The sequence below is a fragment of the Alteromonas sp. I10 genome, from assembly GCF_003201515.1.
In the GTDB taxonomy this organism is placed as follows: domain Bacteria; phylum Pseudomonadota; class Gammaproteobacteria; order Enterobacterales; family Alteromonadaceae; genus Alteromonas; species Alteromonas macleodii.
Window position 1 is genome coordinate 1 of sequence record NZ_QJJN01000012.1, and the last position, 57,671, is coordinate 57,671.

Below are 57,671 nucleotides of genomic sequence, written 5' to 3' on the forward strand. Positions count from 1 at the left end.
GCGAATAAGCCGAGCGCTTACTCTGTACTTTCTACCTAAAGCTTCAGAATTTTTCTCTTCGACTAGCTGAGCGAGCTTTATTTTAAACGCTCTATCGTGTTTTGACATAAAAAGACCCCCAATAATTGGAATGTCCAACTAATGGGGGTCACTTCACACATGTGCGGTTTTTTTGTTTTGATATCTACTGTGAGTCTATTATGCGCTGTTAGGAAGCCTGTGACGCATAGGCAAAGGCTTTTGACTTAGTACTTGCTCTGGCATGCTCTGCCACACGTTATCAGGAAGCGCAGGTACTTCTGCCTTGTGCTGTGATATAGCGAAATACCCCATTGCAACGCGTAAACGCTTAAGTGCTTTACACTCATTCACTTCCTGGTCAATGACAAACACGCCCCACTTACGCATGGCTATGCCCAGCTTATCGCTGCTTGTTAAGCGGATAACCGGCGCCGCTAACACCATGCCTACTAATACGGGTAACAACCACATAAATAGCGACGGGGTGAAGTAGAAGGTAGTTACGCCCCACGCTACCGCTAAACAGCTCATAATTTGCGTGTGTTTAATTGCAACTTTCCATGGCACTTTGCGCCCTTCACGCTCTTGCGCTTCCCATTTAACAGAGTGGCCAACAAAAACGCTAATTACAAAATAACTGTGATAGAACATCATTAGCGGCGCAATAAGCACGGCCATAGTTAATTCAATTGCTGCCCCTTTAAGCAAAGACCACGCGCCACCAAATTCGCCACGACGTTTTATTAAAGCTAAAGTAATACCGAGAAGTTTAGGCAAGAATAATAAGGCCGCCGTACCCCACATGGTTACCATCATCATGTCTTGGCGCGCTACCTGCCAACTAGGGAACAGCTGGTATTCAGACACGAAGAACTCCGGCACCGATGTGGCGCGAATTAACGCATCTGCTGTGCCTAGCGCCAACATGCAAAATAGTATGAGTGAAGAGATGTACGCAAACGCACCAAATAAGAAGTGCAGGCGGTTTGCCATTTTAAGACCTTTAACGTTCAATAACCCTAAATGCTGTATGTTGCCCTGCACCCAACGACGGTCGCGAATCGCGTAGTCAACAATGTTACTTGGCACTTCTTCATAGCTGCCCGTGGTGTCGGTAAGCAAGTAGGCCTGCCAGCCAGCACGGCGCAGTAGCGCAGCCTCAACAAAGTCATGACTTAAAATTTCACCACCAAAAGGCGCGCGTCCTTCGAGGGTAGGTAGCCCGCAATGCTGCATAAATGGTGCAATACGAATAATGGCATTGTGCCCCCAATAGTTTGCACTGTCTGTTTGCCAAAACGATAGACCTGTCGCCAACATTGGGCTGTAAAGGTGAGCAGCAAACTGCACAAAACGACCAAAGAAGGTGTTTTGACGTACCGGCATTGGAATGGTCTGCACTAACGCCGTATCAGGGTTTTGCTCAATACGACTCGCCAAGTCTTGCATGCGCTCACCGCTCATCACGCTATCAGCATCTAACACAATCATCGACTCGTAGTTTGCACCCCAGCGTTCACAAAACTCTTTGAGGTTGCCCACTTTTCTGTGCAGATTCTGTTCGCGACGACGGTAAAACACTTGGCTAGAGAAGGCACCTAAACGTTTCTTCAGTCGGGAAAAGGCACGTAGCTCTGCATCCGCTTTTTCCATATCGCGGGTGTCGCTGAGCATGAAAAAGTCGAATTTAGAACTGTTGTCACTTTCCATTAATTCGCGAATACAAGCTTCAAACCCCACCATAATACGGCGGGTATCTTCGTTATAAACCGGCATGACGACAGCGTGCTTTTGCGTTAATGACACAGAAGTATCAGGAGGCGTTTGATTTCTGCGCAAGCTCAACGGGTCGATGTTAAAAAGCTGCAGAAAGAAACCGATAATGCCTGTCCAAAACGCCATACACAACCATGCGAACAGGGTTAGCCCCAACCCCAACTGTGCAATCTCTAAGTTGGTAAGGCCGTTAGGTAAAAAGATCTCGTACAAACTCCAACCGGCCAGTGCCGTGCTTGGAATAACTAGCATTGCCATGATAAACAAACGCATATGCTCTCCTTTTAAGATGAAGTGTGAAGCACGTGCAGTGCCATCACTTTTAACCTGAGGCACGGCTTTAGCCTCGTCCGATACCGCTATGCAAGCGCGATTATTTTGGTTGGTAGACATAATTCCAAACCTCACTCACACGTTTACCGTCTTTCTCTATGTAAGCGCGCATATCTACCGTCTGCTTTTCTTTCGGCTTAACAAAGAAGGTGGCCCGCCACTCTTGTCCATCAGCAACGGGGTAAAGTCGCTGCTGAGAAATCGTGCCATTAGTACCCTGTACCACCAACTTCATCGACTCGTTATCAAAAGTAATGGCAGAAGGCGCGCTGAAGTCCACGCTGAACTGTCGTGTCGTATTTAGACTGTCGTTTTTAAACTCGTCACCCGGCAACACAGCCTTGCCTTGGCGGGTACGTACTACTGAGGCCAGTTCACTGACAAACGGATTTTGTTCTACGGTTTTAAGCTCGTAAGCGAAATACAGTGATTCGCCCGAATTGAATGGCTTTTCAGGCGTCCAAAATGCCACGATATTGTCGTGAATTTCGGATTTAGTCGGAATTTCGACGACTTCTAATCGGCCTTTCTCAAAACCAGCTTCTGGCGTCACCCATAGCCCTGGGCGTATATGGTAATTGGCCTCTGCGTCGAGGTAATTATCCCATTCGCCGTCGCGTTGAAGCATGCCGAATCCTTTAGGGTTTGCGTCGCTAAGTGACGTGACTTGAAGGCGTGCAGGGTTAGTCAGCGGGCGCCAAATTTCTTCACCAGCGTGAGTTACCATGAGTACACCGTCACTATCATGCACCTCTGGACGATAGTCGTCATGACGCTTTTCTGTGTTCTCGCCATACAAGAACATACTGGTAAATGGTGCAATGCCTAGCTTGCTCACGTCATCTCTGGCAAATAACCAACTCTCTACCTTAACGCTGGTATCAATATCAGGCTGTATAACAAATTTGTACGCGCCCGCTACAGAAGGGCTTTCAAGACGCGCATAAACAGTAATAGGCTTACCCTCACTCGGTTCTATGACCCAGAACTCAGTGAAGTGGGGGAACTCTTCGCCTTTGGCTAGCGCCGTATCAATCGCAAGACCTCGTGCAGAGATACCGTACACTTGATTTTTACCTACAAGACGGAAGTACGATGCCCCCAAAAATACAGCAAATTCGTCTTTGTACTCTTCGTTCTTGATAGGGTAGTGAACGCGAAATCCAGCAAAGCCTGACTTTTCGTCCGTTAGCCCAGCTAACCCCGACGCAGACCCGTCGTAGTTGAACATGTCACTGTTGAACGCTAGGCGTTCAGGCTTATTGTTTTCACCAATAGTGTGGATAGTGACAGGGTATTCATATAAAAAACCCGGGTGAAAAAACTGCAGTTCGTAGTCATTCTCGCCATGCCAAAGACTCTGCTCGGGCTTGAAGCGAATTGAACGATACGTGGTGTAGTCAATTTCTTTAAGCTTGCTGTTTAACCCGTGATCGTCCTGCTCGTAGCTCTCTGTCGCTGACTGGCGTGCAGCATCAATAATTGACTGAAGAACCGGCGATGCTTTTTGAGGCTGATTGTCGTTGTTAACCTCAACTGCACCGGCTTGATGAAACGCAAATAATGCGATGACACTGCTCATCGCTAAAAGAAGGTGTGACAGCTTATTGCGCTGACGCACATTCGTTTGTAAACCTTTACCGAAAATTGAAACTGGCTTAGCCATTTGTCCTCTCCTTATGAAAACAATGGTTATCCAGATGACCATCAATAACTCGTAACACGCCTTACTTACTGAAAAGCGTCTTTTACAAAAACGGTATTGATTGAAGCCACGCGAGAAAGGCGCTCTCTTCCTTTCTTTATCCACTAATATCGTGAAAAACCGAATTCCTTGCCGAAGGGCTAAAGTGAATGTTGGATAACACACAGAGACTTGAGCAAAAGCTGTTCCAACACGAAATAGTCGCCGTTATTTTTTATATTTTTCATAATTTACAATGCTTTACAAACACACACATTGTGGATTATTGGAGAACACTGGCTTGTAAAAATGTCCGATGAGTTAGACAAAAGGATAACTGTTGTTTTTTAGAGACAGTTTTGTGTGCCAACGTTTTACTAGGAATACATCAAACTTTGATTTTGAACATTTCAAATGTGTAGCCTCTAAAAAGCCAGACGTATTTTATCTATAAATATTAGCGACATAGATAAATTAAGATATATCAAAATAGTGATTTAGTACGAAGTTGGCAAACGCTTTGCTATTCATCATGTTGATAAATAAATCGGACACTATTTCTTAACGGAAATAATAAAGATGGCATGAAGGCAAGTACGGCTTTGTGGTCATCAACCAAGTAGCCTTTTGCAGTGTGTCGTAAAGCACTGACTTGCAACACGTTTTGCAAACTGTCTAGAGCCATTGTGTAAAGACTAGAACCATTATGAAAAGGTTAGAGCTTTATAGAGTACCTAGAACGTGTTTAAACAACGAAAACGTTTGCGGTGAACAAGGTGGGTTACTGAACATACTAAGGAGTTATCACATGCGTAAATCATTCACACTTATTGCAGCAGCACTAACTGCGGCAACACTTCCTCTTACAGCTATGGCCGACAAGCCTGACTGGCGTTACGTAGAAGGTGGTTACACCAAAATGGACTTTGACGACAATGAGTCTTTTGAACCAGACGGTTTAACCGTTAACGGTAAATACCTATTGAACAGCAACTGGTACCTGAACGGCGAGTATAGCTTCTTTGAAGAGGGCAACTTTGACTTTGATATGCTGACACTAGGTGCGGGTTACCGTTTACCTGTTAACGCGACAACAGACGCGTATTTTGGTGCCAACTTAGAGCGTATTGACGGTGACGTAAACGACGAAACAGGTTACAGCATTAATGCTGGCCTTCGCTCGATGATCACAGAGCAGGTAGAGCTGGCGGGTGAAGTTGGCTACTACGATGTAGACGATGGTGAAGCGACATTTAGAGTAGGCGCTAACTATTACATCACGCCACAATGGGCTGTGGGTGCAAACTACAGAATCATTGATGATTTAGACATTATGCAGGTAACTGCACGTTACGCGTTTTAAGCCTTCCTCTCCTCAGGTAGGTAGCCGGGTTGCTCGACCCGGCTTTTTTGTGTCTATTGTTCTTCAGCTTCGCTTGGCTCAATATCTTCTTTTCTTTTGATATCTACACTTTCATGAAGCTCTGAATAGACCAGCACCGCCTCACCCGATTTGAGTCTGTTTAACACTTGCTGCACTTTCACATCTAGCGCAACTTCTTCAGCGCCGTAGTCCGTGCCCTCTCGCAGAACAAAAGACTCAGCCAAGCTATAAAGCGTATCGGCTTCTAGCGCGTCAATGGGGATTATCATTCACACTCCTGATAAAAAGCGTTTGGGTAAATTATTAGGACATCAACATTAGCGGCTGACATAACGACACGTAGTATTTACAGGTAAGGCTTCACTTACAAAACGTTTCACCCGTTCGTGCAGCCATACTTTAGGATTTAATATAGAACCTTGCATGAACCCAACGTGACCGCCTCGTTCACTTAGCTCCACGGTAACGTTGCGCGCAAGCTCTTCTTCCTTAGGCACAATTAAGTGATTCATAAAGGGGTCATCAATGCTATGCAATACCAGTGTAGGACAGTGGATCGCGCTTAAAAAGTGATACGCACTACACTTTTCATAGTAGTCTTGAGCGTCTGCAAAGCCGTGAAGCGGCGCTGTGATCTTCTCGTCGAATTGGGTAAAGCTGGTGATCTCTTCCACATCAGTTTTTGTTAGCTGTATAAGCTTGCGATAATCGATGTACTCCATCTTCTTACGCAGCGTATCCTTCATGCTAGTAAGTAAATACTTTTGATATACGCGAGAAAAACCCTGGTTAATTGATTTAGCGCATTCAGAAAGTTTAAGGGGCGAAGAAATGGCAATCGCTGCCTTAAGCCACTTTTGCGCAGGGTTTTCGCCCAACAGTTTCAATAGCATGTTGCCGCCAAGGGAAAAGCCGATGGCCACTTTAGGAATTCGTGGAAATTTATCGTGAAGCCACTCTAAGAAAAAGCTGGGGTCTTCTGTTTCTCCACTGTGATACGCCCGCGCTTTTAAATTTGGCACGCCACTACAGCCGCGATAGTGCATCATCACCACCTGCCAACCATTCACTGACAATTGAGCCATCATATCGTTCGCGTAATGCGACTTAATGCTGCCTTCTAAACCGTGAAACATCACCACGATACCCGATGTTTCCTGCGGTTTTGGCCCCCACGCCACATCGACGAAGTCGTCATCGGGTAATGTGAGACGCTCCATGTCGTAAGACAAAGGCAACCGCTTTTGAATAAAACGCGGCCATATGGTTTGCACATGACGGTTCTTCGCCCACCCTGGCACCTTAAAGCTGCTTTTTATTATCTTTCCATGCGATAGCGCTGATTTACTCATTTTATTTTCTTATTGTGTTTTTACGATAGTTGGTTAACCACTAGGCTCACTAGTTGGCGCGCCTCGTTGTTGTCTCGCAGTCCGTATACATTTATAAACGCTGCGATAGACGCGTTAAATACGTTAGACGATACAGATTGCCCCTGACCCAGATGCGTGACTGGCTGCTCGTTGAACGACGCAACAATATCGTGCTGCTGCTGTCTTTCAAGCTCTAGCTCTTGTGCTTTGAGTGCGTCATATTCTGCTTGGTCTCCGCCTTTTTCGGGGCTCGCAGCCTTTCGCCTTGCACGGTGATACTGTAACTTTTCTTCGGTCGCACTGGATGCCGCAATCACTGCCTTAAGCTGTGGCAAATTAATGATGACATTATTCTCTAAACACCAGCAAATCAGCAAGAGAACGTTTACATTAACCTTGTGGTTGTCTTGCAGTAAAAGCGCAAGGGGAGCCATATCACCTTTGGTATAGCGAGAAACGCTATACTCCCAAAACGCGCGGTTTTCGATATTAGGCGTTGGCATTGTCATACTCTTCTCGTTTTAGCTCAATTTGCTCTTGGGCATCTAGCCATGCCATCTCTTCTTCTTCAAGCTGTTGCTTAAGCTGAGTTTGCTTGTCGAGTAGGCCCATAAGCTGCGCCTTTTTGTCTTCGCTGTAAAGCGAAGTATCGGCAAGTGACGCTTCCACCTCAGCCAAAGCAGCACCACATTTTTCCATGGCTTTTTCGTGTTTTTCAATGGCTTTTTTAAGTGGCGCAACCCTTTGCCTAAACTCGGCTTCACGGCGTTTTTCTTCTTTACGATCTAATTTGCGTTCCGGCTTACTCTGCGCGCCAGTCTCTTGTTGCTCTTCGTTTTTGGCGTCGCTGTTGGCCTTAGCTTTTTCCGCTGCCTGCTGTTTTAAAATCCAGTCGCGATAGTCGTCCAAGTCGCCTTTAAATGGTTCAACTTCGCCACTGTCTACCAAATAGAAATCCTCACATACAGAGGAGAGTAAGAAGCGGTCGTGCGAGACCAGTACCATGGCGCCTTCAAAGCCTTGAAGCGCGATATTTAGCGCATGGCGCATTTCCAAATCTAAGTGGTTGGTAGGCTCATCCAGCAGCAATAAGTTAGGCTTCTGATAAACAATTAACGCCAATACTAAGCGCGCCTTTTCACCGCCCGACATAGGTGCCACGGGCGCTAACGCTTCATCGCCATTAAATCCAAATCCGCCCAGATAGTCGCGAAGTTGCTGCTCGGTGGCTTTTTCGTCAATGCGCTGCAAATGAAGAAGCGGAGTAGCGTTAGCATCTAATGTTTCTAACTGATGCTGAGCAAAGTAACCAATCTTAAGGCCTTTAGCCGTATTAAATATACCTTGCTTTGGCGCATGCACACCCGCCAATAGTTTGATTAGCGTAGACTTACCCTGTCCGTTTCTACCTAGAAGACCTATTCTGCTGCCAGGTACTAAATTGAGTTTCACCTGTTGCAGCACAATATGGTCGTCGTAACCCAGCTGTATCTTTTCCATTTGCACAAGCGGGTTTGGCAGTGCCGACGGCGGCGCAAAAGAAAAGCTAAATGGGCTGGCCATATGGGCTGGCAACAAGGTTTCCATTTTCTCCAACTGCTTAATACGACTTTGCGCTTGCTTAGCTTTACTCGCTTTAGCTTTAAACCGGGTAATAAACGAATTGAGGTGCGCTACTTTTTGCTGCTGCTTTTCATATTCAATGTTTTGCAAGCGAATACGTTCAGCGCGCTGGGTTTCGTAAGACGAGTAGTTACCGGTGTAGGTGATAAGCTTCTGTTGTTCAACACTGATAATTTGCGCAACCGTGTTGTCGATAAAAGCTTTATCGTGAGAAATCAGCAATAGCGTTCCCGCATAGCGTTGAAGCCATTTCTCTAGCCAAATAACGGCGTCTAAGTCTAAGTGGTTAGTAGGTTCATCAAGCAGCAGTAAGTCTGAAGGGCAAAGCAGCGCTTGAGCTAGGTTTAGGCGCATACGCCAGCCACCTGAAAAATCGCTAACTGGTGCGCTTAACTGCACATTGGTAAACCCAAGACCCGACAGAATGGTCGCTGCGCGAGCTTCCACGTCGTATGCTCCCGCTTGCTCGAGCTGCCCGTGAATTTGGCCAATCTTTACACCGTCGCCGCTTTTTTCAGCGGCTTCTAATTGCGCCTGTAGATTACGTAAATGTTTGTCACCGTCCACCACATAGTCTATCGCGGTCCGGTCAGTTGCTGGCGTTTCCTGTGCCACGCTTACAATTCGCCAGTCATTCGGTACGCTGCAGTCGCCAGCGTCGACACTTAACTCACTTCTCAGCAGTGCAAAAAGCGTGGACTTTCCGCAGCCGTTGCTGCCAATCAGCGCTACTTTGTGGCCTGGAAAAACCTGCGCCGACGCCTCTTCTAGCAACATTTTGCGACCGCGAAGTAGCGATACATTTGAAAGCTTTATCATGAGTAACCTGTGATGGAACAAACTAGGGCGCGTATAATATCAAAAACTTAAGGTAAAAGCTGATCAACACTTACCATTTCAAGGTATAATAATCGCGAAATTCTCCAAAGGTGTATGTATGTCAAAACGTGTAAAACGCCGCTTTGTTGCAGGGGCTACGTGCCCAAAATGCCAAGAGCTAGATACGATTTCGTTATATTTTGAAAATAACGTAGAAAAGTTGGAGTGCGTTGCGTGTGGATATAATGAAGCGCAAACTAATGAAAAGGTGAGTGCCGCCACACGCTCAAACGAAAATGTGATTGGCATCTTTAAACCGCACTAACATTCCTACCCACGTCTCAGTAAATCTTACCGTTAAGCCTGTGTAACACCTTACAACGCTGTGCTCAGGCTTTTTGCAAACGTCTCTTCATGCCACGCCAACGCTGGGTATCCTCGTTACCTAACGAAAGAGGTTGCTCAGGCATAATTTTTGTATTTCCTTCGCAAAGGAGTGAAATATGAAACATGCTAAAAAACGTGCCTGCTATGTCCTTATAGCCTTGTTGCTTACGCTTATTGCCATAAGACTTTACTTGCCTTACGCCGCAGCGTCATACATCAACACGACGCTGAGTCAGTCAAAAGAGTATAACGGCCGCGTGGGCGATGTAGATTTAATGCTATGGCGCGGCGCATACAGTTTAGAACATGTTTTGCTTTATAAGGCGAACGGGCAAGTAGATAGGCCGCTATTTAAAGCTGACTATGTGGAGTTTACGCTTTCATGGTCACAGCTTTTCAAAGGTGCAGCGGTGGGAAAAGTCATTGTTAATTCCCCCGAGATTAATTTTGTAGACGGCAACACGGAGGAGAGAAGCCAGTCTGGTAAGGATGAAAACTGGTTATCTATCGCCGACCAACTCTTCCCGTTACGCATCGATAAGCTAACTATTAACCAAGGAAAAGTCGCTTTCCACAACCCCGATACTTCTCCGGCTATCGACATTGCGCTTCATGATATTCAGCTTGAAGTGAATAACTTGGTGAATAGCGATAACTTGTCAGACTCACGTGTAGCAACGGCCAAAGCGCAAGGACAAACGGCACAGCAGGGCACGATATCCTTAAACGCTAAACTCAACCCCGCAACAACAGCCCCCACATTTGACGTTGATATTCAAGCTGACAACGTTGGGCTAGTGAACTTTAAGAACCTACTTGATACCTACGCACCGTTTGATCTGGAAGCCGGCACCCTCACGCTTGCGGCCGAAGTGGCGTCTAATGAAGGGAAAGTAAAAGGCTATATCAAACCCATATTGCATAATGTGGAGGTATTTTCTTGGAAGGGTGACATTGAACGTGACGGCGATGGTTTTATTGAAGGCAGTATCGAAGCCATTTCCGCGTTTGTCACCGAACTGTTTGAAAACCAAAGCGAAGACCAAATTGCCACACGCATTCCTGTTGAAGGCGATTTATCAAGCCCTGACACCCAAACATGGGAGGCATTTACCGCGATTTTAAAAAATGCATTTATCGAAGCTTTTAACGGCGATGTGGAGAAAAGTATAGAGTTGGATAGACTCGAGCTGGATAAGTTGGAAGCGCCGGAAGGCTCTGAAAATTAAGAGCCCTCGCCGCTGAGCGCGCTTAAATAGTACAGCTATCGCCACAGTCGTTGGCGCCGTCGCGCATACCTTCAATCTCTTGACTCTCTTGCTTGTCTTTTTCAGCCTGTTTCTCTGCTACTGACTGCTCAACAGAGTCAAAATCGATGCTATCAAACGCATCCATATCAAAATCGCTCATAACTCACTCTCTTAAATAGTAAAAAAGGCTTCTTTTTGCTGAAGCCTTTGTATCGGGGCGCAAGTGTAATTCAAATGTATATCCTGGCTAAATGAAGACTTCGCCTAACTCATAACAAGATGAACTAGCGTGATGTTTTTTCAACACTACTGCACATCAACGAAGCGCCTTTGATGTCTTCACAGGCCTCTTCCCACGATGAGCGCCCCGCAATAAGTGTCATCGCCAATGGACGTGATCCAAATGAATACCGCGCTGCAATTATTAGTGCGCTTCAATTATTCTAGTAATGCGGAGGCGGGGTTTCTTCTGACTGCTTAGCAATATTAGACGGCTCGATAGACTTAACGCGGTCAACGACATGGCGTACTTTAAAGGCTAAATCGTCAAGCTGCTTTTGTTGCGAAGACAGCGCTTCATTAAGTGCCTCGATAGTGTGTTCTTGAAAGGCTACCTTCATCTGTAACTCTTCAATATAGCTATTGGCGCTATCTATTTGCTGTTGTAGATGCTCAGCGCTTTTCTCTGTCATGTAAATTCTCTATCTCTCTCGTTGCCATTCTTCGGCAAGGCCACTACTGCTTATGGACAATATATTATCATTGGGGAGGAAGGCGACGCCATACACAACTGCGGTTGGTGGTGAAACTGACTCTCGTGATGCAACCTGTATGGACTGCACTTGCTCGCCAGTTTTCAAATCCCACAGGTATACTTTTCTGGCGGGAGAGCCTGTTAGTAAAAACTGACCATCTTTGGAAAACTCAACGTCTGTGAAGATTTTCTGACGCGCTGCATATTTGAGGGATGCCACAGGCTGCCCGGTTTGCACATTCCACACTTGCGACTTGCTCTGGCTGTCCGCAGTAAAAGCAAAGCGACCTTCATCATCAAGCGCTACTTTTGTTACTCGCGTGGGGTGGGTGAATGTATGAATTATTTGCCCAGTGTCAGTGCTCCATAAATACGCTATGTAATCGTTGCCCCCCGTCAATGCGAACTTACCGTTAGGGGAAATATCAATGGAGTTAACCTTTTCTTGATGCCCTAAAAACTCTAGTCGACGCGAAGTACGAGGTTCAAAGTACATAACTTTGCCATTTGAGCGCGCCACCAATATACCGTTACCATTATTGGTAACCACCACATCTCTAATTGATGACTCGTCAATGCGCCAAAAACCTTCAGGCTCGCCGGTCTCCAGACTCCATAAGGCAAACGCCTCTCGGTCAGCGGTCACAACATAGCTTTTGTCGGCGCTAATGTGCACTGACATGACCAGGTTGTCACCTTCACCTTGGTGGCTCCAGTGATAAAGGGGATCACTTTGTCCAATTCGCCATACGTTTACCCCATTATTCACGCCAGAAACCACCGCTAACGTGCCGTCGGTAGAAATATCTGCGGCATAGGCGCCTTCTTCTACATGACGCCACTGCTGTATTGGCGTAGTATCAGGGACAGAGCATCCCATGGAATTACCTATAAGTACGATGAGTAACGCTATTCTATGGAACATTTGAGGCCTAAACATAATCAAATGGGTTTCGCTTTGTAAACGCTAGGTTTAACATAGCATGGATCACGCATCTTTAACTATCGTGCACACTGCCTTGGATGCAGCAGTATAGACATAGACGCATGATGATAAAAATTTATGGAGACGTTTTTATGCAGAAGTCGCTCGTTGCCTTATCTACTATCGCTGCGCTAGGCCTTTTCGCTTGCCAGCCAAATACATCTGATGAGGCCGCTTCTACAAGCGCTGATAGTGCAAAAACAACTTCTGTTTCAGCAGAAGAAATGACAGATACGCAAAAGCAAGCTTACGCCATGGGCGCAAGCATGGGTTTGTTCGTTAGCAACCGTGCCGAACAACAAGAGCAACTGGGTTTAACATTAGACCAAGATGCGCTACAACAAGGCTTTAAAGACGGTCTAAACGACACCCTTAAGTTTACGCCAGAGCAGATTCAGCAAATCGCTCAACAAGGCGAAGAAGTACTTCGCGCTAAGCAGCAAGAAATGGCGGAACAAGCCGCTGAAAAAAATATTGAAGCTGGCCTAGCTTACCTAGAAGAAAACGGTAAGAAAGAAGGTGTGGTAACTACCGAGTCTGGTCTTCAGTACGAAGTACTTGAAGAAGGCGAGGGTGCAAGCCCAGAAGCGACAGACATGGTTAAAGTTCACTACCGTGGCACCTTGCTAGATGGCACAGAGTTCGACTCATCTTACAAGCGTGGCGAGCCAGCAGAATTTCCACTTAATCGCGTTATTTCTGGTTGGACTGAAGGCGTTCAATTGATGAAAGAAGGCGCAAAGTATCGCTTCCATATCCCATCTGAACTTGCTTATGGTGCGCGTTCTACTGGCGCAATCACGCCAAACTCGACGCTTATCTTTGACGTTGAGTTGCTAGAAGTGGTCAAGCCTGAAGCAGAAGCGCCAACGGAATAAGTTAGTGCTTTAAGAAAAAGAGAAAGCCGACGCATAGCGTCGGCTTTTTTGTTTTAGTGAGTCAGCGTGATCCTTGCTTACCTTTTCCCTACGAGCCAGTGGGTTTTCACCACGCGCGTACCCAAATAGTAAAGTGGGTTATTCAATATGCTTGGTGCCTCGAATTACACTAATAAGCTTAGTCTAAATCGACCAAATTTCACGGTCTATTCCAAGCCTTTTTGGAACAATTTCGCCTTAAAACTTGGTGCTTAAAACAAAAGGTTTTAACGCTGAGGGGCGCGCCGTCTTTCTGTGTGTACCTTAAACGTAGCAAAATGATTTAACAGAGACTGACCCACCTTATACATAGCACAACCTAAAATAAGATATATCACGGTTTGCATACTATTTAAGCGAACAACGATATCAAGCAAGGCATACAACAATAACAGCGCGCCACTTAAAAACAGCATAAAACCGATGATAGTACCGCTGGTTTGGAACGGATCGTTCCCCGACCTTCGACGGTTCAACATTGGTATCCTGTTACGCATTCATTTCCCCTAATGGTTTGACTATTATTTATACTACGACACTAAACGAAAGGTTTATGTTCAATAATTATTCAATCTGTCTCTTTTGTCACTTTTTGACGTACAGAAAGATTGCGTTTTGCCTTATTACCCACATAAAGTAGGGGTAATTAGCTGGATTATTTATAGGACATTGTGAAAACACCGCTTATCACTCGAAAGGGCTACTTAAAGCTTAAACAAGAACTGGATTTCTTGTGGCGTGAAGAACGACCTGAAATTACTCGCAAGGTAACCTGGGCAGCGAGCCTTGGTGACAGAAGCGAGAATGCCGACTACCAGTACAATAAGAAGAAGTTACGGGAAATTGATCGCCGCGTACGCTACCTTCGCAAGTGCTTGGAAAACCTAAAGGTTGTGGACTACGATTCACAGCAAGAGGGTAAGGTCTTCTTTGGTGCCTGGGTTGAAATTGAAAACGAAGCGGGCAAGGTGATGGAACTTAGGCTCGTGGGCTACGACGAAATTTTCGGCCGCAAGGATTACATTTCTATCGACTCTCCGATGGCGCGAGCACTGCTTGGCAAAGAAGAAGACGATGAGTTTGTTGTAAAAACCGAAACGGGCACGAAAGAGTGGTGGATAAACCGTATTTGGTACGACGCAACAGACAAACTGTGAGCACTAATATGCCCTATTTAATCACCCATTTGTAACACAATGATCAGACGACTTCCCCTACACCGCGGTGATATACTCACCGCTCCTGTTTTCACTACCGACGCTGTGTATATAAGCCTTTCACACACCGTTTATTCGCCATTGCCTGACGCGAATTTTTAGTATCTTAGAGCGACTTATGATTATCAATAAAATTGCAGATGAACTTAGCGTTCAACCTTCGCAAGTAACTGCCGCTGTAAAACTTCTTGATGAAGGGTCAACCGTACCTTTTATCGCGCGCTACCGAAAAGAAGTGACACAAGGCCTTGATGACACACAGCTGCGTACCTTAGAGCAGCGCTTGACCTACCTGCGAGAGCTTGAAGAACGCCGCGATGTTATTCTCAAATCTATCGAAGAACAGGGCAAACTAACCGACGAGCTTAAAAGCAGTATTACCAGTGCCGACAGTAAAACGACCTTAGAAGATTTGTACTTACCGTATAAGCCTCGCCGACGCACTAAAGGCCAAATTGCTATTGAAGCCGGCCTTGAACCTTTAGCTGATACCTTATTCTCTGACCCTGATACCGACGTTGAAAGTGCAGCAAGCGAATACGTAAACGCAGACAGTGGCGTTGCTGATACGAAAGCAGCGTTAGAAGGTGCCCGTTATATCTTGATGGAGCGCTTCGCTGAAGACGCCTCACTTTTGGCAAAAGTGCGAAAGTATCTAACTGAAAATGCCCATGTAAAAAGCACCGTTGTATCAGGCAAAGAGCAAGAAGCCGCCAAATACAAAGACTATTTCGAACACAGTGAAAAGTACAAGAACGTACCATCTCACCGCGCGTTGGCGATGTTTAGAGGCCGCAACGAAGGCATGCTACACATTCAGTTAGATGCCGACCCGCAGTCAGAAGACAACGGCCCGTCGCATTGCGAACATATTATTGCCAGCCATTACGATATTATGCACCGCGGCCGTGGTGCAGATGACTTCTTAGCTCAAGTTGTACAGTGGACGTGGAAAATCAAAATTGGTTTACACATGGAAACTGAGCTATTCAGCGCCCTTCGAGAACGCGCTGAAGAGGAAGCCATTGAGGTATTTGCTAAAAACTTAAACGACCTGTTGATGGCCGCGCCTGCAGGTGCAAAAACCACTATGGGCCTAGATCCTGGTTTGAGAACTGGCGTTAAGGTAGCGGTCGTAGACAGCACAGGAAAAGTGGTCGCAACCAACACCATTTTCCCGCATGCACCACAAAACCAGTGGGATAAATCTATTCGCACGCTCACCACGTTGTGCAAGCAATACAAAGTAGATTTAATCAGCATTGGCAACGGTACTGGCTCGCGCGAGACAGACAAACTCGTTGGCGAAATGCTCAAGAACAACAGCGAGCTTACTGCACAAAAAATTATGGTCAGTGAAGCGGGTGCATCGGTGTATTCAGCCTCTGAGCTTGCTTCAAAAGAATTGCCTGACCTTGACGTGTCAATCCGCGGCGCAGTGTCTATCGCTCGACGCTTGCAAGACCCGCTGGCAGAGCTAGTTAAAATTGAACCTAAAGCTATTGGTGTAGGCCAATATCAGCATGACGTAAGCCAAAGCCAGTTAGGCAAATCGCTAGACCGTGTTATTGAAGACTGTGTAAACGCCGTTGGCGTTGACTTAAACACTGCATCGCCCGCGCTGTTGAGCTACGTATCGGGCTTAAATAAGACCCTGGCGCACAACATTGTGAATTTCAGAGACACCAACGGCGCTTTCCCAGACCGTAAAGCGCTTTTGAAAGTAGAACGTTTAGGACCTAAAGCCTTTGAGCAAGCGGCAGGCTTCCTTCGCATTGTAAACGGCACCAACCCACTTGATGCCTCTGCGGTTCACCCTGAAGCATACCCAGTGGTAGATAAGATTGTTGATACTACCGCTGTTGCTGTTAATGACATCATCGGCAATACCGAGCTGCTAAAAAGCCTGTCGCCAGACACCTTTACCAGCGACGCATTCGGTTTACCAACGGTTAAAGACATTCTAAAAGAGCTGGATAAACCTGGCCGCGATCCTCGTCCAGAGTTTAAAACTGCCGCGTTTAAAGAAGGCGTTGAAACCATCAACGATCTTAAACCAGGCATGATTTTAGAGGGTGTGGTTAGCAACGTGGCCAACTTTGGCGCGTTCGTTGATGTAGGCGTACATCAGGATGGACTGGTGCATATTTCAGCACTGACTAACAAGTTTATCTCAGACCCACGCGAGGTAGTTAAAGCAGGCGATATCGTCAAAGTAAAAGTGCTTGAAGTAGACGTACCGCGCAAGCGTATTTCCTTCACCATGCGCTTAGACGATACTCCGAGTCAAAGCAATAATGCAGGCGGTAAACCAGCAGCAGGAAAACCACAAAGTAAAGGGGCTGGGCGTGCTAACGCAAAAGCAAACCCTCGTTCAAATCAGGGTGGCGGCAATCGCAACAGCCAGCCTCAAAACAGCGCCATGGGCAACGCCTTTGCTGATGCATTTGCTAAAGCAAAAAAGTAAACAGTAGCGATTCAACATAATTTACTGTTGCTTATAGAGGGCCTGTCACTGACAGGCCCTTTTTCTATCACGCTTCCATTTAGCCTGCCGTTTTTGCTACATTAGATTGTGGTACATTAGTTCGGGCGCATGGAAATTTTATGTGCCCAAAAACTCTTTAGCCAAAAGCACCAAAATAGAGAATACCGAAATAATGAAGAGGTGTGGGTCACACCGAAACCGAAGTTCGTATATTGGTAGCGTTTAGCAAGGCCGTTGACATGCTTTTAGAGCCTTAACGTTTAACGAAGGTGATGTTGCTCATTTGACCACAGCCTTTTTCTAGGCAGCACTTTCGGACAACCATAATGAGCTAAGGGCCCTAACCTTTGGTGTACGAGCATAATCATCCAACTGTACAGCAAAGATTATCTGCCCTCATCAAAGGATGATTTTATGAACTCGCCTGTCTCAAAAAACATGCTGAATGTCAGCGCCGATTACCCCGACCTTCGGGATCGTTATTACCAGCCAAATCTTACTCCACTTAAGCCTTTTATCGACCCGCCAGGCAATTTGGTTATTTTAGACCAAGGTAAAGATGGAGCGTGCACCGGCTTTGCATTGGCCGCTACCATTAATTTCATTTACCGTCAGCAAGGCCGAAAACATACTGTTAGCCCGTGGATGCTTTATGCCATGGCCAAACGTCATGATGAGTGGTTAGGTGAAGCGTATGAAGGCTCAAGCTGCCGCGGTGCCATTAAAGGTTGGTATAATAGCGGTGTGTGTAACTACTCACTAACTGAAGACATAAAGCATAGCAACGAGTTTGAAATGTCCCTTGCCATTGCTAACAACGCAAGTAATCACAGGTTAGGTGCGTATTACCGTATTGAACGAGAAATTAGCGATTTTCACGCCGCGCTTAATGAAGTGGGCGTTATTTTTGTGTCTGCAAGAATTCACGAAGGCTGGAAAGATAGCGAAGGTGATGTAATAAGCCTAAGGCCTGAACCCATGGGTGGCCACGCGTTTGCCATTGTAGGCTACAACGATGAAGGGTTCTGGATCCAAAACTCCTGGGGGACGGATTGGAAGAAGTCAGGGCTGGCACTTTGGCGTTACGATGACTGGGCGTTAAACGTTATGGATGCGTGGGTTGTTCAACTCGCACTTCCTATCTCTGGCACAGGAACTTACCATCAGGCTACGCGCTCTATTGCACAGGGTTTGTTTTCTCGCTCCACACCACGGGTGAGCATTCAAGATCACTTCGTTCATTTCGACGACGGGCACTTTGATACCAGAAGTAAATATTGGAGCAATAAAAACCACGTCGATGCCATTATTGAAAAACTTTCTGACAGTAACCATCGCCATGTAATGCTATATGCACACGGCGGCTTAAATAGCATAAAAGCTTCGGCTAAACGCATTGCTGCCATGAAAGACACCTTTCTTAAAAACGATATTTACCCCATTCACTTCATGTACGACACGGGTATGCTAGAAGAACTTAAGGATATTCTGGGCTTTAAGAATAAAGAGATTAGCAACAAAGTTGGAGCCTTCACTGACTACACTGACCGCATACTAGAATGGGCAACACGTAAAGTAGGCAGCGCACTGTGGCGAGAAATGAAATCAGACGCTTGCACGCCCTTTACCCGTACCACATCAGATGGTACGTATTTCCTAACGCAATTGGCCGCCTACTTGAAAGACAATTCAGATATTAAGCTGCATGTCGTCGGTCATTCGGCAGGCTCTATTTTTCATGCACACAGCCTATCTAGGCTGTGTAAAGTTGATGAAAACATAACGATTAAGAGTCTGCATTTACTGGCTCCAGCCATTAGCTACCCCTTGTTCAACGAAAAGCTCTCTGCGCTTATAGAAGGTAAACACATTGAATCGACCACGGTTTACAACTTATCTGAAGCGTTGGAAAAAGATGACCACGTGGCGCGCATTTACCAGAAGTCGTTGCTCTATTTAGTATCAAATGCGTTTGAATCCAAACCAGAGATGCCCTTGTTAGGTATGGCTGTGTTTAATCAGCCGCTGCCTAACGTGACGTTTAAGTACAGTGAAGGGAAAGAAGGTGATGCCACCGCCGCCACGTCCCACGGCGGCTTCGATAGCGACGTAGATACCATGAACTCGGTGCTTTCAGACATCACTGGCGGCTCACCTAAATATCCGTTTACAGAGGCAATACTGGATTATTAAGTCCTGCTGGTTTGAAAGCAATGCAAGGGAAGTGAAAGTGCTTTTTTCGCGATTTAGCCCTTAGCTATGACGGGCTAAATCGTTCGTGCAATATTAAGCAGCTAGCGTTAATCGCACGTTATCATGCTTGAAGCGATAAACCTTCTCTAGAGGGGGTGTAAGCTTGCAAATAAGCATTTTGAATTCGGCCAATTCGTGTTTGCATCGCATTAGACTCATTTGCCTGAAAGCCTTGTGTGTCTGCTGATGAGGATTGATTATCTAACACCATATTCGCAATAGAATCGGTTGCGGTGCCTATATTTGTATCGGGCTGCAAGGCTGCCCCTGAGTCTGCAACAATGCCATTGCTTTGTGCTGAGGTAGAACCTGTTGAAGCTGCTTCTGTTTGGCCTTTGGCAATCTCGCTACGGGCCTCTGTGGCTTTTTGAGAAGCCTCTGCAGCCACTTTTAAATCTTGTGATGAAGGTTCAGCTGGTGCGAGGGCGGCTGCGCGTACTTGCTCCATTTTTTTCAGCGTTTCTTCAGGCGTTTTTTCTTCTGAAACATCAATCGACACTTCGCCATCGGTCACATAGCGTTTATTGTCAGGGCCTGTAGTGTATTCATACTGCGGAGCACCGGCGTACCGACCGCCTGTTGAAGCATGCGCTTGCTCGTGAACCCTTACTTCCTGATCCCGGGCTTTTAACTGCTCAATTTCAGCAGCGTCTTGTTTCTCTTGCTGTTCTTGTTGCCTGTCTTGCGCGCCCTGCTTGCCTGCACTCTCATCCTGCGCATTATCTTTCTGTTGCCCAAATACGTTTTGAAAGGCAGCTTGAAGTTCTGTTTGTACCTGAGGGCGCTCGTAAGTAACCGGCGCTGGCGGCTGGCCGGGGCTCTTCGCTTTATCGGCTTCTGACCCCAAGCCTTTCTGAGAAGCCCCTTGCTGGGAATCTGACGCTTGGGGAATAGTTTCACGCTGCACGTTATCTCTACGTGCAGACTCTGTATTTATGTTCGCCGTGGGATAAGCAATGGCGTTAAGGATTGGTGTAACGATATTCACCGTAACTGCTCCACCTACGCAAGCACGTCTATGATGGTACCAAGCATCTCATCGGCAACACCTAGTACTTTGGCAGAGGCTTGAGCATTACGTTCGTTTACATTGAGCGCGATTAAGTCGTCAGTGAGACGCGTGGAGGTAGACGTTGAATTCGATGACGTGTTTATTGTGTCGGTATTGGTCGCAATAGGTTGAGCGGGTGCTACCGCATCCTCAGCAGTTCGCTGAGCAATATTTGATGCTGCCTGCGAAATTCCGTCGCTGGCATTTTGTAAACCATATTGAGCCGCTGCAAATGCAGAGCCTGCACCTAAACCATCAATACTTGTCATACACTACCCCTAACCTCTCATGTGCAATTATTAACCAATTTCACACAAATGGAAAGACATGTATCACACCCTGTCATTAACTTATTGTAAGCAGGAGATTTTTATTAGGCTGTCAAAGATAAGAAAAGCTTCAAACTATCGGCAAGCGGCGGTTTGAAGCTTCATGTCATCGCTTTATTAAGACGCCTTTTGCTGGTAAACGCCAGCGGCAAAGCGAAATAAAATGTCAGCAGTTTGCTGAGGATGTGAAATAAACGGCGCATGCGACGCATGAGGCAGAACAACGGTATCAGCCTGCGGATGTAGCTCACATATACGATCTATTCCGCTGGTCGGCACTAGACTATCCAACCTGCCATACAATCGTAATGTGGGTGTAGTTATTCGCCCCACGTCTTGACGCATGTCTTCAGTAGACAATATGCGTAAACCTTTCTTAAGCGCTTCCTCGGCGGGATCTGGGAATTGGGTTACCTGTTCTCTGATCGCCTTAATATCCTGCTTTGCCGTTTCGCTGCCCATCGCTTGAATTGCCAAAAAACGTTCCAGTGTTTTCTGATAGTTCTTTTCAAGCTGAGTCTCGAACATTGAAAGTAAATCGGCAGCAATACCCGGCCAACAAGGCCCTGCTATAAATCGAGGTGTTGAAGCAATCGTTACCAGTCCGGTAAGTTTTTCTGGTGCTAACAGCGCTAATTTTTGGGCAACTAGGCCACCTAATGACCACCCAACCAACACACACTGGTCTGGCAGTTGGTTCGCAATGGATTGAGCCAATGTTTCCACGTTATACGGTGACGGGACGAACTCTGCATTTTCCCCAAACCCAGGAAGATCTATGGTGGTGACGCGAAAATTATCGCTTAAATAAGGGATAAAGGATGTGAACGCTCCGCTGTTCATACCCCAACCATGAAGAAATACCACATCTACGCCTGTACCCTGAGTACGGGTGACAAGCTCGCCGTTTGTATGCAAACTTTCCATTTACACCTCCTTAGGCAGTCACGTGTTTTTGAGGCAACACGAAATAATGAAAACAGGTCGACGTTCGACAATTCAAGGAAGTTGATGGAATCAACACTATGAACCTTTCATGCTTGCTATGTTATCAGGCAAGTCCTACGCCAGTATGTCACTGGTGTGAAGATGACATATTTTTTTTCGATGCCACGCTGCACGGAAGTAACTTACTTCAATATGGCCCTGTGGCAGGCCACGTCAAGCATAGCCACTATGACGCGTTACGCGTTTTGGGACTTCATACGTGGCCAATGTCATCGCTGGTTCACCAGTTAAAGTTTACGCATTCCCTTACGGCAGGAAAAGTATTAAGTAACTGGTTTGTCCATAAAATGCGACAGTGCACTTTATCAGTGCCCAATGTGCTGCTTCCGGTGCCAATTAGTGCATGGCGACTTGCTACACGGCACTACAATCAGGCTACGCTTCTGTGTGAAAGCATAAGCAGTGAGCTGAATGTTCCAGTTAACCAGTCGTGGGCCAAACGACGGGGCTTTAGCGTGCAGCATCACTTATCCAAAATGGCGAGAGCCGAAAACGCAAGCCGTGTATTTAGTCTATCGACGCAGTGTATCGATGATGAGATAGCAATAGCGCAAGGCATTAAAGATGGCAGCAACTTCAGCGTTGCAATCGTCGATGACGTACTCACCACCGGCGTGACCGTGAATACATTGAGTAAAAGGCTCAAAAAACGCTACCCAAATTTACACATTCAGGTGTGGGTCGCGGCATTTACGCCACCGCCTAAAAGCAGTCTGTATCAGAAAGCCTAGTGATCAGAAGCGGTGATAATGAAAAGCGCGGCATTCGCCGCGCCTTTCAAACTGATTTAGCGAATAAAATGCGATTGGTAGATTGCATTGGCCAGCATCTTGTTCGTGCCATACCAGTACCCTCTAAACTGTGTATTGTCGGTAAAGCCAATGACAACGCCGCGACCCATTTTTTGAGTCGTCACAGCAGTTGATTCAGCCATTAGCGCAACCATTCTTTTGTCACTAAACCCAGCCATGAGAGGCTCATCAGTGTAGCGCGCAGGCGTTATAAAGGGTGAACTACTAGCCTCCACTATCATATTATTGGTTTTAAACATGGGTAGCGTGTCGTCATCATAGCCGTAGAACAATGGATGAGTATTATCGATATTCGCTTCAAACACAGCGCCAGCCACCAACTTTCTGGCGTATAACGAAGCGCCATCTTTATAGCTGAGTTCGCTTTCATCGAACGCGTTATCAATACTCTCTCGACTAACAATTTCTACGTCTAACCATTTATGTTGAGCGAAATAACGCAACGCGGATTTCTGCCCCACGATTACGCCACCGGCTTTCACCCACTGCTCAATTTGAGTTCTTTCACTTTCACTAAAGCGATATCCACCGCTAGGGAATAAAAGGTGCGTATAAGTAACGCTCGGATCATTAAGCGCGCTTGTCAGATGTTGTTGCTCAATAATACTGGCAGCCAGCCCCACTTTTGTGTCGAAATAGTGCCATATTTCACCTGCTTCGTATTCACTGGTGCCTTCGCCGCCCACTATTAACACCTGTGGCAAGGTAACAGGTGCCATGCTCCGGCTACCCAAATCGTGCCCAGTGGGTGTTAACCCACTGCGCAAACTAAACACAGGCACCTGAAGTTGCTGTTGCGCATCGCGCAAAATGGCCGCCAAGTTTTCTGGCTGACCCAGCCCTTTCGGTACAACTATGCTGCCAGGCTGAAGCTCAATGCTGTTGCCATCGTATTTAATAGCGGAAAACGCTTCTTCACTACTACGCACCTTAACGCCAGCTTCCAATAACGTTTGCAGCATGGCTGGCGCATAGTACTGCTGCCATGAAAACGCATACGCGTATGCGTCTGGGTGAATATCATTAAGTGCGGGTTGTGCAAGTGCGGTGCTGTCGCTAAGTTTTAGGCTTCGCGCATCGCCCCTATCTAGAGGCGCGTAATCCAAATTGAAAGCCAAAGCCAAATTCCACGTTGATACATCGTAAAACGTGTTGTTCTCAAACGAGGTTTGGGTAGAGAAAATTGACTTTACTAAACGGTATTGAGGCTGGTTTGAAGGAATATAAATCGCGCTACCTGCACCATAGCGAACTTTGCTTACCTCAACATCTTTCGTCAACACCTCGTAATTAATATGATGCTGTTCAAGCAATGCAACAAATGCGTTAAAGCGAGCTGTGTCATTCGATGCACTAACAACAAAACCTACCTGCTCATCCTTTTCAGCCAGTGACTTTGTGCTCTTAACAAAACCCGATTGATAATCGAGAATAGCAGCCTTATTTGCCAATGCGCCTCTAAAAGTGCTTAAAGACGTAGTAATTTGATTTGCTATGGTGTCTTTGAAGGCAAGCTTGCCATTAATAGAGTCCTGAATGTGGCCCCGTGAGCTTGCTTGCTCAAAAAGAATACCCACACTGCCGTGTAAATCTGGATAGGTCGAGCCTTTGCCTGCGTAGAAATCGTCAAACGCTTCTTGGGTAAAATAGAGCTCCCCTTGCTCATCAAACGCGGCAGCGTGATACTGGGCAAGCGCTTCAGTTAGCGTAACGTTCTCATCAGGCGTCAGTGGATTTTTACGCGAGCGCACACCAGGCTGGAAAAAATAGGTGCTGTCTGTCCCCATCTCATGAAAATCGGTGAGGATATGTGGGCGCCATTTATGAAACTGTTTAATTCGCGCCTGCGACTCTGGGTGCGCCAGTAATAGCCAGTCGCGGTTTAAATCAAACCAGTAATGATTTGTTCTACCTGACGGCCACCCCTCATCGTGTTCACGATGTCGACTGTCAGAAACCAGCTGCTTGCCCTTGTGCATATTTGCCCACTGAGCAAATCGAGAAAGCCCGTCGGGGTTGAAAGACGGATCAAACAGCACAATATTGTTATTCAACAAGGCATCAATTTCTTTACCTTCAGCCGCGGCCAAATAATAAGCCAACGCAAGTGAAGCATTGGTTCCGGAAGGCTCGTTACCGTGAATACTGTAGCCCATGTAGAAAATAAGGGGTGCATCGCTACCTACTTTCTTGCCGCTTTCCATTGCATCAATGTGTTGCTGCCTCATCGCCTCAATATTGTTTCTATTTGAGGGCGCTGTGATTGTCAGTAACAGAAGTGGGCGGTTTTCGTGAGTACGGCCGGTTTCTTCAATGGTGATACGGTCAGACTTCTCGGCAAGTAGCTTCATATAATTGACGACTTGGTCGTGACGCACATGCCATTCGCCAATGTTGGCGCCTAGTATCGATTCAGGCGTGGGAATAGCTGGGTTGTAGGATACCGTATCAGGTAGGTATGCTGTCACCGGCTGCCCGCCTACATCAGGTGCAATAGTAACGGCTGATGGTAAGGCTGGCTGTGCTGACGCTTGCTGACTGTTCGTTGCTCCAAAAGCAATAGTGCCAAGAGCTAATAGTGAAGCAAGTGATAAGGAGTTCTTTCTGGCGGTGTAATGCAATTTCGCGAACATAGCGCTTCCCGTCTTGTTGTTATGGTTGAGAATAGTGGCGACGTGCACGCCTCTCAACAAATTCGATTCACTGGAATAATTTATTTAATTAATACCTGACTGTTTTACTCAGGTAAATTTGATACAATAATCCAAATTTCAAAATATGTAGGACTTGCTGATGATAACTATATCAGAAGAAGCCCAGGCTCACTTCGTAAAACTGTTGAGTAAACAAGAGTCTGGCACGAATATTCGTGTATTCGTCGTAAATCCAGGCACTTCGTCGGCTGAGTGTGGCGTGTCCTATTGCCCACCAGACGCGGTTGAAGAAACGGATACCCGTTTGCCATTTAATGGTTTCGATGCGGTCGTAGATGAAGAAAGCGCGCCTTATTTAGAGGAAGCGGAAATTGACTACGTTACCGATCAAATGGGCTCACAGTTAACCTTAAAAGCACCTAATGCCAAAGCGCGTAAAGTGTCTGACGACGCACCATTAATTGAGCGAATTAACTATATGATTGAGTCGGAAATCAATCCTCAGTTAGCGAGCCATGGTGGCAATGTTGTATTGACAGAACTGACTGACGACGGCTACGCCATACTTCAGTTCGGCGGCGGCTGCAATGGTTGCTCAATGGTAGACGTAACGCTTAAAGAAGGTATTGAGAAGCAAATGGTTGAGCAATTCGCTGGCGAGCTTAAGGGCGTGCGCGATGCGACTGAGCACCAAGCGGGTGAGCACTCTTACTACTAAGCGTAATATTGCACTTGCTTAAGTGTATATCTCGATAACTATCTCATGCTAAAGCAAGACATTCACAAAAGCTGGCAACGATTCAAAATAGGTCTATCTATTTTCGTTGTCGGCGTCTTGCTGTTGTTTACCTTAAGTGAACTTCATATCACGCTGCATTACCTGAGCCTTCTTATATTATTTGTCGGTTTCGCTATCGCCATGTTGGGTTACTGGGGAATTTTTATTCAACGTTTTTCGTTTATAAAAAACAAAAAGCCACCGCCTAAATTCTGATTACTTCCTGCTCTACGCCATACCTTCTTGCCCTATTCTTTATGTAAGCCAGTCTGATTGCACTCAGTTTTACCCATACGCCATACTCTACATTGCGCAGCTGTCTCCCGTTCATTTATGTTCGCCTAGCGCTCGTCTCGGGTTATAGGTAGATTAGAGATTGCGCAAAGTGCCTAACAATATGAAAAGGAGCTGTGGTGAATACAACAAAGAAGCTGGGCCTGCTTGGCGGAATGAGTTGGGAATCAACGGTCAGTTACTATCAAGCCATAAACCGTGGTGTAAACGCTCGACTTGGCGGCCTTCACAGCGCACCGCTGATAATAAGCAGCGTTGACTTTGCCCACATAGAGCAGCTTCAGCATAAAGGAGAATGGGATAAAACCGCCGATATACTGATCCGCGAGGCGCAGGACTTAGAAACTGCGGGTGCAAAAGCCATATTAATTTGTACCAATACCATGCACAAAGTAGCAGCTGACATAGAGCAAAAGATCACCATCCCACTTATTCACATTGCCGACGCTACGGGGTGCGTGTTGCAACAAGATAGGCTTAAGAAAGTTGGGCTACTGGGCACCCGCTTCACCATGGAACAAACCTTTTATACATCCCGCCTTAAAGAGATTTTTGGCATTGAGGTTGTTACTCCAAATGCCCAACAACGAGACACGGTTCATAACATTATTTATGAACAATTATGCAAGGGCGTGATTTGTGTTGAATCCCGTAACGCGTATATTGACATTATAAATGAACTGGCGGCCGAGGGTGCTGAAGGCATCATTTTAGGCTGCACAGAAATTGCCTTATTAGTTCAACAACATCACACCAAAGTTAAGTTATACGATACTACCGCTATCCATGCTTCAGCTGCGGTAGATTTTGCATTAGCTCCCCAAAGCGTTAGCAAAGGGTAAGTAGCGAAACACATATAACCTAACTTTGATAAAAGGGAATTGGCCCTACTATTTTCAGAGGACACAGCTATGTTTAGCCACGTAATGATTGGTGCGAACGACCTTGAAGCATCAAAGAAATTCTACGATGCTATTTTAGGAGTATTAGGATACGAGCCAGGCGTTTTTGATGAATATGGACGGGTATTTTACTACACGCCTAAAGGTATTTTAGCGCTAACAAAGCCGATTAACGGAGAGGCTGCCACACACGGTAATGGCACCACGCTCGGCCTTGCCGCTCGAACACCAGACATCGTTGATGAATGGCATAAAGTAGGAAGCGAAAATGGGGGCGTGCCATGCGAGGACCCACCGGGTATTCGAGGCAATGGGGAACGCCAACTGTATCTTGCTTATCTGCGAGACCCAGCGGGCAACAAACTCTGTGCCACGCACATCGTAAGAAACTCGCTGTAGTGCTGCCTGCTTAAATGATCACGCTCTTTTTGCAGGCTATTTGCTTTAAGCTGTCTATTTGGCCCAAAGCCCTTTGAGTAATAGCGCTTTGGGTAATGCCTAGTTAAGTCTACATATAAGCCCTAACCAAACGAAACTGCATAGGTGTTGCTGTCCGGCCGCTCAATATCCTAAACGGGTTTCGCCTTTTCTCTTCTTTGCACTTTGCACTTTGCACTTTGCACTTTGCACTTTGCACTTTGCACTATACATTGTTGCTAGATGAATTAACCTTGAACCAGAAAAAGCTCAGCTAACAGAGGGAATATGACACCTGAAGAAACTGGCAAGGCCTACGACACCATTACACACCTTTGGACTCGTCCTGAATTTAATCAGAAAAATGGGTTAACCGCCTACCAAAAAGCATTGTCATTTTTAGCGGACACCCCATCACAAGAGCCTGATACGGTGCCTAGCGAAGCGCTTGATAAGGGAGAAGCGCTTGATAAGGGAAAAGCGAGCAATAAAGACAAACCAAAGAAACGAGGCTACGCACTAGACATAGGTTGCGGATGCACCAATCGTTTTGTCCCGGTTATCGAACGCGCAGGGCTAACTTACGAAGGCATTGATGTTTCCAAAGATATGCTGGCTATTGCGACGTCCCAATTACCCGCTCATACCTTCTATTGCGCCGACGTGTGTACATTCACTATCCCCAAACACTATTCGTTTATTAGCGCTTGGGATAGCTTTTGGCATATTCCCCTAACGCAGCAAGAGCCTTTGCTTAAGAAGCTAGTGGATCACTTAGACGATGACGGAGTGTTGCTTTTTAGCTGTGGGGGTACAGATGAAAGCGGCCAACACACAAACGAAGTGATGGGTCCAGAAGTCTACTACGCCTCGCTGGGGCTACATAGATACATAGAAATATTGATAGAAGCAGGCGGGTTTGTTCGTCACGTTGAATTCGACCAGCACCCTGAACTACACACTATTATCATTGTGCAAAAAAGAACCGCGAAAAAAACACAGTAGCAAGAATAATACTGAATGATGTGATGCCCTAGAAAAACTGAGAGAGGCAGCGTGCTCAGCACGCCTTCCCTAAGTAAGGTCAGCGAAGCGTTATAAAACACTAGCTTTGCGGTATCGCTAGCTCACCACGTTTATCTAGTCGATAAAAGCTCCAGGCCAATGTCACACCGCGAGCGAGTAAAAAGGCAAGTAGAGCATACCAAAGGCTGACGTTACCCTGATCTTGCGTGAGGTACCAAACGGGGAAATACACCCCTAACGCACTTATTATCATGGTATTTCTCATTGCGCTAGCTCGGGTAAGACCAACAAATACGCCATCGTACAAGAAACACCAATGCGCTAATAGAGGAAGTAATACCATTAGACCAAGATAAGGTAGCGCAGCTTTTACAATGTCACTATGTTCGGTAAGCAGCGCGATAATGTCTTCACCGCCAGCGAAAAATATCAAGCTATAAATAAGGGCAAAAATACTCGACCAGACTAACCCTTGGTAGGTGCGTCGTTTCACTTCGCTGCTGTCAGACGCCCCCTTGGCTTCACCCACCAGCGCTTCCACACCATAGGCTATGCCATCAAGTCCCAATGCAATAAGAACAAAGAACTGCATGAGTATGGCATTGACGGCCGCCGACGTTTCGCCGTAACGGGCACCTTGAATGGTGAGAAACGCTAAGCAACCCTGTAATGCTAAGTTACGTAATAGCATGTCACCGTTAAGCTTCATCAGTACCTTCCGAGCTGCACGGTTAAACCACGATGCACTCACCGCGACACCGCCAACGCGCTTAAACGCCACCGCTAGCGCCATTATAGCCATGGTATACTCAGCGATAACACTGGCCAGCGCCACGCCAGCTACAGACAAACCAAGCCCGAACACAAACACTACATCGAGTCCCGCATTCAATAAATTTCCCACAATTTGAATAGCCATGACGCTGCGCGTTTTTTGCTGCCCTACTAACCATCCAACTAATGCCAGATTAAGCATGGCAGCTGGTGCGCCCCATACCCGGGTCGAAAAATAGTCTTGAAGATGCAGGGCAACTTCACTGTTTGGCTGAGTTAAAGCTAAGCCTATAGACAAGATAGGAGATTGAAGAGCAAGTACCACAGCCCCCAGCACTAGAGCAACCGCCACCGTTTGCCACAGCACTTTTGCTGACTCTAATGTATTGTTCGGTGAGCCTTTAGCTTGTGCACTCAAGCCTGTTGATGACATGCGAAGAAACCCGCACACCCAGTATATTTGCGTTAAGATAAGTGCGCCCACCGAAGCCCCTGCAAGCATGGCTGGTAAAGACATGTGTCCCAAAACCGCGGTATCCACCAAACCTAATAGAGGCGTAGTAATATTCGCTAAGATCATGGGAAGCGCTAACGCCAACAGACGGGAATGGTCGTCAAAAAAGGAGCGCTGAGTTAGTTGGGCAGGGGACATAAATGATCTCAGTAGGGGTTAATTTCGCTATATACTATCAACCTATGCAGCGGCATAAGTGAAATGCGTACCAGCTTGACCATGTATAAGATTGGCCAAGTCGCATTATTTGGAGTTTACCATGCTATTGAATTTGATTAGGCACTCAGTGGATGATGATATGAAAACCAACAATGTAATTCAAAATAGAACGACGAGTCGTACGCGTTTGAAGATGTTATCTTCAATGCTTGCGGGAATTTTCAATGTTTTGTTGGTCTCACCTAGCATTGCTTCAGGCTCAGATGCAAACCCTGTTGCTGATGCGACTTCCACTACAAAGGAACAAAGTGGTAGTAACATCGACTCTAGTGTGAGCACCACGCCTAACGCCGCCATTTTGCTTTATCACCATGTGTCGTCTTCAACACCAGCCAGTACCAGTATTTCGCCTGAAGCCTTTAAATCGCACATGGAATACTTGGACGCACACCACACTGTTGTTTCGCTTCAGGACGTTGTTTCTGCGATACAACACAACACTACACTGCCAGAAAATGCGGTTGCGATTACGTTTGACGATGGCTACGCAAACATTTTAGACAATGCTCACCCAATACTGGCTGACCTAGGTTTTCCCTATACAGTGTTTATCAACCCTGATGAAATTGGCGTAGGTCCTAAGCAGCTAACATGGGAGCAAGTTATTGCTATGCATAACGATGGCGTTGTTTTTGCCAACCACACGCTAGACCACCTTCATATGCTAAACGGTGAGCAAGCAATGGGCGAGCACGCATGGCTGGAGAAAGTTTGGCAGAACGTAGAAAGTGCTGAAAAGAAGATTGAAGATAAACTGGATATTAGCCTTAAATATTTAGCGTACCCGTTTGGTGAATACAACACGGCGCTCGCTAATAAGCTCAAAGCTGAAGGTTACATTGGATTCGGGCAGCATTCCGGGGCTGTGGGTCCATCTAGCGACATGCAGGCACTACCGCGCTTCCCCGCGGCCGGTCCTTACGCCAATTTGGCAACGCTAAAGACCAAGCTTAATAGTCTTGCCATGCCAGTGACGCAAAGTTCACATAAAGACCCTCGTATGACAGCGCGAAACCTGTCATCGCCCATTAGTTTAACGATAGACAGTGACGATGTTCGCCTTACACAAGTAAATTGTTTTTTCGGCGGCGACCCTATAGAGACTAGCCTAGAAGAAAATGTGCTTACGTTTACCCTTGATGAAACGCTTCCAGTAGGACGTTCACGTGTGAATTGTACAGCACCGTCTAATGCGCAATCAGGGCGTTATTATTGGTACTCTACGCCCTTCTTTGTGGCAGATGAGAACGGCAATTACCCAGACTAGGGCATGTCGATAAGGCACATCTATGCTTGAGCGCGAGCGCATATTGATTGGGCTCGCGCTTATATAAGGAAACGTTTACCTATACAGGTTTAGAAAATCGAATAAAGCCTTTATTTATCGACTCTTCCACAAAACTATGGCGCTGATAGAAACGAATGGCTGGCACGTTCGACACTTCAACATCTAGTACCACTTTACGTTTATTCAGTTTTTCTGCTCGCGCTTGCATAGCATCTACCAGTATCGTTCCCACGCCCGTTCGACGGGCACTTTCTTCAACAGAGAGATGGCCTATCATGAGTTCGGTATTAGTAGGCGGCGTAAGATTGATGGCCACGGTCTGATTGCGCATGAGCACTGTCATAGCCTCATCGAGGGTAAAGTACGATGTGATGCTATCAAGGGTCGCCCTATCAAATGTTGCACCAAGTTTGCTGTGCCAAGAGGTCACAACACCGAGTACTTCGTCGCCGCTACACGCCACCCAATGATTCTTAAAGCCATATTGCCCGCCACCGAGCTCCCATGCATGAGACAGGTAGCCCTCAGCTGTTTTATTTTTATTTTGTCCAAAAATAGACGTTAACAAAGACTGCGCCGCATTCAATATAAGCGGCGTAGTTTGCGCAGCATCAGATGCCACACCTTGCCTTATTTTGATTTCCATATTACTGCTTCGAGATTATTATTGGCATATCAGCCAATATTTGCTGGGAATCACTTATCGATAGCTTTCCTGGCTCTCTTTTTGGTTTGAATCTTCCTATCACCCTAGCTTCAGGGTCGACAAGTACGACAGATGCACTGTGATCAACTAAATAGTTGGGGTTATCGGTACTTTCAGCAATGGCATACATCATTCCTAAATTACGTACAAACGGGAATAGCGCCTTGTGCTCTCCAGTTACGGCAATGAACTCCTCATTAAAATAGCTCACATACTCTGAAAGTCTTTCAATTGAATCGCGATTTGGATCAACGGATACAAAAACAATTCGAATAGGTTCGACACTATTTAATGCTTTTAGTTCAGGATATATACCGTTCAATTCAGCCATGGTAGTTGGACAAATATCGGGGCAGAAGGTATAGCCCACAAATACTAAGCTCCACTGCCCTTCAAGCGACGAATTATCAAACACTTCACCTTGATGAGATGTAAGTGAAAACGGTGATAATGCTCTCGGCTCTGGGTAAGTCTGAAAGTATTCAGGCTGACTTTCAACATTTGGGGGCGCGATATACAGCGCCCCTACGATGCCTGCACATAGCGCTAAAAATGCAACAAGGCCGACGGTAGTTCGTTGATTCATAAACTCAGTGGTATGTAGTGATCTAAGAGTAATACGACAAACAATACCATGAGATGAATAATTGAAAACCTAAAAGTTTTCATTGCAGTTTGTGGCTCTGCATCGAATTTTAACTTTAATGCATAGTATAAAAACCCAATGTTAAGCACACTTGAGCCAATCAAATAAATGAGATCGCTCATGCCTGTAAGGTAGGGCAGCAAACATACAAGCCCCAACAATACTGTATACAGCAACACTGACGTTTTCGTAAATGACACACCGTGGGTTACCGGCAGCATGGGCACCTTCGCTTTGGCGTAATCTTTTTCTCTATGAATAGCGAGCGCCCAAAAATGCGGCGGCGTCCAGGTAAAGATAATCAGCACTAAAAGCAGGGCATGGGCATGTATTTCCCCTGTAACCGCGGTCCAACCTAGAAGCGGTGGAGCAGCCCCTGCTAAACCGCCAATCACGATGTTTTGCGGTGTCGCTCGCTTTAAATACATCGTGTAGATAAACGCGTAGCCTACTAGACTTGCTAAGGTTAACCACGCGGTTAGCATATTCACAAAAAGAGCTAACACTACAAATCCAACCACACCTAAAACGCCTGCAAACCACAGCGCGTTGTTTACGCTAACCTTGCCTTTTGCGACGGGGCGATTAAAAGTACGCGCCATCACACTATCTATCTTATGGTCGACAACGTGATTAATAACCGCAGCAGACGCAGACAACATACCAATACCCAATAAGCCACAGATAAGTACGGTTGCGTTTACCCACGAAGGCGTAGCTAAACACATGCCTACTAACGCGGTTAACAGCAACAACATGACGACATTAGGCTTCGTCATTTCATAGTAATCTCGCCACGTGACTACATTGTGCTGACGTGAAGTACGCGCATGTAAAGAGACCGATTTAGCCATGGAAACCTCCTGGAGCTTTAGGGAGAATATGAGAAGACGTTGACGCGTTTAAAGGGTCGTGCAAAGGCGCTTCGTGGATGCTAAATGCACCTGCACCCTGCAGTGGTTTCGAACCTGAGAATGAGCCTGTATTTCGTTTTTCTGTACCGAAGACGTTATCGTTTTCTAGTGCCAAGAATACGGTAAAAATGAGGTTGAGTAGGGAGAGAAGTAACACGGCTGCGACCGCGTTATGCATTACAGCGACAGCCAGCGGCAGCATAAAGATAATGTTACTAAGTCCTAATGCCACTTGCGTGCACAATGCTACCAACATAAACGTACCCACATATTTTTGTTTACTTGTGGTGTAACGGCTTACCAACACACTTATACCTAGTGCTAGTAAGTATAAAAACGTGATGACCGCGCCGAACCTATGCACTATGTGCATGGTAACTCGTTCGCCGTAATCGTGAGCACCAAACTCATAGTTGTCTGCATCAGGCACACTGAATGCACCTGCCAAATCAATTCTTTCCTGCCAACCGCTTTCACAGACCGGCATTTCCGTACAGGCCAACGCAGCATAATTGGCAGAAGTCCATCCACCAAGAGCAATCTGGGTAACAAGCACGCCAAGCCCAATGAAGGCGAAAAGTTTAAGGTTTCGCTGAAAGACTTTGGCTTGAGGTAAGTCGGTAATATCCTGATCATGCATAGCTGACGCTATGGGCGCTTGTTTAGTTTTCGATGCATCGCCTGCGGTGTTGCGCAAGCGGAGGTAGAGAATAAACAGGCAAGAGAGTACAGAGAAGCCCCCCAGCAAATGCCCCATAACTACGACGGGAAGCAGATTGAGCGTCACGGTCCACATACCAAGTGCTGCCTGGAAGATAATAAGCCCCAGCAGTAACAGAGGTAATTTAACGGGCGTGCCTTTATCGCGCTGCCGAATAGCAATAATGGCAATAGCCAGTACACACAGCCCCAGCGTTCCTGCAAAATAGCGGTGAATCATTTCATTCCACGCCTTAAACGCCTCAACTGGACGTTCGGGAAAAGCGGCGTTGGCTTGTGCCACTTTTTCCTCACTCAAAGGCACGGTTAAATTACCGTAGCATCCAGGCCAGTCGGGGCATCCTAGCCCCGCGTCGGTCAAACGCGTATACGCACCGAGAATAATAACGACCGCCGCCAAAAAAATACTGAATAGGGTTAAATTTTTCATGGCCATTATCCTATACGCGATAATTTTAGGAGCTTTCTCATATCTGCCAGCATGTTGCGGCTTTCCATCACGGCGTCTTTTCTATCGTCTTTAATGTCGTAAAAGAGCATGGCGTTATTTTGCGTATCAACAATATAAACACTGCTAGAGGCAAGCGCCGTTGGTGTAGTAACGGGTAAGGTTTCGACAAAAGGGTAGTCTTCTAGCGCGGCTATCGCAGTTTGGTCGCTTGAAGCGGTAGTAACGACCACTGCTTGGGCACGGTCCGATTCTTTACCTAGCGCAAGCCACACTTGGTTAATGCTAAAAAGTGCGTTCTCGCACACTGCGTCACATTTACTTGGCATCACATACAACAAACGCCATTTAGGTTCCGCGTTTTCTAAAAGCGCACTCATGTCGATGGTCGGCGCGAGCAGCTGACCTTTATTTGTCGCGCCTTTAGTAAACCAATCGTTATCAAGTGCGAGCTTTGCCAAAACAACAGGTAAAACAAACACGGCTACCATAATAATTAATGTTTTTTTCGAAGCAGCATTACTCATAACTACGTCCTTTCTTACTAATTGCAAAGCCGCCAATGGCTGCAGCGGCAATGGCTAAACCAAACCATTGAACTGCATAGCCAAGGTGCTTTTCAGGAGACATTACGACGGCCTGATGTTCACGAATAAACGCGGGGTCAGGCGTGGTAAGGTGAAGAATAAAGGGTAAAAGTTTGCGCTCTAAGGCGTTGCTTAGTGCAGGGAATTCTATGTGTTGTACCAGCGCGGGGCTTTGCGACAAAGCCATGTTAGTTTCTTTCACTAAGGGGTTGTTACCCGGCACGCTAAGCACGCCGATTAATTCGCGCGTTTGGCTTGTAAAACTTATTTCCGGTAGCGTGCGTGTTAAGTCTGGCGCAGGCACCCAGCCAAAGTTAACCAAGAGCCACCCGACATTGGTATTTACCGGTACGATGACATCGAAACCCACCCGCTGATTGTGAATCTGATTATCTAATAGCAACACATGGTTAGCGTCTATTGCGCCGCTGAACGATACGGTAATATCCCGAGGATCATCATGAGACAACGCCTCTTCTAAACTCAAGGTTCCATTACTTTGCTTTTGCGCTATGCTAGCTAAGCGTTGTTGCTTTTGGACCATGCGATCAAGTTGCCAGTACCCTAAACCGCACATAATCGCCACACTAAAGCCCGTGAGTAACCAAGGAATAACGTGGCGAGTGCGAGAAAACATGATTATTTCGCACCATGCAAAATTAGAATAAAAACAGAGGTGAATATGTTGATAAAAATAGTCCTTGTTGCGTTGGTGCTGTACATGATTGTGAATTTGTTCATGGCGATGCGAATCATGATGAAAAATGACACATCAAAAGGGCCTATGAGTAAGTACATTGGTCGACGCGTGCTCACTTCTGCCGTCATTGTTATTATTATTCTTATCGCTATTGGTACCGGTTTAATTACCCCAAACCCAAGGCCTTACTGAGTTTGGGGCTCCCTTTTAAAGTACGTAAACAAAGATGTAGAGCATGACCCACACTACATCTACAAAGTGCCAGTACCAGCTCCCCGCCTGAAACGCAAAGTGGTTTTCAGGCGTGAAATGGCCTTTTAAGACCCTAAAAAACAGTACAATTAGAATGATGGTGCCAAGGGTCACATGCATGCCGTGAAACCCTGTGAGCATAAAGAAGGTGTTTCCGTAAATGCCTGACTGAAGCGTAAGCCCCAAGTCGCGATACGCATGTATGTACTCTTCTACCTGTAGGAACAAGAACCCACATCCAAGTAAGATAGTGATACCCAGCATTAGGGTTAGCTGTTTGCGTTTGTTTTGCTCTAGTCCCACATGAGCGAAGTGCAGTGTAATAGATGAGATAAGCAAGATAACCGTGTTGATTGTGGGCAACCCCGCAGCACTCATTTCCTGTGTGGTAGTGCCGCCTGGCGTTGACACCAGCGGCCACATGGCCTCAAAGGTCGGCCATAAGACCTCATTGGTCATAGCGTTGTTCGATGCGCCGCCCAGCCACGGAACGGAAATAAATCTCGCGTAGTAGAGGGCGCCGAAAAACGCAGCGAAAAACATCACCTCTGAAAAGATAAACCAGCTCATACCTTGTCGATATGAACGCCCCAGCTGATCGCTGTAAAGCCCTGCCATAGATTCGTCTATTTGATTTTTAAACCAACCTACAAGCATAACGAGCAATACTGCTATCCCCGCTAAAAGGATATGACCGCCATAGCCTGTTTCACCTTTGGTTGCTTGCACCACATAATTGCCCGCACCTACGGCGATAAGAAATAGAGCAACGGCCCCTACGATGGGCCATGGACTTTGTGCGGGTACATAATATTTTTGGTATTCGTGATTCTGTACTTCGGGTTGCATTTTCTTCTCCTTACCCCTTCGGCCTATTCGCCATTTGATGGTGTTGAAGCCATAAAGGGATTCGGTGTTGTCGTTAGGTCACTGGCTCGCGCTGTGACGTCATAGAGTGTGTACTGCAAGGTAAAAAACGTAATTTCTTCAGGTAGCTGAGGGTCTACATAAAACTGCATGGGCATATAGGCTTCACTACCCGCATCTAATGGCTGCTGATTGAAGCAGAAGCATTCAGTCTTGTTCAGGTACAGTGCTGCCGTTCCGGGGGATACAGAGGGAATGGCCTGAGCTACGATATTGCTTGATGCAGGGTTTCTCACATAAAACGACACCGTATTAAGTTCGCCAGGATGCACTTTCACGCGCTTGGTTTCAGCACGAAACTCCCACGGCATACCGGTATTTGTGCGAGTAATAAACTCGACGGTCACTTCTCGCGACTCATCAATCTCAACCGATTGATAAACCGCAGCCGTGCCTTCGGTTTTTCCGTTAATTCCCGTAACGTCGCAAAATACATCGTACAAGGGAACAAGGGCAAAGCCGAAGCCAAACATGCCAATGACAATAGCAACAAGTTTAATAACCATCTTGTTGTTTGCGCTTTGCTGTGACATCACGTGACCTCCGGGTAAATCCATAGATGAAGGTTGGTAAACGCTTGCTTAGTCGTTTATCTCCCTCACCACCTGCAATGTGTGAATGTCATTCCCATCGGCTTTTGCCGGTTGAAAGGAATGACCTATTCACAACTCCACCTACCGTTACTTAACGACAGGTGGCGTTTCAAACGTGTGATAAGGAGCGGGTGATGGAATTTCCCATTCCAATCCTTCTGCGCCGTCCCAAACTTGCGCTGATACCGGCTCACCTTGCTTTTTGCATGCCTTGATAAGCAGGGCAAGAAAGATGAGCTGAGATAAACCGAATGCAAAACCACCCAGGCTTATCCATTTATTAAAATCAGCGAACTGCAATGCATAGTCAGGAATACGGCGTGGCATACCAGCCAAACCCACAAAGTGCATAGGGAAGAACAACACATTGACCGATACCAATGAGCACCAGAAATGCCATTTAGCTAAGGTTGTGTCATACATTTTTCCCGTCCATTTAGGCAACCAGTAATACACCGCAGCCATGATGGAAAAGACCGCGCCAGTTACCAGTACATAGTGGAAATGGGCTACAACGAAGTAAGTGTCGTGATATTGGAAGTCCACGGGCGTGATCGCCAACATTAGCCCTGACAACCCACCAATGGTGAACAGCACAATAAAGGCAATAGCGAACATCATTGGCATTTCGAAGCTCAGTGAGCCGCGCCACATGGTCGCTACCCAGTTAAACACTTTCACGCCAGTAGGCACCGAGATAAGCATGGTGGCAAACATGAAAAACATTTCCATGTACACCGGCATGCCCGTGGTGAACATATGGTGAGCCCATACAACAAAAGAGAGCAGCGCAATCGACGCCGTGGCGTACACCATAGACGCGTATCCAAACAGCTGCTTTCGAGAGAAGGTAGGAACAATTTGCGAGATAATGCCGAAAGCGGGCAAGATCATAATGTACACTTCAGGGTGCCCGAAGAACCAGAAAATATGCTGGAACATAACCGGGTCGCCGCCACCAGCAGCATCAAAAAAGCTCGTGCCAAAGAACTTATCAGTTAACACCATGGTAACCGCACCGGCGAGCACTGGCATTACCGCAATCAGCAAGAATGCCGTGATAAGCCACGTCCATACAAACAGCGGCATTTTCATCCAGGTCATGCCTGGCGCACGCATGTTAAAGATGGTCACAATCACGTTAATCGCACCCATAATGGATGAAATACCCATGATGTGAACAGAGAACACAAACAACGCTGTCGAATCGCCACTGTAAGTCGTTGAAAGGGGCGCGTAGAAAGTCCATCCAAAAGCAGGGCCGCCGCCTTCCATAAAGAGCGAGCTCAATAGAATGAGAAAGGCGCCTGGTAAAATCCAGAAGCTCCAGTTATTCATGCGCGGTAACGCCATGTCAGGGGCGCCGATCATCATGGGAATAAGCCAGTTTGCGAGCCCAGTAAAGGCTGGCATTACTGCACCAAATACCATGATAAGCCCGTGTACCGTAGTCATTTGGTTAAAGAAGTTTGGCTCTACAATTTGTAGACCGGGTTGGAATAGTTCAGCGCGGATCACCATGGCCATCGCACCACCAACTAAAAACATAATAAAGGCAAACCACAGGTAAAGTGTGCCTATGTCTTTGTGGTTAGTGGTAAACAACCAACGCGTTATCCCTTTAGGAATATGATCGTGGTGTTCATGGTCATCATGTAGGTGACCGTCATGAGGCGCAGAGGTATCTGGCGAAATAACTTCAGTTGCTTTGCTCATTGTCTGCTCCTAGTTTCCGTTTGCCACTGCGTTGACATCTTTGGCTTGAACCATATCGCCAGTTTTATTGCCCCAGGCATTTCGCTCGTAAGTGACTACGGCGGCAATTTCCTTAAGACTTAGCATTTTTCCAAACGCTTGCATGGCTGTTCCTGACTTTCCATGCAGCACGATGTCAATGTGACCTTGCTGATCTTCTAGTGCCATCTTGCTGCCTTTTAATGCCGGGAACACGCCAGGTAAACCTTCACCATTTGGCATATGGCAAGCAGCGCACGTTGCGTTGTATACTCGCTCGCCCTCTTTCATCAGTTCATCCATAGACATATTCATAGAAAGTAGACGCTGCTCTTCTTCTTTTGCTTTACGAACAATCTCTTCTTGTTCGCCCATCCACTTTTCAAACTCGGCGGGTTCTTTAGCAATTACCACAACCGGCATATAGCCATGGTCTTTACCACAAAGCTCTGCGCACTGTCCGCGATAAATACCCGGCTCATTCACCTTGGCCCAAGACTCGTTAATAAAGCCGGGGTTGGCATCTTTTTTCACGGCAAAGTCAGGAACCCACCAAGAGTGGATAACGTCGTCAGAAGTAATAAGAAAGCGTACTTTTTTCCCAGTAGGAATAACCAAGGGACGGTCGACTTCCAGCAGGTAGTTATCTGTTTTCTGAAATTTGTTTTCTATTTGCTCGCGCTGAGTGGCGAGTAAAGAATAAAACTCTACATCGCTATCCATGTACTTGTAGTGCCATTTCCATTGAGAGCCTGTTACTAACACCGTCATGTCAGGCTCAGACGTGTCTTCCATAGCAATTAGAGTATTCGCTGCGGGTACCGCCATGAAAATAAGAATAAGGAAAGGAATAACGGTCCAAGCAATTTCGACCTTCACGTTTTCGTGAAAATTAGCTGGCTTGGCGCCACGGGACTTTCTATGTAGATACATTGAGGCGAACATCACGCCAAAAACTACAACCGCGATACCTACACAAATGAAGAACATCAACATATGGAGGTCGTATACCTGCCCACTGATGTCGGTAGCACCGCGTCTCAAATTAAGCGAAGAGGCTTCTTCGCTTGCTTCTTGCGCAAAAAGCAAAGGGGAAAAAAGCAAAATTGGTATACTAGAACACCATTTTGCGAAAACGGTCGTTAGTTGTTTCACTCAGCACCTCCGTAATGGCGTGGTCAAAGACGCTGATTAATTTGCGCGATGCCCTACCAAATGGTTTGCGAACGATTGACCCATAACCTCAACTTGTAAAACAAATTTAGAGTCGTTGTTATTATTTTGTTAATCTCTGTATAAGAATTGCGCAATAATGTCGTGCCGTCTAGTCTTTTCTATTAAAAATTTAACGAAGTGGTTAATTTTTAATCATTTACTAAAATGGTCGCGGGGATTTCAAGTGCAAAAAAGAGAAAGCGATTGCTGTGGGATGCCCTTGGAATCAAACAGGCATTTTGAACACGGGGTTAAAGTAAATGCTCGACTAACTAGTTAAGAAATCAATAAGTAATCGATGACTCAATGTCGATTTCAAACAAAATTCACAATAAAAAATGGAAAATACTTGAAGCATTCATAGAAAGAATAACGTGAGTAATGATAAAAATAAGCGCGCAGAAAACCAACAGGTTTGCTGGGCAGGATAAAACCTAAGTTGGCAGATTGAAGAAAAAAACAGGAACAAAAGACATAAAAAAAGCGGCTAACGCGCCGCTTTTATACAAACAAGCTAAAATACTACATCCAGTCAGCGTTTCTGATCACACCCACCGCAATACCTTCTATCGCAAAATGTTCAGTCGCCAAATCAACTTTTATTGGTGCAAACTCATCATTCTCAGCATGAAGCAATACTTCACGCCCGCGCTTCTCTAGACGCTTTACGGTGACGTCTTCATCTACACGCGCCACAACCACCTGACCGTTGTGTACATCAGTGGTGCGATGAACAGCGAGAAGGTCACCGTCTAAAATACCAATGTCTTTCATGCTCATACCGTTAACGCGTAGCAAAAAGTCGGCATGGGGTTGAAACAGTGCAGGATCGACTTTGTAGTGCGATTCAACATGCTCTTGCGCCAAGATCGGCTCACCAGCTGCAACACGCCCAATTAACGGTAGGCCTTCTTCTTCTTGTGCGTCGTTATCAAGAGGGATATTGAGCTTAATGCCACGAGACGTACCAGGCAAAATTTCAATCACGCCTTTACGCGCCAATGCTTTCAAATGTTCCTCTGCTGCATTAGCAGAACGAAAGCCAAGCTGACGGGCTATTTCCGCACGAGTAGGCGGCATTCCCGTTTCTAACATGGTTGTTTTAATAAGTTCTAAAACTTCGGTTTGTCGAGCTGTGAGTGGGCGCATAAAAGACCTGTCTGTTCATACAGTTCCTGTAAGTATATACACCTAAAACTAAATAACAAGCACTTGCCGCGTCTTTTGCTATCAGTTTTAGCCACGTACTAATACTATTATTCATCCCATACGACTTGGTTTCTGCCCTGCTCCTTGGCTCTGTACAGCGCCTTGTCAGCAAGCGATAAGAGGGCGCTGAAATCCGCCTCAAAGGTGTCTTTGATAAATGTTGCGCCAATGCTGATCGATAAATTCATCGTGTCTGTCTTGTAGGTCACCCTTCCTTCTTCAACAGCAATGCGCAGTGCTTCTAGCTGCCTATGGATCTCTTCTTTCTTGTCACCTATCATGACTATTGCAAACTCTTCTCCTCCTAATCGAGCCACGACATTTGGCGTTTGATTATGTTTAGCTATTTTTCTCGCAACAGCAATAAGCGCCTGATCTCCAGCATCGTGACCGTAGGTATCGTTTACTTTTTTGAAGTGATCAATATCGACGATAGCAACACATCCACGACAATGTTGTTTTGAAAATGAGATGCACTCGTCAAGGAACGCGCGTCGGTTATAAAGGCCCGTTAAAGAATCAGTCATCGCCAAATGCCTAAGCTTCTCTTCAGCAACGGCTCGGGCTTCCTCAAGCTCTACTGCGTAGAACAAGCCAGCCAATGCATCTAAAAAGGGCTGTAGAAACTCAGCATCTTCGTCAGTGTAGGTATCAAACTTATTCGCTAAACCGACCATTCCCACTACTTTATCTTTCACTTTTATAGGTAGGCCTAAAAATCGGCTAATGCGCGGATGACCGTGCGGAACACCTTTGGAATTAGGGTGACTGTTTGGCGCATTACTAATGGTAACTTCTCCCGTTAAAATTGAGGTTCCAAAAAGGTTGTCGAAGTTACTAAAGTAGAGGTTTCGTTTTTTGTATTCTGCATATTGAGAAAAGCTACTGTTATCCCAAACAATTTCAGAAATCGCATGAATGAAAAGTCTAGATGAGCTACCGTCTCCTTTCATTTGGCCGACGAAGGCAAACTGGCTATCTGAGATATCTATGAGTTCGGCCAATACGGACTGACACGCCATCGTCAAGTCATTGTTTTGCAGATATGATGCCCGGGTTTTATTGATAAATTGAAGGAGCTGGGTTTTCTTTCTCTCATGCAGTTCGCTTTCCATTCGCTGCGTTATATCTCTATGAATACCTGCTATACGAACCGGCTTACCTTGGGCATCTGTCTCAACGGTTTTCCCATAACTTTCAACCCAAACCCAAGAGCCATCAGTGTGTTTCATGCGAAATGTGGTGTTAAAGACTTTGCTCTTACCAATTAGATGCATGTTGAGCTGCTTTTCAACTTTGACGTAATCCGCGGGATGAATGAGCTGTCTAAAAAAGCGGGAGCCACTGTCATAGTATTCATACTCAAGACCAACAATGTCGCACCAGCGCTTGTTGACTTGATTAACATCGGCGGCCAAGTTCCAGTCCCATGTTCCTAACTCTGAAGCCTCGAGTAATAAACGCATCCGCTGATTGGTTTTGTTGAGCTTATCTTCCACATACTTTTGGTCACTAGTGTCAAACAAAAATGCTTGAACCGAGTACAACATGCCGTCTTCGCGAAAATTTGCCGTTGATATCATGCTCACCCAAATAGTACGCGTTGGCGTCCTTATCTGAAGACGGCAGGTGTGCGTTTCAACACCTTCCATGTGGGCCTGCATAGCAAAGGTAAAATCACCCTCCGCCTCCTCAGACAGCACCTCACTCAATGCCACCGTTCCAGTGAGCAAATCTTGGGGTGAAACTCCCAATACACGCTCACTATTTTTCGAGATATACACCAGCCTCAACGACGTATCATAGCGCCACGTTGCCAACACAATAGGAGACTTCTCAATAAGCCCATGCTCGCGTTTAAGCGCTTCGTGTTCTCTTGAAAGCGAAATATGTTGACTAACCAAAGCACCTATTCTCTCTAAAACTTCTAAGTGTTTTGCGTCTATTTCTCTTGGCACGGTATCAATTAAACATACGGCACCGATTACCTGATCATTTATCTCGATCGGCGTTCCTGCGTAGAAACAAATGTGAGGTTCTCCGGTGACGAGAGGATTATGCATAAACCGTGGATCTTCTTGCGCGTTGCTAACAACCACCTGCTCGCGCTCTTCAACGACGTGACTACAAAACGCATGTTCACGAGTGACTTTAGAAAGAGTGGTTCCGTAGTGTGCTTTAAAGGTTTCTTCAAACTCTCCGACGACGCCAATGAGTGCGATCGGCACCTTGTATGCCTCTGCGAGCACCATCATTAAATCATCAAGATCCAACGGCACTTCGCTATTGAGCATAAAGTCATCAATTGTCTTTAACCGGCTTTGATCATCCACTACTGCTTGCTCATATTCATTTGCCCTTATAAAAGTAGTAACAGTCCGGCTGTACCGCAATTAAATACAGCTAATGTTACGTTCTCTGTATTCGAACCCATTATAGAAATGGCTGTGACTCACAAGAAAAGGAGAAGAGCGCTTTTGAACTTCCCATGTTATGGATAGTCATTACAGCATGAGAAGCGATGAAATTGGCTTGTCGCGAGATTGTGACGCGTTTGTGTTACACTTCACCCGTTTTTATTTCATAGGATTACATAATTCATGTCGTGGATGCGAAAAGCCCTTCTGTCGGTATTTCATTATCCTGTTAAGTTACTGGTTAAAGCCCACAGCATTCCAGTTAACGTTGAAACCGAATTAGGAATAGATAAAAGTAAACCTATCGTTTATCTACTCCCCACCAACTCAGTGACTGACCAACTTGCACTGAGAATGTCGACTAAAGCGCTAGGTTTACCTAGTCCTACAGAAACCCTTACATTAGCGGGGCGAGAGTATTCGTCGACCTTATTTTTACGTAAAACCCAGCCCCTTTTCCGCTCGTCGGCTAAAGATACGGGAATTGAAGACGTTTTTACTGACCTCTTTCATTTGCATAGAGACCATGAAAACCTAGATTTACAAGTTGTTCCTGTCTATGTGACGTGGGGCCGTGCCCCGGGTCGTGGAAAGCCAGGCTTAAGCGATCTCATTGCTGATAAAGCGGCGCCAAGTTGGCTTCGTAAGTTGTTCATTGTGCTGTTTTTGGGCCGCGACAACTTTATTAACTACTCTAAAGCCGTTTCTGCACGCGCGATGTCCAATCAACATGGTAGTGACCAAAGTATTGCACATAAGCTTGTGCGCGTAGCAAGCACTCACTTTCAAAGAAAGCGCCAAAGCATGACTGGCCCTACGCTGTTAGAGCGCCAAGAACTCAATAATAGTGTGTTGGGCTCTGATGCAGTGCGTCGCGCTATTGCTGAGGAATCACGAAGCAAGAAGGTGTCTCATGAAAAAGCGAAAGAGACTGCCCAAACCTACATCACAGAAATCGCGGCAGACTACCGCGAAGGGCTAATTCGTTTTGGCGACAGGCTACTTACCCGTATATGGAACAAAATTTATAACGGTATTAGTGTAGGTCATGCCGATCGCATTCGTGAATTGGCGGCTAATGGTCATGAAATCATCTACGTACCGTGCCACCGTAGTCACATGGATTACCTATTATTGACTTACGTGATTTATCACGAGGGTATGGTTACGCCACATATCGCTGCAGGTATCAATCTGAACTTTTGGCCGGTTGGAAAAATGTTCCGTCGTGGCGGTGCTTTTTTCTTACGCCGCAGTTTTGCAGGCAACAAGCTCTACACAGCTGTTTTCAGAGAATATCTAGAGCTGCTGTTTAACAAAGGCTATTCGGTAAAATACTATCCCGAAGGTGGCCGCAGCCGAACCGGCCGTTTGATCCCACCGAAAACGGGCATGCTAGCCATGACCATTCAAGCCATGCTCAAAGGCGTTAACCGTCCAGTTAGTATCGTGCCTGTTTATATCGGCTATGAAAACGTGATGGAAGTGAAGAGCTATTTGAACGAACTCAAAGGCTCTAAGAAGAAAAAGGAATCTAACCTTCAGGTGTTCTCGGCTATTCGTAAACTCAAGAATTATGGTCACGGATACGTGAATTTTGGCGAACCCATTGCGCTTAACCAGTTTCTTGAAAATCATGTGCCTAACTGGCGAGATTGTCGCGATGCCGAGCCAGAGAAAAAGCCAGCGTGGCTGACACCTGCGGTTAACGAACTGGCCAATAATGTCATGACGCGAATTAATCGCGCAGCGGCATTAAATGGTATGGCGTTAGCGTCGTTATGCTTACTGTCTTCTAAACGACAGACCATGAGTGAAGCTGAGTTAAAACAAGCAATGGGCGATTTCATGGACTTGTTTAAAGCGGTACCGTTCAGCGATGATGCCACCATTCCAGATTCATCAGCGGAAGAGCTACTGCGCGATACGCTGAAATTAGGCCGCTTTGACGTAAAAGAAGACGATTATGGGCGTTTAATCAGTCCTCAACCAAAATCAGCGGTATACCTTACTTATTATCGCAACAACATTTTGCATTTATTCGCGATCCCAGGTCTTATTATGGCATCTATCTTCGCGAAGAAAGGCACCACGAAGAACAGTATTTTTCAGCTTATTGCGGCGCTTTATCCGTTGCTGCAAAAAGAACTGTTCTTGCACCTTACCCAAGATGAAGCGCTTGCGCATACTGATGCGCTTATAACAGCGCTACTAAACAAAGGATTGTTGCGTCAGGAGGGCGATGAACTGTTGCCGCCAGATGCACACTGCAAACAATTCCACTCAGCATGGCTGTTAAGCCGATGTATGCAGGAAACGCTTCAGCGTTACGCGGTGGTATTGACCATTCTTGATAAAGAAAAAGTGATTAGCCGAAGTGCGCTTGAGCGCGAAAGTAAGCAAGTGGCTGAACGCTTATCTGCTCTCTACGGGCTAAGCTCACCAGAGTTTTACGATAAGAATGTGTTGTCTAGCTTTATCAGTGCATTGAAAGAAAACCACTGGCTGGACTCTGAAAAAGATGGCAGCTTGAAGTACTCAGAAGAGTGTGAAGCCTTACGTGCTGACGTTATGGCCCTGATTTGGCCAGAAATGATGCAGCATTTGGAGAACGTTACACTAAACGCTTCGAATTAAGGCGACGCTAGCTGGCTGAATTTGCCAGCACTACGGAGCTTAGGTAAAAAGAGAAAGCCCATGCTACTGCATGGGCTTTTTATTGCGCGTCAATCTATCTTGGCTGGCATTGAAAATCCCCATACTTCATTGATAGATAGACGCTAGATAATGCCGCTTCGTATCGCTCCCCGGTAAACCTGCGCTTAACGCGAAGCAATACAAAGCGAAAACGGGAGATAGGCTCGTTTCGCCTGTTTCGCTATTTAGACCTTCGCTGGTTGCGACAGGAAAAAACGATAGGCGGGGTTGTCTGTTACTTCTTCAACCTTATAGCCTAACTCAGCAACATGCTGGTTAAAGTCATCTCTACTTTCTGGTGCGATATCAAAGCCTGCCAATACCAAACCTTCTGCTGCGCCATGGTTGCGATAGTGAAATAGGGTAATATTCCACTGTTCACCTAACGTATTTAAGAAGTTCAGTAGCGCACCCGGACGCTCAGGAAATTCAAAGCTGAAGACTTGCTCGTTGAGAATAGTTGGCGGACGGCCACCAACCATGTGACGAACATGGAGCTTCGCTAACTCATTATCGGTTAAGTTAACGCAGTCATACCCTTTGCTTTCAAGGTCGCTTTGCAGTGCAGCAAACTCTTGCTGCCCGCCTTTAAGCTTTACGCCCACGAAAATATGTGCTTCGCTCTCACTGGCATAGCGATAGTTAAATTCGGTGATTGCTTTTGCCCCAACGCACTCGCAAAACTGTTTAAACGCACCTTTGTTTTCAGGAATTTTAACCGCAAAGACCGCTTCTTTCTGCTCACCTAATTCACAGCGTTCAGACACATAGCGAAGGGTATGAAAGTTGATGTTTGCGCCACACAGAATGCCGCCTAACTTCTTACCTTTGAGGTCGTGTTGCTTAGCGTACTTGCGAATTGCCGCCACCGACAATGCGCCCGCAGGCTCTGCAATAACACGGGTATCATCAAAGATATCCTTAATTGCTCCGCATATTTCATCATTGGTAACGGTAATAGTTTCATCAATTAAACGATTACACAGACGGAAAGTTTCCTGCCCCATCACTTTAACAGCAACGCCATCAGCAAAAATGCCGACGCTTTCAAGCTCGGTAGGCGCGCCTTGCGCCTTTGCTTTAATGAAACAGGCCGATTCTTCCGACTCTACCGCAACGATTTTTATGCTTGGTTTTAGTTGCTTTAAGTAAACCGCAATACCAGCGGCTAAACCACCGCCGCCCACAGCAATAAATAAGATATCGAGGTGTGGGTTTTGCTCTAGCAACTCTCGCGCGACTGTACCTTGCCCTGCAATGACATCGGGGTCGTCAAAGGGCGGAACAAAGGTATAACCGTGGGTCTCACATAATGCTTTTGCATGGCTACTTGCTTGATCAAAGCTGGTGCCATGCAATACCACATTCACGTTTTCACCGCCGAAGCGTCGTACTGCGTCTACCTTGATATCAGGCGTGGTTTCAGGCATGACAATAGTCGCCTGAATACCTTTCATTTTTGCACTGTACGCTAAGCCTTGCGCATGATTACCCGCAGAGGCGCCAATTACGCCAGCTTGCAATTGCTCGTCGCTTAGTGAGCAAATACGGTTATAGGCACCGCGCAGCTTAAAGCTTTTTACCGGCTGCTGATCTTCGCGTTTCAGAAAAATTTCATTGCCAAGCTCGGCTGAAAGCAAAGACATATAGGAAAGTTCACTTGCCACTGCTACATCGTAAACAGGGGCAAGTAAGATCTTCTTCAAATATTCATGATCGCTAACGTGTTCGGCTGCCATTATAGATTTTCCAGCTTAGTCACATCACGCACTGCACCTTTATCGGCACTGGTTGCTAACGCCGCAAAGGTTTTAAGTGATGTGGAGACTTCACGAACGCGATCTTTCGGCTTCCAAGGCTTATCACTGGCTTCCATTTTCGCGCGGCGTTCTGCTAGTTCTTCATCGCTAATAGCAATATTGATACTTCTATTGGGTATATCTATTTCAATTTTATCGCCATCTTCCACTAGGCCAATGCCACCACCACTGGCGGCTTCAGGTGAGCAGTGACCTATAGACAACCCACTGGTACCGCCACTAAAGCGTCCGTCTGTTACCAAAGCGCAGTGCTTGCCTAACCCTTTAGATTTCAAGTAAGACGTTGGGTACAGCATTTCTTGCATACCCGGGCCGCCGCGGGGACCTTCGTAGCGAATGAAGACCACATCACCGGCTTTTACTTCATCGCCCAAGATACCTGCTACCGCATCATCTTGGCTTTCGTAGATTCTCGCAGTTCCGTTGAATTTAAGAATAGACTCATCTACGCCAGCCGTTTTTACAATACAGCCATCTTCAGCCACATTACCGTAAAGCACGGCTAGGCCACCTTCTTGACTGAACGCATGGTCGATAGAGCGAATGCAGCCGTTTTCGCGGTCGTCATCGGCTTCGTCCCAGCGACAATCTTGGCTAAATGCTTTTGTCGTGCGAATACCCGCAGGACCCGCGCGATAAAAGGTAATAGCGTCTTCGTTTTCAGGGTTAGTGATGTCCCACTCGCTGATAACGTCGGTAAGCGGTTTTCCTAAAACATGATTAACATCGGTGTTCAGCAAGCCAGCCTTATTTAGCTCGTTCAAAATACCCAAAACGCCACCCGCTCGGTGTACGTCTTCCATGTGATATTTGGGTGTTGAAGGTGCCACTTTGCATAGGTGAGGAACTTTGCGAGACAATCTGTCGATGTCTGCCATAGTAAACGGCACTTGGCCTTCCATTGCCGCTGCTAACAGATGCAAAATGGTATTGGTCGACCCCCCCATGGCAATATCCAAGCTCATGGCATTCTCAAAAGCCTTAAAGTTGGCGATATTACGTGGTAATACACTGTCATCATCGTCGCCGTAGTAACGCTTGCACAGCTCAACAATTTGTTTGCCCGCTTGTTTAAATAAACCTTCACGATCGGCGTGGGTAGCCAGCATAGAGCCGTTGCCCGGCAAGGATAAACCTAACGCTTCGGTTAGACAGTTCATGGAGTTCGCGGTGAACATCCCTGAACATGAGCCGCAGGTAGGGCAGGCTGAGCGCTCAATTTCGTCGGTATCAGCATCGCTAACTTTGTCGTCAGCAGCCGCTACCATCGCGTCAACCAAGTCTAGTTTAATAAGCTGGTCTGAAAGCTTGGTTTTACCCGCTTCCATTGGGCCCCCAGACACAAAAATGACCGGAACGTTCAAGCGCATAGACGCCATTAGCATTCCCGGGGTAATCTTGTCGCAGTTAGAAATGCAAACAATGGCATCGGCGCAATGTGCGTTCACCATGTATTCCACTGCATCAGCAATGATTTCTCGAGATGGTAAGCTATACAGCATACCGCTGTGCCCCATGGCGATACCGTCATCCACTGCGATAGTGTTGAATTCTTTCGCCACACCACCCGCTTCTTCAACGCTGCGTGCCACTAATTGGCCGAGATCTTTTAGGTGAACATGCCCAGGTACGAACTGCGTAAATGAGTTCGCAATAGCAATAATAGGCTTGCCGAAATCAGAGTCTTTCATTCCAGTTGCTCGCCATAACGCGCGAGCTCCCGCCATATTTCTACCTTGGGTGGTAGTTGCTGAACGTAACTTGGGCATAAATCCTTCCCGTTAATTTAAGGTTCTAGGTTTAGGCGCTAGACCTTTTTGTGAAACTAAAAAACAGTGGTAAACCAGTAATGCTTTGGCTCAATTTCCAATACGCGCTGTTTTACTCAAAATTGCATGTCATACTGATGATGTAACACATCATCTAAGGTCGTTCAAAGCGAGGAGCAACAAAGCCTAACTGCTAACACATCAGTAGCGCTTTGTTTTATATGATATATTTGACATACAATACCTATATCCATTGGCATTGTAGTTATGAAATGTTGTTCGTTAGAGGTTATGGCTTTACCTCATCACTCAATATCACGAACCGTAATCTCAACAGTACGTTTCGATATTGGGCAAAGAAATAGCATGAAACATAAGGCCTGATCAAGTATTTTGCGGTAGGAATGGCGAGTTTTTAAGGGTAGTAAAAGGGTACAAGAAGATGTTTGATTGGTTTCATTGGTTAAACTTAGCGGGGGTTGCAGTGTGCGCAATTTCCGGCACCCTGATGGCCTATCAAAAGCGTATGGATGGATTTGGCGTGGTCGTGCTTGCCAGCGCAACCGCCATTGGCGGCGGAACACTACGTGATGTCATGTTAGATGTCCCGGTCTTCTGGATTGCCGATACCGATTATTTATACACCACACTGATAGCCGCCTTTATACCCATTATCTGGCTGCGTATTAGCCCACGCTTTCCTTTTCACTATTTATTGATCGCCGATGCTTTCGGGCTGGCGCTGTTTAACGTAGTTGGCATAGAGAAAGCCTTAGCCAACGACACAGGCATGGCCGTGGCGGTTGCCATGGGCACCATTACCGGCGTGTTTGGCGGTCTGTTACGGGACGTTATTTGCCGAGAGATACCGCTGGTACTCAACGGCGAACTGTATGCCATGACCTGTATTGCAGGGGGCGTGGTTTATGGAATAGGCATGCAAATGGAACTCGCCACACAGTGGTGTGGTATTGCGGCCCTTGTCACAACCGTACTGTTTAGGCTTGGCGCCATGCGCTGGCATTGGCAGCTGCCCGTTTTCTACAACGACCACCACTAGCACTAGCCTAAGTTTGCTGAGCAGGATCATTACATGCCAAGCGTTTTATGCACTCTCAGTAGATCCCATCGTTAGTACAGTTACATCTTATCCCGACTCTCTCTAAAGTTTACGCAGACTGCGTTGGCTTACATTTTTTACCGCGCTGACACGTTTGCGTTTCATAACCACGAATCATAAGTATTCAGCGAGAGGAGGTTGTTTAGATTATGGGAATGGCTGTCGTTAAAACCTTTGCAGGGCAGGGCGTGGCAGCGCCAGAAGTAAGTGTAGAGATTCACCTAGCTAATGGTTTACCTGCTTTTCAACTGGTCGGCATGGCAGAAACCAGCGTTAAAGAAGCGCGAGAAAGAGTACGCAGCGCCCTGATAAACAGTGGTTTTGAGTTTCCCGCAAAACGAATAACCGTCAATTTAGCGCCAGCAGATATTCCCAAGTTTGGCGGGCGGTTCGACCTTCCCATCGCCGTAGGCATTTTAGCTGCGTCGGGCTACATCTCAGACATTAGCCTGCTCAACATTGCCTTTGTGGGCGAGCTTGCATTAAACGGTGAAATAAAGCCGGTTAACGGGCTTATTCCTGTTGTCATGGCAGCCGAAAATGAAGATATTGCGCTCGTATATCCGGGGGATAATGACGTAGAGGCTGCATTGGTTTCTCACGCAACGCGCTATCCCGCTTTCGATTTACTGTCTGTTTATGAACACCTTACCGGCAACAAAAAGCTCGCCAAAGGCCAGCCGTTTACCTCACGGGCGCCTAACAAAACCTTAACAGGGTGGGATGACATTATCGGCCAAGAGCAGGCCAAACGAGCGCTTATTATCGCGGCAAGTGGTGCACATAATCTTTTGATGGTTGGCCCTCCAGGCACAGGCAAAAGTTTACTCGCCAGCCGAATGCTATCGCTATTACCCGATATGAGCGAGGAAGAAGCGTTGGAAGTGGCTGCCATTCACTCTGTGAAAGGCGAAAAACTGCATGCAGAGCGTTTTCTAACTCGCCACCTCCGCTCGCCCCATCATACTAGCTCTGCGGTGGCGCTTACTGGCGGTGGCTCAAACCCTGTACCGGGTGAAATATCGCTGGCTCATAATGGTATTTTGTTTCTAGACGAACTGCCTGAATTTGGGCGAAAGGCACTGGATGTATTGCGCGAGCCACTTGAAACCGGCGACGTGCATTTGTCTCGTGCTTCAGGAAGCGCCACATACCCCGCCAACTTTCAACTAGTAGCGGCGATGAATCCAAGCCCGACGGGTGATATTGATGATAACCGACTAACCCCGCAGCAACAGCTCAACTACTTGAACCGGTTATCGGGACCACTGCTTGATAGAATTGATATACAAGTCGAAGTGCCGCGCCTACCTGACTACGACCTGCCAGAGCGTGCAAATAGACCTGACGACTCGTTACACGCAACGCGAGAGCGAGTCATTGCAGCTCGTCACAAACAAGGGCTACGGCAAGGTAAGCCAAATGGTGCGCTGCACGCAGGTGAGCTTGCCGATATATGCTTGCTAGATGACGCTGACTTGCAGTTTCTACAAGCCGCTGCTAAACAGCTTAATTTGTCTATGCGGGTGTTTCATCGCACGTTAAAAGTGGCAAGAACCATTGCAGATCTTGAAGATGAGCACGCCGTATCGCGGGCGCACATTGCAGAAGCATTGGGCTATCGAGCCCTCGATAACCTTATTAAACAGTTGAGCGCTAGCTGAGTACTGCTTTTGCCTTACAATTACGCACGAGATTGCAAGTTTAGCTGCATAAAGGCGTTAATAAGCGGCTCGTTTTGCTTATCCTGCAAGCAGCACAATCCTAGGGCATAAGGCTCAATATCTTCAACAGGTATTTGGGTTACAGCATTGGCCATACTGGAGTGATCAAGTACCACTTTAGGCACAAAACCCACGCCACATTCAAGTGCAACCATGCTCACGATAGCCTCGTTACCGCCGACATAAGCATACACATTTGGACGAATACCGTGTTCAGCAAACCAGTGGTAGGCAGTACGACGGGTTGGGCCGGTTTCAGGCATAATCACCTGATGTTTGGTCCAGTCCAACTGGCTTAGTTGAGTAAGTCGCCACTCTCTTGGGGCAATAAGTACCAAAGGCACATTATCAAGCGCAGTGAAATGCAAATCTGTCGGCATATCAGGGGTGTAGATAGCAATAGATAAGTCGCACTGTTTGCCTTTCACTTTTTCTATCGCAAGAGCAGGATCGCCGGTAATTAGGCGTATATCAACACCCGGGTGCTGTTGCCTGAACTGTCTAAGCATAGCGGGTAAATGGCTTTGACTGGCGGTAACCGAGCAAAATACGCTGAGCTCGCCCTGCAATGCGTCGTTATCTTCTTTTAAGTCGACCTTTAGCTGCTGCCAATCTTTCAGCGCTTGCTTTGAAAAAGACAGCAGCTTGTGCCCACTGTGAGTTAGCGCCACTTTGCGGTTATCACGTTTAAACAGTGTACAGCCTAACTCGTCCTCAAGGCGTTGAATAACCCGGCTTAACGTAGAAGGCGACACATACATGGCCTCGGCGGTAATGCCAAAATGTAGGCTGGTAGCTAGGTGATTGAACAGCTGTAGACTGCGAAAATCCATAAACATTTCACTATATGCAATATTATCTTGCAAATATATCATTTTCCAAAACAAAAGAAATCTTTTAGTCTCAATATCAAGTCGTCATAGACGAGGTCTGTCAACACCAAGGTCGGTGTTTGATATTGACAAAAATGAATGTTGTTCGGAAATTTTTATGGCTAATTATTTCAACACCCTGTCACTTCGCCAGCAGTTAGATCAGCTTGGCCGCTGCCGTTTCATGGCACGCGATGAATTCGCTGACGGTTGTCAGTTCTTAAAAGGCAAGAAAATTGTCATTGTAGGCTGCGGCGCGCAGGGCCTTAACCAAGGCTTGAATATGCGTGACTCAGGGTTAGATGTTTCTTATGCGCTGCGTCAAGCAGCCATTGATGAGCAACGCGACTCTTACAAACGCGCTACCAGCAACGGATTTACTGTTGGTACATACCAGCAACTTATTCCAGAAGCTGATGTGGTTTACAACCTAACACCTGATAAGCAGCACGCTAGCGTAGTCGAAGCCGTTATGCCGCTTATGAAAGAAGGTGCAACGCTAGGCTACTCTCACGGTTTCAATATCGTTGAAGAAGGACAGCAAATTCGTAGCGATATCACAGTAATCATGTGTGCGCCGAAAAGCCCGGGTTCTGAAGTACGTGAAGAATATAAGCGTGGCTTCGGTGTACCAACTCTGATTGCTGTACACCCAGAAAACGACCCTGAAGGTAAAGGTTGGGATCAAGCCAAAGCACTTGCAAGTGCAACGGGCGGTGACCGCGCAGGTGTACTTGAGTCATCATTTGTGGCTGAAGTTAAATCTGACCTCATGGGCGAGCAGACCATTTTGTGTGGTATGCAACAAGTTGCAGCGGTACTTGCGTTTGAAAAAATGGTTGATGACGGTATCGAGCCAGGATACGCAGGTGCACTTATTCAGTACGGCCTAGAAGCTATTACTGAAGCACTTAAGATTGGCGGCGTAACTAACATGATGGACCGTCTATCAAACCCTGCAAAAGTGAAAGCGTTTGAGCTTTCTGAGCAGTTAACTGATTTACTTCGTCCGCTATTTGAAAAGCACCAAGACGACATCATCAGCGGTGAGTTCTCTCGCACCATGATGGAAGACTGGGCGAATGGCGATGCGAACCTGCTTAAGTGGCGTGAAGAAACCGGTGAAACCGCGTTTGAAAACGCACCGGCTTATGAAGGTGAAATTAGTGAACAAGAATTCTTTGACCACGGCATCTTACTGGTTGCCATGATCAAGTGCGGTGTTGAAGTTGCGTTCGACGTAATGGTTGAAGCCGGTATTCTACCTGAGTCTGCGTACTATGAATCACTGCATGAAACACCGCTTATTTCTAACACAATCGCACGTAAGCGTTTGTATGAAATGAACGTGGTTATTTCAGACACAGCAGAATACGGAAACTATTTGTTTGCTAACGCAGCAATTCCAATTTTGCGTGAGAAATTTATGCCTACCATTGATACCAGCGTTATCGGTAAGGGTTTAGCCGCTACTTCTAATCAGGTAGAGAACAAGCGCCTTGTTGAAATTAACGAAGCCATCCGCTCACACGGTGTGGAATCGGTAGGTAAGACCTTACGTGGCTACATGACTGACATGAAGGCCATCATAGGTTAGGACAGTTTCTGTCGTTAGGTGCTTAACTAAGCCCTCTTGCCCGACCATTTTGGTCGGGCTTTTTTATGTCCGTAAGCCTGCTAATAAGTATCTTTCTTACGCAACTGACCACTGCGACACGCCGATACACCTTCTAAATAGAACCTTCACGAACGCGCTCAGCATAGCGTACGGATACGTAAGACAAAGCAAAAAAGACGAGAAATCCCCAGCCGATAGGCATTAAATTTCCATTTAAGAAACTGTCGACGAACAGTGCAACAGGCACCGAGAAAAGGCTAGAAAATGAGCCAATTATGGCCGCGCCTAAACCTGCCATATCGCCAAGCGGCTGCATCGCCATGGCGTTTAAGTTACCAAACAGTATGCCCACAAAGAAAAAGCCTACAAACATAACCGCAACCGTAGGAATTAAAGGCGGCAAGCCGTCGTACGCCAACAGCAACGCTAAATACACAACAGCAAACCCGTTAACCCCTTTAAGTGCAAAACGACAAAGCTTGCGCATCCCAAAACGCATCACCATTTTGCCGTTAAAGTAAGAGGCGAGACCAATTGAAAAAGCAAGCGTTGCAAAGATGTAGGGAAACCATTCACCTACGTTGTAAAACACAGTAAATATGGTTTGCGAAGCGCTTAAATACGCCAGGAATGCCCCAAAAATACAGCCCATGGCAAAGGTGTAACCCATCACTGCTGGGTTAGTGAGAATGAACTTTGACGATGCAAAAAACTGCGCCCATGAAAACTTTTTACGCCTTGCTCTTGGCAAGGTTTCCCCTTGACGAGAAAAAAACCAAATGCCGGCCATGGTAGCCACAATGAGAAACATAGTGAAAATATGGAACCATGAGGTCAACTCCATCACCGTTTGCCCAATAATAGGCGCCAACATAGGCACTAATATAAACACCATCATGATAAACGACATGACTTTTGCCATAGCATCGCCAACGTAAAGGTCGCGAATAATTGCCATAGAGGCTATTCGTGGCCCAGACACCCCAAATGCTTGAATAACGCGACCTACCAGCATGGTCTCCAAATTGGTGGCCATCATGCAAACAAATGTACCTAAGGCGAAAATACACAGGCCCACTAATATAGTTAGGCGACGGCCGCGGCTATCGGAAAAAGGCCCAAAGAACATTTGACCCAGTGCCATGCCTAAAAAGAACACGGTAACGATTAAGTGGGTTTGATGCGCCTCGGCGACCTGTAGTGACTCGCCAATTTGAATCAACGCAGGCAGCATAGCGTCAATGCTCAACGCGACAAGGGATGTCATCGTAGCCATTAGCGCAACAAATTCAACAAGGCCAAGCGCTGGCTTTTGCACAACTGCAGTATCCTCAGATACGCCATTAGAAGTCTGGGGCATAAAGTCTCGAATATGAAATAAAGTGGGGGAAATTAAAAAGGCGCGAAATTAACGCGCCTTGTTGAGTATACCTGAAACTTGGTTAAAAAGCCGCCAGCCAAGCAAAATCTTGTCGTAAATACTGGTGCATTTAACGGGTGTTACTCGGAAGCTGAAACGTTTGCCGTTGCAGCACTCGCTTTACTCGCTGGCCTAAGGTATTGGTCTAAAAATGCATCCATTTCCTTAAAGAAAATATGACGATTTCGCTGAATAGACAAATTGTGGTCGCCACTTTCAAGCTCTACATATTT

Annotated in this window: 50 protein-coding genes (1 of these 50 running past the window's edge); 18 read left to right on the plus strand and 32 right to left on the minus strand. The window is 46.4% G+C overall.

Annotation, left to right across the window (positions count from 1 at the left end; genetic code table 11):
- Positions 1–198: 198 nt before the first annotated feature.
- Positions 199–2,190: a glucans biosynthesis glucosyltransferase MdoH gene (mdoH, locus tag BZA03_RS18695; protein ID WP_110289564.1), complete on the minus strand. Its 1,992-nt coding sequence runs from the start codon at positions 2,188–2,190 to the stop codon at positions 199–201.
- Positions 2,171–3,796, minus strand: a complete 1,626-nt coding sequence (locus BZA03_RS18700) for a glucan biosynthesis protein (RefSeq protein ID WP_110289565.1) — start codon at positions 3,794–3,796, stop codon at positions 2,171–2,173. Before BZA03_RS18700 ends, mdoH begins: the two co-directional genes overlap by 20 nt.
- 826 nt (positions 3,797–4,622) lie before the next feature.
- Between BZA03_RS18700 and BZA03_RS18705 the strand changes: the two genes are divergently transcribed.
- A complete protein-coding gene (locus BZA03_RS18705; RefSeq protein ID WP_014977785.1) occupies positions 4,623–5,177 on the plus strand; it encodes an outer membrane beta-barrel protein in 555 nt (184 codons plus the stop codon).
- A gap of 53 nt (positions 5,178–5,230) precedes the next feature.
- Here the strand turns inward: BZA03_RS18705 and BZA03_RS18710 are convergent, their stop codons facing one another.
- Genes BZA03_RS18710 through BZA03_RS18725 form a run of 4 tightly spaced genes read right to left on the minus strand, consistent with a single transcriptional unit; the run spans position 5,231 to position 9,013 of the window.
- Complete coding sequence (locus BZA03_RS18710; protein ID WP_014951328.1) at positions 5,231–5,467, minus strand: YheU family protein; 237 nt, start codon at positions 5,465–5,467, stop codon at positions 5,231–5,233.
- 48 nt (positions 5,468–5,515) lie between these two features.
- Positions 5,516–6,550, minus strand: coding sequence for a hydrolase (locus tag BZA03_RS18715; RefSeq protein WP_014951329.1), 1,035 nt, complete (start codon positions 6,548–6,550; stop codon positions 5,516–5,518).
- 20 nt (positions 6,551–6,570) lie between these two features.
- On the minus strand, positions 6,571–7,080 hold the full coding sequence (locus tag BZA03_RS18720) for a TIGR02444 family protein (RefSeq protein ID WP_258364672.1): 510 nt from the start codon (positions 7,078–7,080) through the stop codon (positions 6,571–6,573).
- Positions 7,061–9,013: an ATP-binding cassette domain-containing protein gene (locus BZA03_RS18725; protein WP_039228738.1), complete on the minus strand. Its 1,953-nt coding sequence runs from the start codon at positions 9,011–9,013 to the stop codon at positions 7,061–7,063. The genes BZA03_RS18720 and BZA03_RS18725 overlap by 20 nt, the downstream gene beginning before the upstream one ends.
- A gap of 118 nt (positions 9,014–9,131) precedes the next feature.
- Between BZA03_RS18725 and BZA03_RS18730 the strand changes: the two genes are divergently transcribed.
- Positions 9,132–9,338 (plus strand): YheV family putative zinc ribbon protein, encoded by a 207-nt coding sequence (locus BZA03_RS18730; protein ID WP_110289566.1) that lies wholly within the window; start codon positions 9,132–9,134, stop codon positions 9,336–9,338.
- Positions 9,339–9,516: 178 nt separating this feature from the next.
- Positions 9,517–10,629, plus strand: a complete 1,113-nt coding sequence (locus tag BZA03_RS18735) for a DUF748 domain-containing protein (protein WP_014977789.1) — start codon at positions 9,517–9,519, stop codon at positions 10,627–10,629.
- A 22-nt stretch (positions 10,630–10,651) separates the two neighbouring features.
- Here the strand turns inward: BZA03_RS18735 and BZA03_RS20445 are convergent, their stop codons facing one another.
- The 3 genes from BZA03_RS20445 to BZA03_RS18745 form a co-directional block, all read right to left on the minus strand.
- Entirely contained in the window at positions 10,652–10,810 is a 159-nt protein-coding gene (locus tag BZA03_RS20445) for a hypothetical protein (RefSeq protein WP_012520154.1), read from the minus strand.
- Between the two features lie 283 nt (positions 10,811–11,093).
- Entirely contained in the window at positions 11,094–11,342 is a 249-nt protein-coding gene (locus BZA03_RS18740; protein ID WP_052234916.1) for a SlyX family protein, read from the minus strand.
- A 9-nt stretch (positions 11,343–11,351) separates the two neighbouring features.
- On the minus strand, positions 11,352–12,284 hold the full coding sequence (locus BZA03_RS18745; RefSeq protein ID WP_014951334.1) for a WD40 repeat domain-containing protein: 933 nt from the start codon (positions 12,282–12,284) through the stop codon (positions 11,352–11,354).
- 197 nt (positions 12,285–12,481) lie between these two features.
- Between BZA03_RS18745 and fkpA the strand changes: the two genes are divergently transcribed.
- Entirely contained in the window at positions 12,482–13,267 is a 786-nt protein-coding gene (gene fkpA / locus BZA03_RS18750; protein WP_014951335.1) for an FKBP-type peptidyl-prolyl cis-trans isomerase, read from the plus strand.
- Positions 13,268–13,533: 266 nt separating this feature from the next.
- Here the strand turns inward: fkpA and BZA03_RS18755 are convergent, their stop codons facing one another.
- The gene (locus BZA03_RS18755; protein WP_170826521.1) at positions 13,534–13,803 is read right to left on the minus strand and encodes a hypothetical protein; all 270 of its coding nucleotides are present in this window, start codon (positions 13,801–13,803) and stop codon (positions 13,534–13,536) included.
- Positions 13,804–13,977: 174 nt separating this feature from the next.
- Between BZA03_RS18755 and greB the strand changes: the two genes are divergently transcribed.
- From greB to BZA03_RS18770, 3 genes are all read left to right on the plus strand, one after another.
- A complete protein-coding gene (gene greB, locus BZA03_RS18760; protein ID WP_014951337.1) occupies positions 13,978–14,463 on the plus strand; it encodes a transcription elongation factor GreB in 486 nt (161 codons plus the stop codon).
- Between the two features lie 178 nt (positions 14,464–14,641).
- Positions 14,642–16,990 carry a Tex family protein gene (locus tag BZA03_RS18765; protein ID WP_110289567.1) on the plus strand — a complete coding sequence of 783 codons (2,349 nt, stop codon included), beginning with the start codon at positions 14,642–14,644 and terminating at the stop codon, positions 16,988–16,990.
- 435 nt (positions 16,991–17,425) lie between these two features.
- The gene (locus BZA03_RS18770; protein ID WP_110289568.1) at positions 17,426–19,204 is read left to right on the plus strand and encodes a C1 family peptidase; all 1,779 of its coding nucleotides are present in this window, start codon (positions 17,426–17,428) and stop codon (positions 19,202–19,204) included.
- Positions 19,205–19,325: 121 nt separating this feature from the next.
- On the opposite strand, the gene BZA03_RS18775 is transcribed toward BZA03_RS18770, so the two are convergent.
- From BZA03_RS18775 to bioH, 3 genes are all read right to left on the minus strand, one after another.
- Complete coding sequence (locus BZA03_RS18775) at positions 19,326–20,252, minus strand: putative metalloprotease CJM1_0395 family protein (protein ID WP_110289569.1); 927 nt, start codon at positions 20,250–20,252, stop codon at positions 19,326–19,328.
- Positions 20,253–20,266: 14 nt separating this feature from the next.
- Positions 20,267–20,584 carry a hypothetical protein gene (locus tag BZA03_RS18780; protein ID WP_014951365.1) on the minus strand — a complete coding sequence of 106 codons (318 nt, stop codon included), beginning with the start codon at positions 20,582–20,584 and terminating at the stop codon, positions 20,267–20,269.
- A gap of 177 nt (positions 20,585–20,761) precedes the next feature.
- Positions 20,762–21,571: a pimeloyl-ACP methyl ester esterase BioH gene (gene bioH, locus BZA03_RS18785; RefSeq protein WP_110289570.1), complete on the minus strand. Its 810-nt coding sequence runs from the start codon at positions 21,569–21,571 to the stop codon at positions 20,762–20,764.
- Between the two features lie 98 nt (positions 21,572–21,669).
- Between bioH and BZA03_RS18790 the strand changes: the two genes are divergently transcribed.
- Positions 21,670–22,383, plus strand: coding sequence for a ComF family protein (locus BZA03_RS18790; RefSeq protein ID WP_014951367.1), 714 nt, complete (start codon positions 21,670–21,672; stop codon positions 22,381–22,383).
- A gap of 56 nt (positions 22,384–22,439) precedes the next feature.
- On the opposite strand, the gene BZA03_RS18795 is transcribed toward BZA03_RS18790, so the two are convergent.
- Positions 22,440–25,097: a M14 family zinc carboxypeptidase gene (locus BZA03_RS18795; protein WP_110289571.1), complete on the minus strand. Its 2,658-nt coding sequence runs from the start codon at positions 25,095–25,097 to the stop codon at positions 22,440–22,442.
- Between the two features lie 160 nt (positions 25,098–25,257).
- Here BZA03_RS18795 and nfuA point away from each other — a divergent pair, with 160 nt between their 5' ends.
- The 4 genes from nfuA (at position 25,258) to BZA03_RS18820 (ending at position 28,514) form a co-directional block, all read left to right on the plus strand.
- The gene (nfuA, locus tag BZA03_RS18800; protein ID WP_014951369.1) at positions 25,258–25,836 is read left to right on the plus strand and encodes a Fe-S biogenesis protein NfuA; all 579 of its coding nucleotides are present in this window, start codon (positions 25,258–25,260) and stop codon (positions 25,834–25,836) included.
- 473 nt (positions 25,837–26,309) lie between these two features.
- Positions 26,310–27,032 (plus strand): aspartate/glutamate racemase family protein, encoded by a 723-nt coding sequence (locus BZA03_RS18810; protein ID WP_110289572.1) that lies wholly within the window; start codon positions 26,310–26,312, stop codon positions 27,030–27,032.
- A 69-nt stretch (positions 27,033–27,101) separates the two neighbouring features.
- Complete coding sequence (locus BZA03_RS18815) at positions 27,102–27,491, plus strand: VOC family protein (protein ID WP_110289573.1); 390 nt, start codon at positions 27,102–27,104, stop codon at positions 27,489–27,491.
- A 306-nt stretch (positions 27,492–27,797) separates the two neighbouring features.
- Complete coding sequence (locus BZA03_RS18820; protein WP_110289574.1) at positions 27,798–28,514, plus strand: class I SAM-dependent methyltransferase; 717 nt, start codon at positions 27,798–27,800, stop codon at positions 28,512–28,514.
- 100 nt (positions 28,515–28,614) lie between these two features.
- Here the strand turns inward: BZA03_RS18820 and BZA03_RS18825 are convergent, their stop codons facing one another.
- Positions 28,615–29,961 (minus strand): MATE family efflux transporter, encoded by a 1,347-nt coding sequence (locus BZA03_RS18825; protein WP_110289575.1) that lies wholly within the window; start codon positions 29,959–29,961, stop codon positions 28,615–28,617.
- Positions 29,962–30,082: 121 nt separating this feature from the next.
- On the opposite strand from BZA03_RS18825, the gene BZA03_RS18830 reads away from it, so the two are divergent.
- Positions 30,083–31,309 carry a polysaccharide deacetylase family protein gene (locus tag BZA03_RS18830; RefSeq protein ID WP_110289576.1) on the plus strand — a complete coding sequence of 409 codons (1,227 nt, stop codon included), beginning with the start codon at positions 30,083–30,085 and terminating at the stop codon, positions 31,307–31,309.
- A 79-nt stretch (positions 31,310–31,388) separates the two neighbouring features.
- On the opposite strand, the gene BZA03_RS18835 is transcribed toward BZA03_RS18830, so the two are convergent.
- From BZA03_RS18835 to BZA03_RS18860, 6 genes are read right to left on the minus strand one after another with little or no spacing between them, the layout of a single operon-like run.
- Positions 31,389–31,976, minus strand: coding sequence for a GNAT family N-acetyltransferase (locus tag BZA03_RS18835; protein ID WP_014951376.1), 588 nt, complete (start codon positions 31,974–31,976; stop codon positions 31,389–31,391).
- A gap of 1 nt (position 31,977) precedes the next feature.
- A complete protein-coding gene (locus BZA03_RS18840; protein ID WP_049588448.1) occupies positions 31,978–32,622 on the minus strand; it encodes an SCO family protein in 645 nt (214 codons plus the stop codon).
- Complete coding sequence (gene cyoE / locus BZA03_RS18845; RefSeq protein WP_014980735.1) at positions 32,619–33,536, minus strand: heme o synthase; 918 nt, start codon at positions 33,534–33,536, stop codon at positions 32,619–32,621. The genes BZA03_RS18840 and cyoE overlap by 4 nt, the downstream gene beginning before the upstream one ends.
- Entirely contained in the window at positions 33,529–34,746 is a 1,218-nt protein-coding gene (locus BZA03_RS18850) for a heme A synthase (RefSeq protein WP_110289617.1), read from the minus strand. Before BZA03_RS18850 ends, cyoE begins: the two co-directional genes overlap by 8 nt.
- A 5-nt stretch (positions 34,747–34,751) precedes the next feature.
- Positions 34,752–35,291 (minus strand): hypothetical protein, encoded by a 540-nt coding sequence (locus tag BZA03_RS18855; RefSeq protein ID WP_014951380.1) that lies wholly within the window; start codon positions 35,289–35,291, stop codon positions 34,752–34,754.
- Positions 35,284–35,988, minus strand: a complete 705-nt coding sequence (locus BZA03_RS18860) for an SURF1 family protein (RefSeq protein WP_014951381.1) — start codon at positions 35,986–35,988, stop codon at positions 35,284–35,286. Before BZA03_RS18860 ends, BZA03_RS18855 begins: the two co-directional genes overlap by 8 nt.
- Positions 35,989–36,033: 45 nt before the next feature.
- On the opposite strand from BZA03_RS18860, the gene BZA03_RS18865 reads away from it, so the two are divergent.
- Complete coding sequence (locus tag BZA03_RS18865; protein WP_039221374.1) at positions 36,034–36,243, plus strand: DUF2909 domain-containing protein; 210 nt, start codon at positions 36,034–36,036, stop codon at positions 36,241–36,243.
- 15 nt (positions 36,244–36,258) lie between these two features.
- On the opposite strand, the gene BZA03_RS18870 is transcribed toward BZA03_RS18865, so the two are convergent.
- The 6 genes from BZA03_RS18870 to BZA03_RS18895 all read right to left on the minus strand — a co-directional run bounded on the left by BZA03_RS18870 (position 36,259) and on the right by BZA03_RS18895 (position 44,314).
- The gene (locus BZA03_RS18870) at positions 36,259–37,152 is read right to left on the minus strand and encodes a cytochrome c oxidase subunit 3 (protein ID WP_014951383.1); all 894 of its coding nucleotides are present in this window, start codon (positions 37,150–37,152) and stop codon (positions 36,259–36,261) included.
- Between the two features lie 23 nt (positions 37,153–37,175).
- Complete coding sequence (locus BZA03_RS18875; RefSeq protein WP_014951384.1) at positions 37,176–37,763, minus strand: cytochrome c oxidase assembly protein; 588 nt, start codon at positions 37,761–37,763, stop codon at positions 37,176–37,178.
- 147 nt (positions 37,764–37,910) lie between these two features.
- A complete protein-coding gene (gene ctaD / locus BZA03_RS18880; RefSeq protein WP_039228778.1) occupies positions 37,911–39,539 on the minus strand; it encodes a cytochrome c oxidase subunit I in 1,629 nt (542 codons plus the stop codon).
- Positions 39,540–39,548: 9 nt separating this feature from the next.
- The gene (gene coxB, locus BZA03_RS18885) at positions 39,549–40,712 is read right to left on the minus strand and encodes a cytochrome c oxidase subunit II (protein WP_014951386.1); all 1,164 of its coding nucleotides are present in this window, start codon (positions 40,710–40,712) and stop codon (positions 39,549–39,551) included.
- Between the two features lie 582 nt (positions 40,713–41,294).
- Complete coding sequence (lexA, locus tag BZA03_RS18890; protein WP_014951387.1) at positions 41,295–41,921, minus strand: transcriptional repressor LexA; 627 nt, start codon at positions 41,919–41,921, stop codon at positions 41,295–41,297.
- 107 nt (positions 41,922–42,028) lie between these two features.
- Complete coding sequence (locus BZA03_RS18895) at positions 42,029–44,314, minus strand: diguanylate cyclase (protein ID WP_110289577.1); 2,286 nt, start codon at positions 44,312–44,314, stop codon at positions 42,029–42,031.
- A gap of 267 nt (positions 44,315–44,581) precedes the next feature.
- Between BZA03_RS18895 and plsB the strand changes: the two genes are divergently transcribed.
- Positions 44,582–47,035, plus strand: a complete 2,454-nt coding sequence (gene plsB, locus BZA03_RS18900; RefSeq protein ID WP_014951390.1) for a glycerol-3-phosphate 1-O-acyltransferase PlsB — start codon at positions 44,582–44,584, stop codon at positions 47,033–47,035.
- A 245-nt stretch (positions 47,036–47,280) separates the two neighbouring features.
- On the opposite strand, the gene ilvA is transcribed toward plsB, so the two are convergent.
- Both ilvA and ilvD read right to left on the minus strand, forming a co-directional pair.
- Positions 47,281–48,834, minus strand: coding sequence for a threonine ammonia-lyase, biosynthetic (gene ilvA / locus BZA03_RS18905; RefSeq protein WP_014977809.1), 1,554 nt, complete (start codon positions 48,832–48,834; stop codon positions 47,281–47,283).
- Positions 48,834–50,684 carry a dihydroxy-acid dehydratase gene (gene ilvD / locus BZA03_RS18910; RefSeq protein ID WP_110289578.1) on the minus strand — a complete coding sequence of 617 codons (1,851 nt, stop codon included), beginning with the start codon at positions 50,682–50,684 and terminating at the stop codon, positions 48,834–48,836. The genes ilvA and ilvD overlap by 1 nt, the downstream gene beginning before the upstream one ends.
- Positions 50,685–51,126: 442 nt before the next feature.
- On the opposite strand from ilvD, the gene BZA03_RS18915 reads away from it, so the two are divergent.
- Both BZA03_RS18915 and BZA03_RS18920 read left to right on the plus strand, forming a co-directional pair.
- A complete protein-coding gene (locus BZA03_RS18915; protein WP_110289579.1) occupies positions 51,127–51,744 on the plus strand; it encodes a trimeric intracellular cation channel family protein in 618 nt (205 codons plus the stop codon).
- Between the two features lie 209 nt (positions 51,745–51,953).
- On the plus strand, positions 51,954–53,468 hold the full coding sequence (locus BZA03_RS18920) for a YifB family Mg chelatase-like AAA ATPase (protein ID WP_110289580.1): 1,515 nt from the start codon (positions 51,954–51,956) through the stop codon (positions 53,466–53,468).
- A 20-nt stretch (positions 53,469–53,488) separates the two neighbouring features.
- Here BZA03_RS18920 and ilvY read toward each other — a convergent pair whose 3' ends face one another.
- Positions 53,489–54,361 carry an HTH-type transcriptional activator IlvY gene (ilvY, locus tag BZA03_RS18925; RefSeq protein WP_110289618.1) on the minus strand — a complete coding sequence of 291 codons (873 nt, stop codon included), beginning with the start codon at positions 54,359–54,361 and terminating at the stop codon, positions 53,489–53,491.
- Positions 54,362–54,518: 157 nt separating this feature from the next.
- Between ilvY and ilvC the strand changes: the two genes are divergently transcribed.
- Positions 54,519–55,997 carry a ketol-acid reductoisomerase gene (ilvC, locus tag BZA03_RS18930; protein ID WP_014951396.1) on the plus strand — a complete coding sequence of 493 codons (1,479 nt, stop codon included), beginning with the start codon at positions 54,519–54,521 and terminating at the stop codon, positions 55,995–55,997.
- A gap of 133 nt (positions 55,998–56,130) precedes the next feature.
- Here ilvC and BZA03_RS18935 read toward each other — a convergent pair whose 3' ends face one another.
- Positions 56,131–57,378 carry a multidrug effflux MFS transporter gene (locus BZA03_RS18935; RefSeq protein ID WP_170826522.1) on the minus strand — a complete coding sequence of 416 codons (1,248 nt, stop codon included), beginning with the start codon at positions 57,376–57,378 and terminating at the stop codon, positions 56,131–56,133.
- Positions 57,379–57,518: 140 nt separating this feature from the next.
- Positions 57,519–57,671, minus strand: partial view of a S9 family peptidase gene (locus tag BZA03_RS18940; RefSeq protein WP_110289581.1) — the 3' portion only. The gene runs 1,839 nt beyond the window's last position; the window shows 153 of its 1,992 coding nt (coding positions 1,840–1,992); its start codon lies off the right edge, out of view; its stop codon occupies positions 57,519–57,521.

Bases quoted from the DNA above. Each gene is read 5' to 3' on its own strand.
- BZA03_RS18705 (WP_014977785.1), top strand. From the start codon at position 4,623: ATGCGTAAATCATTCACACTTATTGCAGCAGCACTAACTGCGGCAACA.
- BZA03_RS18745 (WP_014951334.1), bottom strand. From the start codon at position 12,284: ATGGGATGCTCTGTCCCTGATACTACGCCAATACAGCAGTGGCGTCAT.
- ctaD (WP_039228778.1), bottom strand. From the start codon at position 39,539: ATGAGCAAAGCAACTGAAGTTATTTCGCCAGATACCTCTGCGCCTCAT.
- BZA03_RS18765 (WP_110289567.1), top strand. From the start codon at position 14,642: ATGATTATCAATAAAATTGCAGATGAACTTAGCGTTCAACCTTCGCAA.
- lexA (WP_014951387.1), bottom strand. From the start codon at position 41,921: ATGCGCCCACTCACAGCTCGACAAACCGAAGTTTTAGAACTTATTAAA.
- BZA03_RS18790 (WP_014951367.1), top strand. From the start codon at position 21,670: ATGAACCTTTCATGCTTGCTATGTTATCAGGCAAGTCCTACGCCAGTA.
- mdoH (WP_110289564.1), bottom strand. From the start codon at position 2,190: ATGTCTACCAACCAAAATAATCGCGCTTGCATAGCGGTATCGGACGAG.
- BZA03_RS18820 (WP_110289574.1), top strand. From the start codon at position 27,798: ATGACACCTGAAGAAACTGGCAAGGCCTACGACACCATTACACACCTT.
- BZA03_RS18815 (WP_110289573.1), top strand. From the start codon at position 27,102: ATGTTTAGCCACGTAATGATTGGTGCGAACGACCTTGAAGCATCAAAG.
- BZA03_RS18825 (WP_110289575.1), bottom strand. From the start codon at position 29,961: ATGTCCCCTGCCCAACTAACTCAGCGCTCCTTTTTTGACGACCATTCC.
- BZA03_RS18720 (WP_258364672.1), bottom strand. From the start codon at position 7,080: ATGACAATGCCAACGCCTAATATCGAAAACCGCGCGTTTTGGGAGTAT.
- BZA03_RS18730 (WP_110289566.1), top strand. From the start codon at position 9,132: ATGTCAAAACGTGTAAAACGCCGCTTTGTTGCAGGGGCTACGTGCCCA.
- BZA03_RS18850 (WP_110289617.1), bottom strand. From the start codon at position 34,746: ATGAAAAATTTAACCCTATTCAGTATTTTTTTGGCGGCGGTCGTTATT.
- BZA03_RS18715 (WP_014951329.1), bottom strand. From the start codon at position 6,550: ATGAGTAAATCAGCGCTATCGCATGGAAAGATAATAAAAAGCAGCTTT.
- BZA03_RS18780 (WP_014951365.1), bottom strand. From the start codon at position 20,584: ATGACAAGTATTGATGGTTTAGGTGCAGGCTCTGCATTTGCAGCGGCT.
- BZA03_RS18870 (WP_014951383.1), bottom strand. From the start codon at position 37,152: ATGCAACCCGAAGTACAGAATCACGAATACCAAAAATATTATGTACCC.
- BZA03_RS18710 (WP_014951328.1), bottom strand. From the start codon at position 5,467: ATGATAATCCCCATTGACGCGCTAGAAGCCGATACGCTTTATAGCTTG.
- BZA03_RS18875 (WP_014951384.1), bottom strand. From the start codon at position 37,763: ATGTCACAGCAAAGCGCAAACAACAAGATGGTTATTAAACTTGTTGCT.
- fkpA (WP_014951335.1), top strand. From the start codon at position 12,482: ATGCAGAAGTCGCTCGTTGCCTTATCTACTATCGCTGCGCTAGGCCTT.
- BZA03_RS18700 (WP_110289565.1), bottom strand. From the start codon at position 3,796: ATGGCTAAGCCAGTTTCAATTTTCGGTAAAGGTTTACAAACGAATGTG.
- BZA03_RS18860 (WP_014951381.1), bottom strand. From the start codon at position 35,988: ATGTTTTCTCGCACTCGCCACGTTATTCCTTGGTTACTCACGGGCTTT.
- bioH (WP_110289570.1), bottom strand. From the start codon at position 21,571: ATGGAAAGTTTGCATACAAACGGCGAGCTTGTCACCCGTACTCAGGGT.
- ilvA (WP_014977809.1), bottom strand. From the start codon at position 48,834: ATGGCAGCCGAACACGTTAGCGATCATGAATATTTGAAGAAGATCTTA.
- BZA03_RS18920 (WP_110289580.1), top strand. From the start codon at position 51,954: ATGGGAATGGCTGTCGTTAAAACCTTTGCAGGGCAGGGCGTGGCAGCG.
- cyoE (WP_014980735.1), bottom strand. From the start codon at position 33,536: ATGGCTAAATCGGTCTCTTTACATGCGCGTACTTCACGTCAGCACAAT.
- BZA03_RS18725 (WP_039228738.1), bottom strand. From the start codon at position 9,013: ATGATAAAGCTTTCAAATGTATCGCTACTTCGCGGTCGCAAAATGTTG.
- BZA03_RS18770 (WP_110289568.1), top strand. From the start codon at position 17,426: ATGAACTCGCCTGTCTCAAAAAACATGCTGAATGTCAGCGCCGATTAC.
- BZA03_RS18740 (WP_052234916.1), bottom strand. From the start codon at position 11,342: ATGACAGAGAAAAGCGCTGAGCATCTACAACAGCAAATAGATAGCGCC.
- nfuA (WP_014951369.1), top strand. From the start codon at position 25,258: ATGATAACTATATCAGAAGAAGCCCAGGCTCACTTCGTAAAACTGTTG.
- BZA03_RS18935 (WP_170826522.1), bottom strand. From the start codon at position 57,378: ATGCCCCAGACTTCTAATGGCGTATCTGAGGATACTGCAGTTGTGCAA.
- BZA03_RS18835 (WP_014951376.1), bottom strand. From the start codon at position 31,976: ATGGAAATCAAAATAAGGCAAGGTGTGGCATCTGATGCTGCGCAAACT.
- ilvC (WP_014951396.1), top strand. From the start codon at position 54,519: ATGGCTAATTATTTCAACACCCTGTCACTTCGCCAGCAGTTAGATCAG.
- BZA03_RS18855 (WP_014951380.1), bottom strand. From the start codon at position 35,291: ATGAGTAATGCTGCTTCGAAAAAAACATTAATTATTATGGTAGCCGTG.
- BZA03_RS18755 (WP_170826521.1), bottom strand. From the start codon at position 13,803: ATGCGTAACAGGATACCAATGTTGAACCGTCGAAGGTCGGGGAACGAT.
- BZA03_RS18735 (WP_014977789.1), top strand. From the start codon at position 9,517: ATGAAACATGCTAAAAAACGTGCCTGCTATGTCCTTATAGCCTTGTTG.
- BZA03_RS18830 (WP_110289576.1), top strand. From the start codon at position 30,083: ATGCTATTGAATTTGATTAGGCACTCAGTGGATGATGATATGAAAACC.
- ilvD (WP_110289578.1), bottom strand. From the start codon at position 50,684: ATGCCCAAGTTACGTTCAGCAACTACCACCCAAGGTAGAAATATGGCG.
- BZA03_RS20445 (WP_012520154.1), bottom strand. From the start codon at position 10,810: ATGAGCGATTTTGATATGGATGCGTTTGATAGCATCGATTTTGACTCT.
- BZA03_RS18865 (WP_039221374.1), top strand. From the start codon at position 36,034: ATGTTGATAAAAATAGTCCTTGTTGCGTTGGTGCTGTACATGATTGTG.
- BZA03_RS18840 (WP_049588448.1), bottom strand. From the start codon at position 32,622: ATGAATCAACGAACTACCGTCGGCCTTGTTGCATTTTTAGCGCTATGT.
- BZA03_RS18915 (WP_110289579.1), top strand. From the start codon at position 51,127: ATGTTTGATTGGTTTCATTGGTTAAACTTAGCGGGGGTTGCAGTGTGC.
- BZA03_RS18795 (WP_110289571.1), bottom strand. From the start codon at position 25,097: ATGTTCGCGAAATTGCATTACACCGCCAGAAAGAACTCCTTATCACTT.
- plsB (WP_014951390.1), top strand. From the start codon at position 44,582: ATGTCGTGGATGCGAAAAGCCCTTCTGTCGGTATTTCATTATCCTGTT.
- ilvY (WP_110289618.1), bottom strand. From the start codon at position 54,361: ATGGATTTTCGCAGTCTACAGCTGTTCAATCACCTAGCTACCAGCCTA.